This is a genomic window from Fulvimonas yonginensis (genome assembly GCF_037137055.1).
Lineage (GTDB): Bacteria > Pseudomonadota > Gammaproteobacteria > Xanthomonadales > Rhodanobacteraceae > Frateuria_A > Frateuria_A yonginensis.
The window spans coordinates 1-56,104 of the sequence record NZ_JBBBNY010000014.1 but is presented as its reverse complement, the minus strand read 5'-3'; the positions used below and the strand labels follow the sequence as shown (position 1 = coordinate 56,104).

The 56,104-nt window shown below is 70.6% G+C and carries 51 protein-coding genes (1 of these 51 cut by a window edge); 31 read left to right on the top strand and 20 right to left on the bottom strand.

Annotated elements, in window-relative coordinates; genetic code table 11:
- From uvrC to serC, 5 genes are all read right to left on the bottom strand, one after another.
- On the bottom strand, window positions 1-552 hold the 5' end (the start) of the coding sequence (gene uvrC, locus WAT24_RS14945; RefSeq protein WP_336808706.1) for an excinuclease ABC subunit UvrC. The gene continues 1,275 nt to the left of window position 1, outside the view; only the first 552 of its 1,827 coding nucleotides appear in the window; its start codon is at window positions 550-552; its stop codon lies off the left edge, out of view.
- Window positions 553-788: 236 nt separating this feature from the next.
- Entirely contained in the window at window positions 789-1,562 is a 774-nt protein-coding gene (gene kdsB, locus WAT24_RS14940) for a 3-deoxy-manno-octulosonate cytidylyltransferase (RefSeq protein ID WP_336808705.1), read from the bottom strand.
- Window positions 1,563-1,727: 165 nt separating this feature from the next.
- Window positions 1,728-3,050: a 3-phosphoshikimate 1-carboxyvinyltransferase gene (gene aroA, locus WAT24_RS14935; protein WP_425605311.1), complete on the bottom strand. Its 1,323-nt coding sequence runs from the start codon at window positions 3,048-3,050 to the stop codon at window positions 1,728-1,730.
- Window positions 3,047-4,135, bottom strand: coding sequence for a prephenate dehydratase (pheA, locus tag WAT24_RS14930; RefSeq protein ID WP_336808704.1), 1,089 nt, complete (start codon window positions 4,133-4,135; stop codon window positions 3,047-3,049). The genes aroA and pheA overlap by 4 nt, the downstream gene beginning before the upstream one ends.
- Before the next feature lie 43 nt (window positions 4,136-4,178).
- On the bottom strand, window positions 4,179-5,264 hold the full coding sequence (serC, locus tag WAT24_RS14925; RefSeq protein WP_336808703.1) for a 3-phosphoserine/phosphohydroxythreonine transaminase: 1,086 nt from the start codon (window positions 5,262-5,264) through the stop codon (window positions 4,179-4,181).
- A 147-nt stretch (window positions 5,265-5,411) separates the two neighbouring features.
- Here serC and WAT24_RS14920 point away from each other — a divergent pair, with 147 nt between their 5' ends.
- Together WAT24_RS14920 and aat are read left to right on the top strand one after the other, a co-directional pair.
- Complete coding sequence (locus WAT24_RS14920) at window positions 5,412-6,548, top strand: GNAT family N-acetyltransferase (RefSeq protein WP_336808702.1); 1,137 nt, start codon at window positions 5,412-5,414, stop codon at window positions 6,546-6,548.
- Window positions 6,545-7,270: a leucyl/phenylalanyl-tRNA--protein transferase gene (gene aat / locus WAT24_RS14915; protein ID WP_336808701.1), complete on the top strand. Its 726-nt coding sequence runs from the start codon at window positions 6,545-6,547 to the stop codon at window positions 7,268-7,270. Before WAT24_RS14920 ends, aat begins: the two co-directional genes overlap by 4 nt.
- 72 nt (window positions 7,271-7,342) lie before the next feature.
- Here the strand turns inward: aat and WAT24_RS14910 are convergent, their stop codons facing one another.
- The 4 genes from WAT24_RS14910 to WAT24_RS14895 form a co-directional block, all read right to left on the bottom strand.
- The gene (locus WAT24_RS14910; RefSeq protein WP_336808700.1) at window positions 7,343-8,194 is read right to left on the bottom strand and encodes an HD-GYP domain-containing protein; all 852 of its coding nucleotides are present in this window, start codon (window positions 8,192-8,194) and stop codon (window positions 7,343-7,345) included.
- A gap of 38 nt (window positions 8,195-8,232) precedes the next feature.
- The gene (locus WAT24_RS14905) at window positions 8,233-8,946 is read right to left on the bottom strand and encodes a class I SAM-dependent methyltransferase (protein ID WP_336808699.1); all 714 of its coding nucleotides are present in this window, start codon (window positions 8,944-8,946) and stop codon (window positions 8,233-8,235) included.
- Window positions 8,947-8,991: 45 nt separating this feature from the next.
- Complete coding sequence (ispG, locus tag WAT24_RS14900; RefSeq protein ID WP_336808698.1) at window positions 8,992-10,248, bottom strand: flavodoxin-dependent (E)-4-hydroxy-3-methylbut-2-enyl-diphosphate synthase; 1,257 nt, start codon at window positions 10,246-10,248, stop codon at window positions 8,992-8,994.
- 86 nt (window positions 10,249-10,334) lie between these two features.
- Window positions 10,335-10,817 (bottom strand): hypothetical protein, encoded by a 483-nt coding sequence (locus WAT24_RS14895; RefSeq protein ID WP_336808697.1) that lies wholly within the window; start codon window positions 10,815-10,817, stop codon window positions 10,335-10,337.
- Between WAT24_RS14895 and WAT24_RS14890 the strand changes: the two genes are divergently transcribed.
- Both WAT24_RS14890 and WAT24_RS14885 read left to right on the top strand, forming a co-directional pair.
- Window positions 10,816-12,096 carry an SDR family oxidoreductase gene (locus tag WAT24_RS14890; protein WP_336808696.1) on the top strand — a complete coding sequence of 427 codons (1,281 nt, stop codon included), beginning with the start codon at window positions 10,816-10,818 and terminating at the stop codon, window positions 12,094-12,096. The two genes, WAT24_RS14895 and WAT24_RS14890, sit on opposite strands and share 2 nt — an antisense overlap.
- Window positions 12,096-12,563: a DUF2269 family protein gene (locus tag WAT24_RS14885; RefSeq protein WP_336808695.1), complete on the top strand. Its 468-nt coding sequence runs from the start codon at window positions 12,096-12,098 to the stop codon at window positions 12,561-12,563. Before WAT24_RS14890 ends, WAT24_RS14885 begins: the two co-directional genes overlap by 1 nt.
- Window positions 12,564-12,586: 23 nt before the next feature.
- On the opposite strand, the gene WAT24_RS14880 is transcribed toward WAT24_RS14885, so the two are convergent.
- A complete protein-coding gene (locus WAT24_RS14880) occupies window positions 12,587-14,533 on the bottom strand; it encodes an acetyl-CoA hydrolase/transferase C-terminal domain-containing protein (protein ID WP_336808694.1) in 1,947 nt (648 codons plus the stop codon).
- Between the two features lie 81 nt (window positions 14,534-14,614).
- Here WAT24_RS14880 and WAT24_RS14875 point away from each other — a divergent pair, with 81 nt between their 5' ends.
- The 3 genes from WAT24_RS14875 (at window position 14,615) to WAT24_RS14865 (ending at window position 19,105) form a co-directional block, all read left to right on the top strand.
- Window positions 14,615-16,045 (top strand): phospholipase D-like domain-containing protein, encoded by a 1,431-nt coding sequence (locus WAT24_RS14875; RefSeq protein WP_336808693.1) that lies wholly within the window; start codon window positions 14,615-14,617, stop codon window positions 16,043-16,045.
- A 193-nt stretch (window positions 16,046-16,238) separates the two neighbouring features.
- A complete protein-coding gene (xseA, locus tag WAT24_RS14870; RefSeq protein WP_336808692.1) occupies window positions 16,239-17,606 on the top strand; it encodes an exodeoxyribonuclease VII large subunit in 1,368 nt (455 codons plus the stop codon).
- A gap of 65 nt (window positions 17,607-17,671) precedes the next feature.
- A complete protein-coding gene (locus WAT24_RS14865) occupies window positions 17,672-19,105 on the top strand; it encodes an aldehyde dehydrogenase family protein (RefSeq protein WP_336808691.1) in 1,434 nt (477 codons plus the stop codon).
- 25 nt (window positions 19,106-19,130) lie between these two features.
- Here the strand turns inward: WAT24_RS14865 and WAT24_RS14860 are convergent, their stop codons facing one another.
- Window positions 19,131-19,898: a YdcF family protein gene (locus tag WAT24_RS14860; protein WP_336808690.1), complete on the bottom strand. Its 768-nt coding sequence runs from the start codon at window positions 19,896-19,898 to the stop codon at window positions 19,131-19,133.
- Window positions 19,899-20,034: 136 nt separating this feature from the next.
- Here WAT24_RS14860 and WAT24_RS14855 point away from each other — a divergent pair, with 136 nt between their 5' ends.
- From WAT24_RS14855 to WAT24_RS14830, 6 genes are all read left to right on the top strand, one after another.
- Window positions 20,035-21,480: an esterase/lipase family protein gene (locus tag WAT24_RS14855; RefSeq protein WP_336808689.1), complete on the top strand. Its 1,446-nt coding sequence runs from the start codon at window positions 20,035-20,037 to the stop codon at window positions 21,478-21,480.
- Window positions 21,481-21,547: 67 nt separating this feature from the next.
- A complete protein-coding gene (locus WAT24_RS14850; protein WP_336808688.1) occupies window positions 21,548-22,144 on the top strand; it encodes an IMPACT family protein in 597 nt (198 codons plus the stop codon).
- 135 nt (window positions 22,145-22,279) lie between these two features.
- Window positions 22,280-24,268: an OPT family oligopeptide transporter gene (locus tag WAT24_RS14845; protein WP_336808687.1), complete on the top strand. Its 1,989-nt coding sequence runs from the start codon at window positions 22,280-22,282 to the stop codon at window positions 24,266-24,268.
- A 97-nt stretch (window positions 24,269-24,365) separates the two neighbouring features.
- The gene (locus WAT24_RS14840) at window positions 24,366-26,138 is read left to right on the top strand and encodes an ABC transporter transmembrane domain-containing protein (protein WP_336808686.1); all 1,773 of its coding nucleotides are present in this window, start codon (window positions 24,366-24,368) and stop codon (window positions 26,136-26,138) included.
- A 215-nt stretch (window positions 26,139-26,353) separates the two neighbouring features.
- A complete protein-coding gene (locus WAT24_RS14835) occupies window positions 26,354-27,343 on the top strand; it encodes a ligase-associated DNA damage response exonuclease (protein WP_336808685.1) in 990 nt (329 codons plus the stop codon).
- Window positions 27,343-28,938 carry an ATP-dependent DNA ligase gene (locus WAT24_RS14830; protein WP_336808684.1) on the top strand — a complete coding sequence of 532 codons (1,596 nt, stop codon included), beginning with the start codon at window positions 27,343-27,345 and terminating at the stop codon, window positions 28,936-28,938. The genes WAT24_RS14835 and WAT24_RS14830 overlap by 1 nt, the downstream gene beginning before the upstream one ends.
- Window positions 28,939-29,162: 224 nt before the next feature.
- Here WAT24_RS14830 and WAT24_RS14825 read toward each other — a convergent pair whose 3' ends face one another.
- Entirely contained in the window at window positions 29,163-29,933 is a 771-nt protein-coding gene (locus WAT24_RS14825; protein ID WP_336808683.1) for an FHA domain-containing protein, read from the bottom strand.
- A 98-nt stretch (window positions 29,934-30,031) separates the two neighbouring features.
- Here WAT24_RS14825 and WAT24_RS14820 point away from each other — a divergent pair, with 98 nt between their 5' ends.
- Window positions 30,032-30,316: a polyhydroxyalkanoic acid system family protein gene (locus tag WAT24_RS14820; protein ID WP_336808682.1), complete on the top strand. Its 285-nt coding sequence runs from the start codon at window positions 30,032-30,034 to the stop codon at window positions 30,314-30,316.
- A gap of 82 nt (window positions 30,317-30,398) precedes the next feature.
- Window positions 30,399-30,617 carry a translation initiation factor IF-1 gene (infA, locus tag WAT24_RS14815; RefSeq protein ID WP_019466733.1) on the top strand — a complete coding sequence of 73 codons (219 nt, stop codon included), beginning with the start codon at window positions 30,399-30,401 and terminating at the stop codon, window positions 30,615-30,617.
- An 87-nt stretch (window positions 30,618-30,704) separates the two neighbouring features.
- On the opposite strand, the gene clpA is transcribed toward infA, so the two are convergent.
- Both clpA and clpS read right to left on the bottom strand, forming a co-directional pair.
- Entirely contained in the window at window positions 30,705-32,975 is a 2,271-nt protein-coding gene (clpA, locus tag WAT24_RS14810; RefSeq protein ID WP_336808681.1) for an ATP-dependent Clp protease ATP-binding subunit ClpA, read from the bottom strand.
- 62 nt (window positions 32,976-33,037) lie between these two features.
- On the bottom strand, window positions 33,038-33,364 hold the full coding sequence (clpS, locus tag WAT24_RS14805; RefSeq protein ID WP_336808680.1) for an ATP-dependent Clp protease adapter ClpS: 327 nt from the start codon (window positions 33,362-33,364) through the stop codon (window positions 33,038-33,040).
- 130 nt (window positions 33,365-33,494) lie between these two features.
- Between clpS and WAT24_RS14800 the strand changes: the two genes are divergently transcribed.
- From WAT24_RS14800 to hflD, 3 genes are read left to right on the top strand one after another with little or no spacing between them, the layout of a single operon-like run.
- Window positions 33,495-33,986 (top strand): NUDIX hydrolase, encoded by a 492-nt coding sequence (locus WAT24_RS14800; protein ID WP_336808679.1) that lies wholly within the window; start codon window positions 33,495-33,497, stop codon window positions 33,984-33,986.
- A complete protein-coding gene (mnmA, locus tag WAT24_RS14795) occupies window positions 33,983-35,095 on the top strand; it encodes a tRNA 2-thiouridine(34) synthase MnmA (protein ID WP_336808678.1) in 1,113 nt (370 codons plus the stop codon). Before WAT24_RS14800 ends, mnmA begins: the two co-directional genes overlap by 4 nt.
- A 19-nt stretch (window positions 35,096-35,114) precedes the next feature.
- The gene (hflD, locus tag WAT24_RS14790) at window positions 35,115-35,738 is read left to right on the top strand and encodes a high frequency lysogenization protein HflD (RefSeq protein ID WP_336808716.1); all 624 of its coding nucleotides are present in this window, start codon (window positions 35,115-35,117) and stop codon (window positions 35,736-35,738) included.
- Between the two features lie 38 nt (window positions 35,739-35,776).
- Here the strand turns inward: hflD and WAT24_RS14785 are convergent, their stop codons facing one another.
- Window positions 35,777-36,682 (bottom strand): LysR family transcriptional regulator, encoded by a 906-nt coding sequence (locus tag WAT24_RS14785; RefSeq protein WP_336808677.1) that lies wholly within the window; start codon window positions 36,680-36,682, stop codon window positions 35,777-35,779.
- A 248-nt stretch (window positions 36,683-36,930) separates the two neighbouring features.
- Between WAT24_RS14785 and acnA the strand changes: the two genes are divergently transcribed.
- Window positions 36,931-39,609, top strand: a complete 2,679-nt coding sequence (acnA, locus tag WAT24_RS14780) for an aconitate hydratase AcnA (RefSeq protein WP_336808676.1) — start codon at window positions 36,931-36,933, stop codon at window positions 39,607-39,609.
- A gap of 161 nt (window positions 39,610-39,770) precedes the next feature.
- Here the strand turns inward: acnA and WAT24_RS14775 are convergent, their stop codons facing one another.
- Window positions 39,771-40,202 (bottom strand): hypothetical protein, encoded by a 432-nt coding sequence (locus WAT24_RS14775; protein ID WP_336808675.1) that lies wholly within the window; start codon window positions 40,200-40,202, stop codon window positions 39,771-39,773.
- Window positions 40,203-40,308: 106 nt separating this feature from the next.
- On the opposite strand from WAT24_RS14775, the gene WAT24_RS14770 reads away from it, so the two are divergent.
- Window positions 40,309-41,994: an AMP-binding protein gene (locus WAT24_RS14770; RefSeq protein WP_336808674.1), complete on the top strand. Its 1,686-nt coding sequence runs from the start codon at window positions 40,309-40,311 to the stop codon at window positions 41,992-41,994.
- 114 nt (window positions 41,995-42,108) lie between these two features.
- Here WAT24_RS14770 and WAT24_RS14765 read toward each other — a convergent pair whose 3' ends face one another.
- Window positions 42,109-42,477, bottom strand: coding sequence for a PilZ domain-containing protein (locus WAT24_RS14765; protein WP_336808673.1), 369 nt, complete (start codon window positions 42,475-42,477; stop codon window positions 42,109-42,111).
- Window positions 42,478-43,228: 751 nt separating this feature from the next.
- Between WAT24_RS14765 and WAT24_RS14760 the strand changes: the two genes are divergently transcribed.
- From WAT24_RS14760 to arsC, 4 genes are read left to right on the top strand one after another with little or no spacing between them, the layout of a single operon-like run.
- Window positions 43,229-44,131, top strand: coding sequence for a segregation and condensation protein A (locus WAT24_RS14760; protein ID WP_336808672.1), 903 nt, complete (start codon window positions 43,229-43,231; stop codon window positions 44,129-44,131).
- 35 nt (window positions 44,132-44,166) lie between these two features.
- Window positions 44,167-45,030, top strand: coding sequence for an SMC-Scp complex subunit ScpB (scpB, locus tag WAT24_RS14755; RefSeq protein ID WP_336808671.1), 864 nt, complete (start codon window positions 44,167-44,169; stop codon window positions 45,028-45,030).
- Complete coding sequence (locus WAT24_RS14750; protein ID WP_336808670.1) at window positions 45,027-46,406, top strand: pseudouridine synthase; 1,380 nt, start codon at window positions 45,027-45,029, stop codon at window positions 46,404-46,406. Before scpB ends, WAT24_RS14750 begins: the two co-directional genes overlap by 4 nt.
- Window positions 46,406-46,756, top strand: a complete 351-nt coding sequence (arsC, locus tag WAT24_RS14745) for an arsenate reductase (glutaredoxin) (RefSeq protein WP_336808669.1) — start codon at window positions 46,406-46,408, stop codon at window positions 46,754-46,756. The genes WAT24_RS14750 and arsC overlap by 1 nt, the downstream gene beginning before the upstream one ends.
- A gap of 138 nt (window positions 46,757-46,894) precedes the next feature.
- Here arsC and WAT24_RS14740 read toward each other — a convergent pair whose 3' ends face one another.
- From WAT24_RS14740 to WAT24_RS14730, 3 genes are read right to left on the bottom strand one after another with little or no spacing between them, the layout of a single operon-like run.
- Window positions 46,895-47,719: an amidohydrolase gene (locus WAT24_RS14740; RefSeq protein ID WP_336808667.1), complete on the bottom strand. Its 825-nt coding sequence runs from the start codon at window positions 47,717-47,719 to the stop codon at window positions 46,895-46,897.
- Window positions 47,707-48,852, bottom strand: a complete 1,146-nt coding sequence (locus tag WAT24_RS14735; protein WP_336808666.1) for a pyridoxal phosphate-dependent aminotransferase — start codon at window positions 48,850-48,852, stop codon at window positions 47,707-47,709. Before WAT24_RS14735 ends, WAT24_RS14740 begins: the two co-directional genes overlap by 13 nt.
- Window positions 48,853-48,893: 41 nt before the next feature.
- Complete coding sequence (locus WAT24_RS14730) at window positions 48,894-49,871, bottom strand: LysR substrate-binding domain-containing protein (protein WP_336808665.1); 978 nt, start codon at window positions 49,869-49,871, stop codon at window positions 48,894-48,896.
- 118 nt (window positions 49,872-49,989) lie between these two features.
- On the opposite strand from WAT24_RS14730, the gene WAT24_RS14725 reads away from it, so the two are divergent.
- The 7 genes from WAT24_RS14725 to WAT24_RS14695 all read left to right on the top strand — a co-directional run bounded on the left by WAT24_RS14725 (window position 49,990) and on the right by WAT24_RS14695 (window position 55,995).
- Window positions 49,990-50,574: an FMN-dependent NADH-azoreductase gene (locus WAT24_RS14725; protein WP_336808664.1), complete on the top strand. Its 585-nt coding sequence runs from the start codon at window positions 49,990-49,992 to the stop codon at window positions 50,572-50,574.
- 192 nt (window positions 50,575-50,766) lie between these two features.
- A complete protein-coding gene (locus tag WAT24_RS14720) occupies window positions 50,767-52,434 on the top strand; it encodes an amidohydrolase (protein ID WP_336808663.1) in 1,668 nt (555 codons plus the stop codon).
- A gap of 313 nt (window positions 52,435-52,747) precedes the next feature.
- Window positions 52,748-53,068, top strand: a complete 321-nt coding sequence (locus tag WAT24_RS14715) for a hypothetical protein (protein ID WP_336808662.1) — start codon at window positions 52,748-52,750, stop codon at window positions 53,066-53,068.
- A gap of 3 nt (window positions 53,069-53,071) precedes the next feature.
- The gene (locus tag WAT24_RS14710) at window positions 53,072-53,446 is read left to right on the top strand and encodes a GntR family transcriptional regulator (RefSeq protein ID WP_336808661.1); all 375 of its coding nucleotides are present in this window, start codon (window positions 53,072-53,074) and stop codon (window positions 53,444-53,446) included.
- Window positions 53,443-54,300, top strand: a complete 858-nt coding sequence (locus WAT24_RS14705; RefSeq protein WP_336808660.1) for an ABC transporter ATP-binding protein — start codon at window positions 53,443-53,445, stop codon at window positions 54,298-54,300. Before WAT24_RS14710 ends, WAT24_RS14705 begins: the two co-directional genes overlap by 4 nt.
- Window positions 54,297-55,265 carry an ABC-2 transporter permease gene (locus WAT24_RS14700; RefSeq protein WP_336808659.1) on the top strand — a complete coding sequence of 323 codons (969 nt, stop codon included), beginning with the start codon at window positions 54,297-54,299 and terminating at the stop codon, window positions 55,263-55,265. Before WAT24_RS14705 ends, WAT24_RS14700 begins: the two co-directional genes overlap by 4 nt.
- A 169-nt stretch (window positions 55,266-55,434) precedes the next feature.
- The gene (locus tag WAT24_RS14695; RefSeq protein WP_336808658.1) at window positions 55,435-55,995 is read left to right on the top strand and encodes a YggN family protein; all 561 of its coding nucleotides are present in this window, start codon (window positions 55,435-55,437) and stop codon (window positions 55,993-55,995) included.
- The last annotated feature ends 109 nt before the right edge of the window (window positions 55,996-56,104 follow it).

The window sequence follows — 56,104 nt, the reverse complement described above, 5'->3', positions numbered from 1 at the left end:
CACGCAGGGCGCGGTACAGCGCCCGATCTGGTGCTGCAGGCAGGGGCGCGAGCGGTTGCGGAAGTAGCTGTCCTCGCACTGGCGCACCTTGAACAGCTTCTGCATCAGGTTGAGGCTCTCGCGCACCGCGTAGGCGCTGGGAAACGGCCCGAAGAAGCGCCCGGGCAGGTTCCTGGCGCCGCGGTGGAAGGCCAGGCGCGGGTAGTCCTCGCCGCCGGAGAGATAGATGTAGGGATAGCTCTTGTCGTCCCGCAGCAGGATGTTGTAGCGCGGCTTGAGCGACTTGATCAGCTGCGACTCGAGCAGCAGCGCCTCCGCCTCGGTGCGCGTCACGGTGACCTCGCAGCGGGCGATCTGCGCGATCATGGCGTTGATGCGCGGCTCCATCCGCGGCTTGAGGAAGTAGCTGCCGACGCGCTTCTTCAGGTTGGCGGCCTTGCCCACGTACAGCAGCTCGCCCTCGGCGTCGAAGTAGCGGTAGACGCCGGGCGAGGTGGTCAGGGTCTGGACGAAGGCCTTGCCGTCGAACGGCGGCGACTGGGGCGACTGCATGGACGGATTCTAGCCGTTCCCGCGCGGATCGCCGTGACTGGGGGCGAACGGACAGGCGTGGCACGACCGAGCGCATCGCGCGCAAGCTCGCTCCTACCGATGGCCGACGCGGCAGGCGCATGACCGGCCCCTCGCAACGCGCTCCCGCGCGCCCCTGTAGGAGCGAGCTTGCTCGCGATGCCTTTCAGCCACGCCCTCGGATCATCGGTTGCGCGGCCCGGCGTCCGACCGACGCTTCAAGCCCGGCCGGCCAGCCAGCGTTCGGCGCGTTCCAGGTCGGCCTCGGTATCGATCCCGGGCGGGAACGGCTCGGGCGTCAGCCGCACGGCGATCGGAAAGCCGTGCTCCAGCACGCGCAACTGCTCCAGCGATTCGGCCTGTTCCAGCGGGGTGCGCGGCAGGCCCGTGTAGCGGGCCAGGAAGCCGGCGCGGTAGGCGTAGATGCCGATGTGCCGCAGGAACGGCACGTCCGGCGGCAGGGCCTCGCGGCCCTTCGCGAAGGCGTCGCGCGCCCAGGGCAGTGGCGCGCGGCTGAAGTACAGCGCGCGCCCCTGTGCCGTGCGCGCCAGCTTGACCACGTTGGGGTCGAACAGCTCGTGGGCCTCGGCGATCGGCGTGGCGAGGGTCGCCACCGGCGCATCGTCCTCGGCCAGTGCCCTTGCCACCTCGCGGATGCCGGCGACCGGTGCGAAGGGCTCGTCGCCCTGCAGGTTGACGACGATGGCGTCGTCCGGCCAACCGTAGCGGGCCGCGCACTCGGCCAGCCGGTCGCTGCCGGAGGCGTGGTCCGGCCGGGTCATGCAGACATCCACGCCCTGCCCGGCCAGCGCGTGGGCGATGCGCCGGTCGTCGACCGCCACCACCACCTGGCTCGCGCCGGCCTGCAAGGCACGCTGCGCCACGCGCACCACCATCGGTACCCCGCCGATAGCGCGCAACGGCTTGGCCGGCAGGCGGGTGGAACCGTAACGGGCGGGAATCGCGACGATGAAGGACGGGGAGGCGGGCATGGCGTGGCGCATGGTCGGGAAGCGGCGAGCCTAGCATCGGGCACGCCGTCGGGCGCAACGCGGGTCCCCCCGCCCACCGGGAAGGGCGCCCGGAGGGCGGCGGGTGAGACGGCTTTTCCGCTTCGGCCGCACCCTCGCCCTGCCCTCTTCCGGCGGAGCGGGGCGCTAGATTGCCTTGAGCGCGAAGCCGCAGCCGTTGGCCAGTTCCATGAACCCGGGGAACGAGGTGGCCACGTTGCGGCAGTCCTCGATGCGCACGCCGCCGCGCGCGACCAGGCCGGCGATGGCGAAGCTCATCGCCACGCGGTGGTCGCCGTGTGCGTCGACCGTTCCCTGCCCCAGCGTGCCGCCGGTGATCGCGGCGCCGTCCGGCGCCTCCTCGACCCGTATACCGAGCGTGCGCAGCCCGGCCGCCATGGTGGCGATGCGGTCCGATTCCTTCACGCGCAGTTCGGCGGCGCCACGGATCGCGGTCCTGCCGTGCGCCGCGGCGGCGGCAACGAACAACGCGGGGAACTCGTCGATCATGTCCGGCACCAGCGCCTGCGGCAGCTCGATGCCGTGCAGGGGGGCGTACCGCACGCGCAGGTCGGCCACCGGCTCGCCCCCGCTGTGCCGCTCGTCCAGCACCTCGATATCGGCGCCCATCAGGCGCAGCGCCTGCAGCAGGCCGGTGCGGCGCGGGTTGAGGCCGACCGCGCGCAGCCGCAGGTCCGAGCCCGGCACCACGCTGGCGGCGACCAGGAAGAAGGCGGCCGAGGAAAAATCCGCCGGTACCTGCACCTCGCTCGCGCGCAGCGCGTGGCCGCCGGAGAGCCGCGCACGACCGGGCGCGAACTCGATCGGCCAGCCGAACGCGGCCAGCATGCGCTCGGTGTAGTCGCGCGTCGGGTGCGGCTCGAGGATCTCGGTCTCGCCCTCGGCGTAGAGGCCGGCCAGCAGCAGCGCGGACTTCACCTGCGCGCTGGCCACCGGAAGCTCGTAGCGGATGCCGTGCAGGCGCTGGCCCCCGTGCACGTGCAGCGGCGGCAGTCCGTCCTGCGTGTCGATGCGCGCGCCCATCCGCACCAGCGGTTCGGTAACGCGCCGCATCGGCCGGCGCGACAGCGATTCATCGCCGACCAGCGTCGAGTCGAACGCCTGCCCGGCCAGCAGGCCGGTGAGCAGGCGCATGCCCGTGCCGGCATTGCCGCAGTCGAGCGGCCGCTCCGAACCGCGCAGGCCGTGCAGGCCCACGCCGCGCACCAGGCGCTCGCCCGGCGCGGGCGCCTCGATGGACACGCCCAGCTGCGCCAGCACCGCGGCGGTGGCGCGCGTGTCCTCGCCCTCCAGGAAACCGTGGATGCGCGAGTCACCCTCGGCCAGCGCCGCCAGCATCAGCGCGCGGTGCGAGACCGACTTGTCGCCCGGCACCGCGAGCGTGCCGTGCAGCGGCCCGGCCGGGCGGCTGATCCAGTCCAGGCGCCCGATGCCGTCGCCGCCGCTCACGGCAGCGCCACCGGGTAGGAGCCGAGCACGCGCACCTGGGTGGCGACCGGGCCCATGTCGGCCAGCGCCGCCTGCAGCGGCGCGTCGTCGATGTGGCCGGAGACGTCGATGAAGAAGGCGTACTGCCACTTGCCCGTATGCGCCGGGCGCGATTCGATGCGGTTCATGCTCACGCCATGCCGGGCGAACGGGCTCAGTACGTCGTAGAGGGCGCCCGGCTTGTCGTTGACGGTGATCAGCAGCGAGGTGCGGTCGTTGCCCGAAGGCGGAAACAGCGAGCGTCCGATCACCAGGAAGCGCGTGGTGTTGTCGGCGCGGTCCTCGATGCCTTCGGCCAGCGGCTTGAGGCCGTAGATCTTGCCGGCGGTCTTGCCCGCGATGGCGGCCGCATCGTCCGCGTGCCGGGCCAGCCGCGCGGCCTCGGCGTTGCTGCTCACCGCTACGCACTCGACCTCGGGCAGGTTGATGCGCAGCCAGGTCTTGCACTGTTGCAGCGACTGCGCATGGGCGAACACGCGCCGGATCTCGCCCAGCGAGGCCGCCCTGGACAGCAGGCACTGGTGCACGCGCAGCTCGATCTCGCCGCAGATGCGCGCCTCGGAGGTGAGGAACATGTCCAGCGTGACCTGGATCATGCCCTGCCCCGAGTTCTCCACCGGCACCACGCCGAAGTCGGCATGCCCAGCGGCCACTTCCTGGAACACCTCCTCGATGCTGCCCAGCGGCAGGCCGTAGGCGGCATGGCCGAAATGCTTGCGCACCGCCTGCTCGCTGAAGGTGCCTTCCGGCCCCAGGAAGCCCACCTTGAGCGGGTCCTCCTGCGCCAGGCAGGAGGACATGATCTCGCGGAACAGCCGCACCATCTCGGCGTCGGACAGCGGCCCCTTGTTGCGGTCGACCACCATGCGCAGCACGTGCGCCTCGCGCTCGGGCCGGTAGTAGTCGATCGCCGACAGTCCCTCGCCCTTGACCCGCGCGACCTCGCGCGCCCAGTTGGCGCGCTCGGAGATCAGCTCCTGGATCTGGCGGTCGATGCTGTCGATGCGCTCGCGCACCTGGGCCAGCGATGCCTTCGGATCGTTCATGCGAGTGTCCAGCAAAAGTCCAAACCCAGATGCATCGTCGGCCTCAGCCGTGCCGGCGCGCGAAGTCGCCCATGAAATCCACCAGCGCCTCGACCGCCTCCGGCGGCACCGCGTTGTAGAGCGAGGCGCGCATGCCGCCCAGCGCCTTGTGCCCCTTCAATGCGAGTAGGCCGGCCGCCTCCGACTCGGCGAGGAACGCGGCGTCCAGCCTGCCGTCGTGCAGGGTGAACGGCACGTTCATGCGCGAGCGCGAGGCCGGCTCGACCGGATTGCGGTAGAAGCCGCCCGAGCCGTCGATGGCGGCGTACAGCCGTGCCGCCTTGGCGCGGTTGCGCTCGCCCATCGCCGCCAGGCCGCCCTGTGCCTTGAGCCACCGGAGGGTCAGCCCGGCCAGGTACCAGCCCCAGGTGTTGGGCGTGTTGAGCATGGAGCCGGCCGCCGCGTGCTCGGCATAACGGAAGATGCGCGCCATCGGCCGGCCCGGTCGCGCCAGCAGGTCGCGGCGCACGATCATCAGCACCAGGCCCGAGGGTCCGACGTTCTTCTGCGCGCCAGCGTAGATCAGGCCGAAGCGGCGCACGTCCAGCCGCGCGGAAAGGATGCTGGAGGACATGTCCGCCACCAGCGGCACGTCGCCGCTGTCCGGCACGTCGTGGAACTCGACGCCGTGGATGGTCTCGTTGGGCGTGTAGTGCACGTAGGCGGCGCGCGGGTCCAGGCGCCAGTTCGCGCGCGCAGGCAGGTGCAGGTAGCCGTCGTCCTTGCTGCTGGCGGCCACGTTCACCCGCAGGTAGGGAGCCGCCTCGCTGGCGGCCTTCTCGCTCCAGTGGCCGCTCACCACGTAGTCGGCGACTTCGTCCGGCCCGGCCAGGTTCATCGGGATCTGCGCGAAGTGCTGGGTGGCGCCGCCCTGCAGGAACAGCACGGCGTAGTCCGCCGGCACCGCGAGCAGCTCGCGCAGGTCGGCCTCGGCCTGCTCGGCCATGGCGATGAAGCGCTTGCCGCGGTGCGACTGCTCCATCACCGAGGCGCCGCTGCCGTTCCAGTCCAGCAGCTCGCGCTGTGCCTGCTCGAGCACCGCCTGCGGCAGGGCCGCCGGTCCCGCGCTGAAGTTCCAGACCCTGCTCACCGCATGTGTTCCTCGTTGGGGGAGCCGCATTATGGCGCGGTGCAGCAAGGGGGCGTCAATGCGCGCTCCGCGCATTTGGGTCGGCCACGCAAGTTCGCTAGTCTTGCCGTCTGCGCCCGTCGCCCCGGTTGACCCCTCGCACCACCGATGCTCACCGCCCGCTTCCACTCCGCCATCGCCGAGCTTCCCGCGACGGCCTGGGACGCATTGCGCGCGCGGCCCAACCCGTTCGTCTCGCACGGTTTCCTGCACGCGCTCGAGCGCACCGGCTGCATCCGGCCCGAGTGGGGCTGGCAGCCCCACCACCTGGGCCTGTACGAAAAAGGCCGGCTGGTCGCCGCGGCGCCGCTGTACCTGAAGGGCAACTCGCATGGGGAATTCGTATTCGACTGGAGCTGGGCCAGCGCCTGGGAGCGCGCTGGCGGCACCTACTACCCCAAGCTGCTCAATGCGGTCCCGTACTCGCCCGTGCCGGGACCGCGCCTGCTCGCCGGCAGCGGCGAACGTGCGCCGGCCCTGCGCCAGGCGCTGGCCGAGGCCATGCGTGCCGAGGCGGAGCGGCTGGGGCTTTCCTCGGTGCATGCCAATTTCCTGCAGGAGCCCGACTGTGCGGCCTTCGGCGAGGCCTGGCTGGCGCGCTCGGACGTGCAGTTCCACTGGCACAACCGAGGCTACCGGCATTTTGAGGATTTCCTCGCCACGCTCAAGGCCAAGAAGCGCAAGAACATCCGCCAGGAACGCGCACACGTCGACGCACGCGGCCTGTCGATCCGCATGCGCGCCGGGACCGACCTGGGGGCGGACGAGTGGCGGCAGGTGCATGCGCTCTACGCCGCCACGTTCGACGCCAAGGGCAACCATGCCGCGCTGACGCCGGCCTTCTTCCGGGCCCTGGGCACGCTGGGCGAGACCGTGCAGGTCGCCACGGCGTCGGACGACGGACGCCTGCTCGCCATGGCGCTGTTCCTGCAGGGCGACGGCACGCTCTACGGCCGTTACTGGGGAGCCTGCGAGGAGATCCCGGGCCTGCACTTCGAGTTGTGCTACTACCGCGGCATCGAGCACGCGATCGCCCGTGGCCTGCAGTGCTTCGAGCCGGGCGCGCAGGGCGAACACAAGCTGGCCCGGGGTTTCGTTCCGGTACGCACGCATTCGCGCCATTACCTGGTCCACCCGCAGTTCCGCCGCGCGGTACGCGAGGCGCTTGCGCACGAACGGAATGCGATGGACGACTACGTGACCGAGCTCGCGGCCCATGCGCCTTACGCCGGGGCCTGCTGGTGATCCGCCTGCCGCTGCTCGACCCGGCATCGCCCGAGCGCTTCCCCGACCCGCGCCAGGCACTGGCCGAACCGAACGGCCTGCTCGCCTTTGGCGGCGACCTGTCGCCCCGGCGGCTGCTGGCCGCGTACCAGCGCGGCATCTTCCCCTGGTTCAACCCGGGCGAGCCGATCCTGTGGTGGTCGCCCGACCCACGCTGCGTGTTCCACACCGCGTCGCTCAGAGCCAACCGCAGCCTGCGCCGCGCGCTGGCCGGGCGGGACTGGCGCGTCAGCGTGGACCAGGCCTTCGTGCGCGTGATGCAGGCCTGCGCCGCGCCGCGCCCGGGCCAGCACGGCACCTGGATCGGTCCGGCCGTGATCGGCGCCTACGCGGCGCTGCACACCCAGGGCCACGCGCACAGCGTGGAGGTGTGGGAGGGCGAGGCGCTGGTCGGCGGTATCTACGGCGTCAGCGTGGGACGGCTGTTCTGCGGCGAGTCGATGTTCAGCGCGCAGAGCGGTGGCTCGAAGCTGGCGCTGGTCGCGCTGTCCCACTGGCTGCGCAGCTGGGGCTTTCCCTTGCTGGATGCGCAGGTGAGCAACCCGCACCTGCTCGGCCTGGGCGCATGCGAGATGCCGCGCGAGGCCTTCCTGGCACAGGTGCGCACGCTCGCCGCGCAACCGTTCGACGAGGGAAACTGGCGTGCGGTGCCCATGCGCCCGGCCGCCGATTACCTGCGCTAGGCGCGAGCTTGCTCGCGACGCCTTCGGCTCGGTGCTGCGCCAGGATCGGGAGCATCGCGGGCAAGCTCGCCCCTACGCGTGGGCGGCTCCTGCGGGCGCGTCCTCGGCGGGCAGCGTGCTGCCGGAAAGCCCGAGCGCCTTGAGCTCCCCGTAATGGGCCAGGAACAGTTCCACCAGGTGCGGGTCGAGCTGGCTCCCTGCCGCGTCGCGCAGGTAGGCAAGCACCTCCTGTTCCGGCCAGGCGGGCTTGTACACGCGGGGAAAGCTCAGCGCGTCCCATACGTCCACGATGCTGAAGATGCGCGCCGCCAGCGGGATCGCCTCGCCACGCAGCCCGCGGGGGTAGCCGGTACCGTCCCAGCGCTCGTGGTGGGCGTAGGGAATGTCGGCCGCACTGCGCAGGAAGTCGACCTGCTCCAGCAACTCGCGCCCGATCCGCGGATGCTGGCGCATCTGCGCCATCTCGGCCTCGTCGAGCTTGCCTGGCTTGATCAGGATGGTGTCGGGCAAGGCCAGCTTGCCGATGTCGTGCAGCAGCGCGCCGAACTTCACCGCGCAAAGCGCCTCGCCCTGTACTCCGGCCAGCCGCGCCAGGCCCACCGCCATGCGCATCACGCGGTCGGAGTGGTCGCGCGTTTCCTTGTGGCGGATGTCCATCGCCGAGACCAGCACGCGCAACGCCTGTTCGTGGCCCTCCACCAGTTGCCGGTTGATGTCGGCCAGGCGCTTGATGTCGCGCCCGATCAGCCAGTACAGCATCAGCCCGGTGGCCGCGACGAATACCCAGCCCTTGACGCTCTGCGCCCAGGTCAGCTGCGCCGGGTCGCGCGCCAGCGCGGCGAGCGCACGGTCGGAGAACCAGATCCAGCACGCAGCCAGTGCCACGTACAGGAATGCGGTCCGGAACTGCGGGCTGATGGGCACGTCGACCTCGACAGCGAGACGTTGTATCCAATGTCTCCTCAAGACTCGGCAGCCGCACCGAGAACTTGATCACACAAACCGAGGGTGAAGATCACCGACGCCGGACGCGCGGTCTCCGGATGCAGCGGCTCGACCAGGTCGATCAGCTGCAGGCCGGCCGCGCGGAAGCTGGCCAGCCAGCCGGCGAAGGTGCGGAAGTACCAGGGTGCAGCCTCGGCGAACCCTTCGCCGCAACCCGCCCAGGAGCCCTCGCGCCAGCCGTCCCGGTAAGGTTGCTCGCCGCACGCGGCGGCCGGGTGCAGGGTCTGCACGACCAGGGCGCCGCCCGGTTCCAGCAACCGCGGCATCGCCCGCAGCAACGCGTCGACCGAGGCACCCCCGAGCAGCGAGAAATTGCAGACCGCCACGTCGGCGCGCTCGTCCAGCATGCCGGCAGCGATGGCGTCATAGTCGAGGACACGGAAACGGCCAGGGCCGCCGGCCTCGGCCGCCGCCACCAGTGCCGGCACCGCGTCGATGCCCAGCACGGCGATGCCGTCCCTGGCCAGCGCATGCGCCAGCCAGCCCTCCCCGCACCCCAGGTCGATTGCGGTACGCGGGCGCCGCCTGGCCACCGCGGCGAGGATGGCGGCATCGGTCACCAGACGGCGACTGGCGATGGCCGCGCCGCGCACGGCGCGCGTCCAGGGCGCGGCATTGCACTGCCACGCCTGCAGGATGGCCTGCTCCGGATCGCGTTCGGGCCCGCTCACGCGGGAACCCGGCGGCGGGCCGGCGGACGGGCGGCAGGCATCCGGTCAGCCCGCGCGCGCGCTGTACCGGGTCGCCACGTAGTCGTCGAGGATGGCGACGAATTCCTCGGCAATGTTGTCGCCGCGCAGCGTGGTCGCCTTCTCGCCGTCGATGAAGACCGGCGCCGAAGGCGCCTCGCCGTTACCCGGCAGCGAGATGCCGATGTTGGCGTGCTTGGACTCGCCCGGGCCGTTGACCACGCAGCCCATCACGGCAAGCGTGAGGTTCTCGACGCCGTCGTACATCACGCGCCATTCGGGCATCCGGGCGCGCACGTGCGCCTGCACCGTCCTGGCCAGCTCCTGGAAGAATTCGCTGGTGGTGCGGCCACAGCCCGGACAGGCGGTGACCAGCGGCGTGAACGCGCGCAGGCCCATGGTCTGCAGCAGCTCCTGTGCGACGATCACCTCCTGCGTGCGCGCACCGCCGGGTTCCGGCGTCAGCGAGATGCGGATGGTATCGCCGATGCCTTCCTGCAGCAGCACCGCCAGCGCGGCCGCCGAGGCGGTGATGCCCTTGGAGCCCATGCCGGCCTCGGTCAGGCCCAGATGCAGGGCGTAGTCGCAGCGCGCGGCCAGGTCGCGGTACACCGCGATCAGTTCCTGCACGCCGGAGACCTTGCACGAGAGGATGATGCGATCGCGGGGCAGGCCGAGCTGTTCGGCCCGCGCGGCCGAGTCGAGTGCGGAGCGGATCAGCGCCTCGCGCGCGACCACGCCGGCGTCCCAGGGCTCGGCGCGGCGCGCGTTCTCGTCCATCAGCGTGGCGACCATGCCCTGGTCCAGGGAACCCCAGTTGGCGCCGATGCGCACCGGCTTGCCGTACTGGATCGCCTTCTCGATGATCGAGGCGAACTGGCTGTCCTTCTTCTTGCCGAAGCCGACGTTGCCGGGATTGATTCGGTACTTGGCCAGCACCTCGGCGCAGGCCGGCTCGGCTTCCAGCAACTGGTGGCCGTTGTAGTGGAAGTCACCCACGATCGGCACGTCCACGCCCATCATCGCCAGCCGCTCGGCGATGCGCGGCACCGCCGCCGCGGCCGCCGGCGTGTTCACGGTGATGCGCACGACTTCCGAGCCTGCGCGCGCCAGCTCGGCGATCTGTTTCGCGGTGCTGGCCGGATCCTCGGTGTCGGTGTTGGTCATCGACTGCACCACCACCGGCGCGCCCCCGCCGACCAGGACCTTGCCCACGCGCACGCCCACGCTCGGCCGGCGCATCGCCGGGCCGGCCGGACGCGGCCGGGAAACGGATTCGTTCATAAGCTCGAGAACCGACATTCGCACCGCACGACTGCGGCATCGCACAAGAATACCCGAACCTTACCTCGGGCCGCGGCGGCCGCAGGTCAGCGGCGTGGGGGACGGCGCAGCCTGGCGCCGGCGTACAGCCCCAGGCCGAAGGTCAGGTAGACCGCCGCGATCGACGCCGGACCGATGTGCCGCTCGAAGCCGGGGCGAAACCGCCGCGGCGTGATCGTGTAATCGACCAGGAACGCGGTGGCGGCTACCGCGGCGGCGCGCGTGGCACAGGCACGCGGCACGGCGGGCCGGCGCAGGCACCACCATTCGTAGACACCCGCCCACAGCAGCGAGCTGAAGTGGTGCACCAGGTAGCCCACGGCGGTGTAGCGCCAGCTCGGCCGCAGATGCCGCTTCGCTCCCCGCCCCCACAGCCATTGGCTGGTCGCGTTCACCCCGGCGAAGGCCGCGCGCGCTTCGCGCGCACTACACGCGGCCACCACCACGCTCGACAGCACCGCGGCCAGGGCGCCGCTGAGGTTGGTGCGGACGAGCCATGACGGGTTCGGGCGGGCGGGCAGTCTGGACATGATCGAGGGTTCCGGCGGGGACGGCATGCGCGTACTGGTGCTGGGGGCCGATGGCCTGATCGGTCGTGCGGTCTGCGATGCCCTGCAGGCGGCCGGTCATCACCCGGTACGCGGTGTCCGTCGGCAGCGTAGCCGCGCCGCCGGTGTAGACCACGTCTATGTGGACTTCGCGCGGGACACGCATCCGTCCGACTGGCAGGCGCGCCTGCTCGGCATCGATGCGGTGGTCAATGCCGTGGGCATCTTCGCCGAACACGGCGAGCAGACCTTCCGGCGCATTCATGCGCAAACGCCCAGGGCGCTGTTCGCGGCCTGCCGCGAATGCGGCGTCACGCGCGTGGTGCAAATGTCCGCGCTGGGCGCCGACGAGCACGCCGCCAGCCGCTTCCATCGCAGCAAGCGCGCCGGCGATGCGGCGCTGCGCGCGATGGTGCCGAGCGGGACGGTGCTGCAACCCTCGCTGGTGTTCGGCGCGGGCGGCGCCAGCAGCCGCATGCTGATGCTGCTCGCCTGGTGGCCGCTGACGGTGCTGCCCGATGGCGGGCGCCAGCGCGTCCAGCCGATCCATGTCGACGATCTCGCCTGCCTGGTGGTGCGCCTGCTGGAGCGGGACGACCGGCCGGGCGTGTTGGCCGCGGTGGGCCCGCAGCCGCTTTCGCTGGCCCGCTATCTGGCCCTGCTGCGCCACGCCCTCGGCGGCCACCGGTTGCGCGTGCTCGGCCTGCCTTCCGCCTGGCTGGCGCGCGTGGGCGGCCGCTGGCTCGACCGCGAGGCGCTGGCCATGCTCGCGCGCGGCAACACGGCCGATGTCCGTCCGCTGGTCGCATGGCTGGGACAGGCACCGCGGCCACCGCGCCGCTTCCTTGCGCCCTCCGAGGCGACCGACCTGCGCGTGCTGCTCGCCTGGCGCGCGTGGGGCGCGCTGGGTCGCCTCGCCGTGGCGACGGTCTGGCTGGTAACCGGCATCGTGTCGCTGGGCCTCTACCCGGTGGCCGGCAGCCTGGCCCTGCTCGGCCGCGTGGGTCTGACCGGCCTGCCGGCGCGATGGGCGCTGTACGGCGCGGCCGGGATGGACCTGCTCTTCGGCCTCGCCACGCTGCTGCTGCGTGGCCGGGCGTTGCGCGCCGCCTATCTGGCCCAGGCGGTGCTGATGCTGGGCTACACGGCAATCATCACGGTCGCCCTGCCGGACTTCTGGCTGCATCCGTTCGGGCCGATCCTGAAGAACCTGCCGATGCTGGCGTTGCTCGGCATGCTGTACGCGGCGGAGCGGCGCTGATGGCCTACCTGGTCGTCAAGTGGCTGCACGTGCTGTCCTCCACCCTGCTGTTCGGCACGGGCATCGGCAGCGCGTTCTACCTGCTGGTGGCCAGCCTGCACCGCGATGCGCGTGTGGTGGCGGTGGTGGCGCGCTACGTGGTGCTGGCGGACTGGCTGTTCACCGCGACCACGGCGGTGTTCCAGCCGCTGAGCGGCTTCTGGCTGGTGCGCTGGGCCGGCATTCCCTGGCGCGGCGGCTGGGTGGGCTGGTCGGTTGCGCTGTACGCCGTGGCGATCGCCTGCTGGTTGCCGGTGGTGCTGCTGCAGATGCGCATGCGCGGCCTGGCGGCGCACGCCTGCGCCGAGGCGATACCGCTGCCGCCGGCGTACTGGCGGGCCTTCCGCCTCTGGGTGGCGCTGGGCGTACCGGCCTTCCTCGCCTTCCTGGCGGTGTTCTACTTGATGGTGGTGAAGCCGCCACTCTGACGCCCTCGCCTCTCTGACGCGCTCTACGGTGTCGCCTGCCGCAGGGCGGCGAGGAGCAGGCGCCGCTGCAGGCGTTCGCCGAGTCGCCGCGGCGTGGCCAGGTGCATGCGATCCAGCGCGGCCGCCTCGCCCGCCACGGGGCGGCCGGGTCGCACCAGGGCACCGGCCAGCGCCAGCCGCCCGCGCCAGCTCGCGGCCCGCTCCCTGAGCCAGCCCAGCGCGGGCACCAGTTGTTGCTCCACCTCGGTGAAATCGCTGCCGAACGGGTAGCCGGGCACCAGGCCGGCGCGGCGCATCGGTGCCAGTGCCTCGCGCAGGCACTCGGGCCGGTGCCGGCGCCATGCCTCGGGAATGCGGAAATCCGGCGCGAGCTTGCCGTGCGCCTTGGCCTCGGCCGCCAGCGCATCCAGAAAGCGCGCATCGCAGATCGACAGCATCGCCTCGATGCACTCGCTGTCGCTCTTGCCGCGCAGGTCGGCCACGCCGTACTCGGTCACCACCAGGTCGCGGAGATGGCGCGGAATGGTGGTGTGGCCGTAGTTCCAGCGGATGTTGGTGCGCACCTCGCCGCGTTCGCGGCGGGTCGCGCGCAGCAGCAGCACCGAGCGGCCGTCCTCCAGCTCGTGGGCCATCGCCACGAAGTTGTACTGGCCGCCGACGCCACTCACCACCTGGCCGTCCTCCAGCGCATCGGAAACCGCCGCACCCAGCAGCGTGGCCATCATGCAGGTGTTGAAGAAGCGCGCGCCGCGCCGCTGCAGTGCCGCCAGTGCCTGATGGTCGCCGTAGAGCTGGTTGACGTTGGAGACCGGGCACATGTCGATCGCGTCCGGGTCGGCCGCTTCGGTCGCGGCCAGCCATTCGTACAGCTCCCGGCTGCCGAGGAAGAAGGCGCCGCGCAGGTAGTGCCCGCCGGGCGTGGCCGGATTCAGCCGGCCGGCGGCCGACGCGCGCTCCAGTGCCAGGTTGTCCCAGCTGCGGCGCCTGAGGATGCCGGCCCGCGCCAGGTGCATGAAGCCGTCCATCACCATTTCGCTGGCGCCGTACAGGCCGGTGGCGAAAGGCGTGGTACCGCCGATGCGCCCGGCCAGCGCCCGGGTCGCGCCGGTGCCGTCGAGCACACGCAGCGCCTCGCGCCAGGCGGCGTTGGCCTGCTGGCGCAACAGCAGGGACTTCACCAGCGCATCGGACAGCGCACCGATGCCGATCTGCAGGCAGCCGCCGTCCCTGACCAGGGCGCTGGCATGCAGCCCCAGCGCGTACTCGGCCAGGCCCACCGCCGGTCGTGGCAGCGCGAACAGGGGTGGTTGGCGCGGCGGCGCGAGTTCCAGGTCGAAGAAGTCCGCGCCGACCTCCGCGTGGCCGCTGAGGTAGGGCAGGTCCGGATGGACCACCGCCACGCACAGTGGCCGCCGCTTGCCCACCCGCTTGCAGCGGGCCAGGAAGTCGAGCGTGAGGTCGGGATTGCTCGACAGGCTGTAGCGCGCCCCATCGGGCGTTTCCCGGCGGGCAACCAGTTGCACCAGCAGGTTCACGTCCTGCTCCGCGAGGTCGCGCGCCACGTGCGTGTAGTTCTGGCTGATGTAGTCGCGCTGCGCTCGCGGCGCATGCAGCAGCGCCCCCGACTGCAGGTAGAACTCGTGCACCGCCACGTTGCCCGGCAGCGCGTGGCGCGCCTCGGCCAGGGCGTACTCCGGGTCCTCGTAGCCGGCGCCGAAGTGGCGCTCCAGGAAGGGGCCCAGGAAGCGCGCCTCCAGGCCGGGCCGGGGCTGCGGCCGGGTCAGCGACAGTGCCGTGTAGAGCGTCATCGTGCGGGCCCGGTCCGCCACGGTGAGCCGGTACAGCGCGTTGAGCAGGCCATGCGGCTTGCCCAGGCCGAGCGGTGCGGCCACGCGCAGGTGCGGTCCCAGCCGCTCGGCGATCAGCCTTGCGCAGGCGGCGGTGTCGTCGAGGCGAGGCGCGGACGGCATGCGCGGATCATGGCAGAAGCCGGGGCGCGGGCGCACATGCCGGCGACGCGGCGGCGCGTCGGCTTGCCCTACACTCGCCGCATGGCATCGACCCCGCTGATCCCGTCGGCACCGAGCCGGTTCCTGGCCGAGCAGGCCTTGAGCCGGGCCGCCGGCGCGCCCCTGCTGGGGGGCAATGCGATCGAGCTGCTGATCGACGCCGCGGCGCACTACGAGGCGTGGCTGGCGGCGATCCGCGGCGCGCGCCAGCGGGTGCTGCTGGAGAACTACCTGATCAGCGACGACGAGGTCGGCCGCGCCTTTCGCGACGCCCTGGTCGAACGCGCCCGCGCCGGTGTCACGGTGGCGGTGGTGTACGACTGGCTGGGTTGCCTGGGCCAGTCCGGCTCCGCCTTCTGGCAACCCTTGCGCCGCGCCGGCGGCGAGGTGCGGGTGTTCAACCCACCGCAACTGGGCAAGCCGTTCGGCTGGATCACCCGCGACCATCGCAAGCTGCTGGTGGTCGACGGCCAGCTCGGCTTCCTTTCCGGGGTGTGCATCAGCGCGCGCTGGCTCGGCGATGCGCGGCGTGGCGTGCCACCCTGGCGAGACACCGGCGTCGCGCTGCGCGGGCCGGCGGTCGCCGAGCTGGAACTGGCCTTCGCGCAGAGCTGGGCCAGCCTCGGCACGCCGCTCGACCTGACGTCACCGGCGGTGGAGGCCCAGGCCGGCACCATCGCCTTGCGGGTGATCGCCACCCAGCCGGCCACCGCGGGCATGTACCGGCTCGACCAGCAGGTTGCGGCGATGGCGCGCCGCACGCTGTGGATCACCGACGCCTACTTCGTCGGCATGGCGCCGTACGTGCAGGCGCTGGCGTCGGCCGCGCGCGACGGCGTCGACGTGCGGCTGCTGGTGCCCGGCACCAGCGACATCCCGCTGGTCGCCGGCATGTCGCGCTCGGGCTACCGGCCGCTGCTCAAGGCCGGCATCCGCGTGTTCGAGTGGAACGGCTCGATGCTGCACGCCAAGACCGCAGTGGCCGACGGCCAGTGGGCGCGGGTGGGCTCGTCCAACCTCAATATCGCCAGTTGGCTGGGCAACCGCGAGATCGATGTGGCGGTGGAAGACGCCGGCTTCGCGCGCCGGCTGGCCGAGCAGTACGAGCGCGACCTGGCCAACGCCACCGAGATCGTGCTCGCCCCGCGCCGGCGCCGCCCGCACCTGGCGCGGGTGCAGAGCAGCACCGAGCGTCCGCCGCGGCCGAAGCGCCCCGGCGGCAGTTCCAGCCGCGCCGCGGCCGGCGCGCTGCGCATCGCCAACACGGTCGGCGCGGCGCTGACCGACCGCCGCGTGCTGGGGGACACCGCGCGCGGGCCGCTGCTGGTCGGCATCGCCGTGCTGGCGCTGCTGGCCGCCGTCGCCCTGGTCTGGCCGAAAGTGGTGAGCTGGCCGATCGCCACGCTCTCGGCCTGGTTCGCGCTCAACCTGGCCATCCGCGTATGGCGCCTGCGCCGGCGCGGGGACGGCTGACCCGCGCCGGTAGGAGCGGGCCTGCTTGCGATCCCGCAGGCGACGAGCCGGCCATGTCTCGCGTGACGGAACGCAGCTGCATCGCGAGCAAGCTCTCCCCGGATGGCCCCGGACCGCGAAAGGTCAGGCAATGCTTGCAGTTTGTTCGCCAAGCGCATGTTCGTTCAGCGCTTCGTGCTAGGCTCGACGGCCCATGCACAGCTTCGACGACCGCCCGGCGCCCCCGCGCACCGTCCTCACCCCGAGCACCCTCAACCGGCTGGTGCGCGGGCTGCTGGAGGACGCGCTGCCGCTGGTCTGGATCGAGGGTGAGCTGTGCAACGTCTCGCGCCCGGCATCCGGCCACCTGTACTTCACCCTGAAGGATGCCGGCGCCCAGGTACGCGCCGCCATGTTCAAGCCCAAGAGCGGCTGGCTGCGCTTCCGCCCCGCCGACGGCATGCACGTGCTGGTACGGGCGCGGGTCGGGCTGTACGAGCCGCGCGGCGAGTTCCAGCTGGTCGCCGAGCACATGGAACTGGCCGGCGAAGGCGCGCTGCGGCGGCAGTTCGAGCAGCTCAAGGCGCGGCTCGATGCGGAGGGTCTGTTCGCCCCTTCGCGCAAGCGGCCCCTGCCCCGCTACGCCCGCCGCATCGGCGTGATCACCTCGGCCACCGGAGCGGCGATCCGCGACGTGCTGAGCGTGCTGCGCCGCCGCTGGCCGCTGGTCGAGGTGGAGCTGCTTCCGGTGCCGGTGCAGGGCCGCGAGGCGCCGCCCGCGATCGTGGCGATGCTGCGCAAGGCCTCGGCGGCCGCCCGCCACGACGTGCTGCTCTTGACCCGCGGCGGCGGCTCGCTGGAGGACCTGATGGCCTTCAACGACGAGGCGGTCGCCCGCGCCGTCCACGCCAGCGCCGTGCCGGTGGTGTGCGCGGTGGGCCACGAGATCGACTTCTCGATCGCCGACTTCGCGGCGGACCTTCGCGCCGCCACGCCATCGGCGGCCGCCGAACTGCTGGTGCCCGACGGCGAGGCGCTGCGCCGGCACCTCGGCCAGCTCGCGCACCGGCTGCAACAGTTGCAGCGCCGGCGCCTGCAGGCGCAGGTCCAGCGCGTCGACCACCTGTTGGCGCGCCTGCAGGCGCAGCGCCCGCAGGCGCGGCTGGCCCGCGACCGCGAGCGGCTGGTGCAGCTGCACCGGCGCCTGCACGCCGCGCTGCGCGAACAGGCCCGCCTGCGCGCCGCGCGCCTGGAGCGGCTGCACGCACGGCTGCTGGCGCAGCACCCGCGCCAGCGGCTGCAACTGCTGCACCGACGCCTGGCCGAGCGCCAGCGCTCGCTGGAACAATGCATGAGCCACCGCCTGGAACGCGCCCGCCTGAACCTGCGCCAGGCCGCGCGCGCGCTGCAGGCGGTCAGCCCGCTCGCCACGCTGGAACGCGGCTATGCCATCGTGTTCGATGCCCAGGGACACGTGCTGCGTGCCGCCAGGGACGCCCCGCCCGGCACGCCGCTGCGGGCGCGCCTGGCCGAGGGCGAACTGGCGCTGCGCGTCACCGACGGCACCGACGAGCCCCGGTAGCTCCTTTGCACACCCCGGCAACGTGGCTGGCGGCAGGCTGCGGCCGATCGCCTGGAGACGGACCCATGCTCGACAAGACCTATCCCTATTACCTCGCCAACCGCCCGCAGCAGCCCAACGCCGACCTGGAGGTCCGCGACAAGTACAGCGGCAAGGTGGCCACCCGCGTGGCGGTACCCGACGCGCGGGCGATCGAGAAGGCGATCGCCGCCGCGTCCAGAGCTGCCGCGCCGATGCGCGCGTTCAAGCCGTGGGCGCGCCAGGCGGTGCTGGAGCATTGCGTGGCGCGCTTCACCGAGCGCCGCGACGAGCTGGCGATGGCGCTGTGCATCGAGGCCGGCAAGCCGATCAAGGATGCCGCCGGCGAGGTCACCCGGCTGATCGAGACCTTCCGCATTGCCGCCGCCGAGGCCGTGCGCATCGATGGCCAGACGCTCACCCTCGAGCTGGCGCCGCGGCTGGACGGCTATCACGGCTACACCCGGCGCGTGCCGATCGGCCCGGTCTCGTTCATCACGCCGTTCAACTTCCCGCTCAACCTGGTCGCGCACAAGGTGGCGCCCGCGATCGCCGCCGGCTGCCCGTTCGTGCTCAAGCCGTCCGAGAGGACCCCCATCGGCGCGCTGATCATCGGCCAGGTGCTGGCGGAGACCGACCTGCCGCGGGGGGCCTTCTCGATCCTGCCGGTGGACGGCCGGCACGCCGCGCCGCTGGTCGAGGACGAGCGCTTCAAGCTGCTCTCCTTCACCGGCGGGCAGGTCGGCTGGGACCTCAAGGCGCGCGCCGGGCGCAAGAAGGTGGTGCTGGAGCTGGGCGGCAATGCGGCCTGCATCGTGGACGATGACCAGGGCGACAAGCTCGACGCCATCGTCGAGCGGCTGGTGTTCGGCGCGTTCTACCAGTCCGGCCAGAGCTGCATCGGCGTGCAGCGCATCTACGCGCATGCGTCGATCTACGAGGCGCTGAAGAAGAAGCTGGTCGCCGCCACCAGGAAGCTCAAGGCCGGCGACCCGAAAAAGAAGGACGTGTTCATCGGACCGATGATCGACGAGGCCGCCGCCGAGCGCCTGCACGGCTGGATCGAGGAAGCGCGCCAGGCCGGCGCCACGCTGCTGTGCGGCGGCCGGCGCCAGGGCAACATGCTGGAGGCGACGCTGATGGAGAACGTGCCGCGCGACGCCAAGGCGAACTGTCTGGAAGCCTTCGGCCCGTTCGCCCTGCTCGCGCCGTTCGACGATTTCGACCAGGCGATCGCGCTGGTCAACGACTCCGACTACGGCCTGCAGGCCGGCATCTTCACCGACCGCCTTGAACATGCCATGCGCGCCTGGGACGAGCTCGAGCAGGGCGGCGTGATCGTCAACGACATCCCCAGCTTCCGCGTCGACAACATGCCCTACGGCGGCATCAAGCGTTCCGGCTTCGGCCGCGAGGGCGTGCGCTGCGCGATCGAAGACATGACCGAGGTGCGCCTGATGGTGATGCGGCGCCCGGCCTGACGCGGGAACCGGTGCGGGTCCCTGCTCAGTCGCCCGGCGGCCCGGCGCCATCCAGCGACGGGTTCAGGTGCTCGCGCCAGGCGTACCACTGGTAGAGGAGCATGCCGACGCATTCGTGCAGCGCGGCGTTGGTGGCATAGATGTTGTACACGGTCGGCAGCGGCGACCATACGCCCCGCAGGTAATCGGCACGCACGGGCGTGACCGCGATGCCGAAGCGCTGGAACGCGTACGCGGCGCGACGCAGATGGTGCGCCGAAGTCACCAGCCAGACGCGGTCGGCACCGATGCGCGCCAACGGTTCGCGCGCGAACTGCGCGTTCTGCCAGGTGGTGTGGCTGCGCGACTCGAGCACCTGGTCCGCGGCCGGCACGCCGAGCCGTTCCAGCGTACGCCGGTAGGTGCGCGACAGCGGTTCGCCGGTGGCCAGCGCATCGCCACCGCTCACCAGCACCGTGCAGCGCACCCCGGCGGCACGACAGTCGCGATACAGCGCGACCGTCTCGGCGATGCGCGAGTACGCGGACTGCCCCGGCTCGAGCGGACCGCCGGGTGGGTAGGTGACACCGGCGGTGAGCAGCACGATGGCGTTGGAGGGAGCCCAGTCCAGTGCGGGGCGATGCGCATAGGGGGCCTGCCACCAGCGCAACAGCAGCTTCGGCACCGGCCCGCAACCGATTGCGAAGATCGCCACGACGGTGAGGATCACGACCACCCGCTGCAATCGCCGCCATCCCCGGCGGCCGGCCAGCCAGGCACAGGCGAGCAACGCGAGCAGCAGGCGGATGATCATCGGCGATCCTCGTGCAGGGAGCGGGCCCGGCATTATGCCGGGCCGAAGCTGAGCGCCACGCGCACGCCGGTGGCCGGGGCGACCTGCATGCGGGCCGCCTGCTACCCTTTTCCCAGCACACACAGGGAAATGCGACATGACCACGGTCGTCTTCGTGCACGGCTGGAGCGTCACCAGCACCGCGACCTACGGCGCCATGCCGCAACGCGTGCAGGAAGCCGCCTCGGCGGCCGGCCTGCCGCTGATCCTGCGCGACCTCTGGCTCTCGGAGTACGTGAGCTTCGACGATACGGTCACCATGGGCGACCTGGTGCGCGCCTTCGACCGCGCGCTGCGCGACCTGCACCTCGCGACCGGCAGCTTCGCCTGCATCACCCACTCCACCGGCGGACCGGTCGTGCGCGAGTGGCTGCGCGCGCAGCGGGACAAGCCCGGCAGCTACAGCACCATCCGCCTGAGCCATCTGGTGATGCTGGCGCCGGCCAACTTCGGCTCCGCCCTGGCCAAGCTCGGCAAGGGCACGCTCGGCCGGCTCAAGGCCTGGTTCGACGGCGTGGAACCGGGCCGGCGCATCCTCGACTGGCTGGAGCTGGGTAGCGCCGCGTCGCTCTCGCTCAACCTGGACCACATCCACGGCACCGATCCTGCAGCGCACGGCCAGTACCAGTTCGTGCTGACCGGCGACCGTCCGGACCGCTCGCTCTACGACCACCTCAACAGCTACACCGGCGAGGATGGTTCCGACGGCGTGGTGCGCATCGCTTCGGCCAACCTCAACGCACGCCACGCCGTGCTGGCCGTGCCCGGCGGCAGTCGCGGCGCCACGGCCGACGGCCTCTCGCTCAGCCTGCTGCGTGGCCCGCGTTGCGCCTTCAAGCTGATCGCCGGCGCCTCGCACTCGGGACACGACCAGGGCATCCTCGCCGCCGCCGCGCCGGCCACGGTGGACGCCATCGTGCGCTGCCTGCGGGTGAACGACGCGGCCGCCTACGCCGCCCTGTGCGACGCCTTCGACGCCGAGAACCGCGCGCGCGACGCGGACAAGGTGGAGCTGGAACCGGTCGGGCCGTTCGCCCCGCGCGTGCACATCCACGACCCGCGCAGCATGCTGGTGCTGCGTCTGACCGATGAATCGGGCGAGCCGCTGATCGGCGCCGGCTTCCTGTTCACCGCCGGCCCGGAAGCGAGCCTGGACCAGTTGCCTGCCGGCTTCCTCAGCGACCGCCAGGCGAACTCGGCCGACCCGTGCACCATCACGCTGTTCCTCAACCATGCCCTGCTCGCCGGCGACGCGCGCGTTCCCGACCCGCGCAACCCGCGCCGGACACTGCGACCGGTCGTGGCCAGCCACCGCCCCTATGGCGCGCGGGTGCAGCCGGCCGACCTCACCGGCCTGGTGCATCACGCGCTGGCGGCCAGCGCCGCCGACGAGGACCTGTTCGCCCTCTTCGGTCCCCACGAAACCACCGTGCTGGACGTGGTACTGCCGCGCAAGGTGCACCAGGGCGTGTTCCGCCTCACCCAGGAGCTCGCCCCGCAGGATTTCCGCCATCCGGATCCGGGCCCGGTGATCGCCGGCTGAGGCCGGCGGCCGCGCGGGCCACGTCCCCGCGTGCTAACGTGCGTGGTCCCGTTCCACGTCGCCGCGCATGTCCGAGCCCCTGTCCGTCCTCGCCGCCGCCTGCCGGCACGCGCAGGACGTCCGCAAGAGCCGCTTCCTCGCGCAGGCCGCACCGGTGGACACGCCGGAACACGCGCTGGCGTTCCTGCGGCAGGTGGCCGACCCCGCGGCCACGCACAACTGCTGGGCCTACCGCATCGGCCAGGACTACCGCTTCCATGACGATGGCGAACCCGGCGGTACCGCGGGCCGACCGATCCTGCAGGCGATCGAAGGCGCGGGCATCGACCGGGCGATGGTGGTGGTCACGCGCTGGTACGGCGGCATCAAGCTCGGTGCCGGGGGCCTGGTGCGCGCCTACGGCGGTACCGCGGCCGAATGCCTGCGGCTGGCCGAGCGCGTGCCGCTGGTGGCGATGGCCCGGCTGGCGGTGCGCTGCGCGTTCGCCGATCTCGCCCTGCTCAAGTCGCGCTGCGCGTCCTGGCAAGCCCGCGTGGAGAGCGAGCGCTTCGAGGCGGACGGAGCGCTGCTGGAGTTGCAACTGCCCGCCGCGCATGCCGGCGAAGCGCAGGCGCGCATCCTGGATCTCACCCGCGGCCGGGGCGAGGTGCGGCGCCTGGACTGACGCGGGCGCCGCATCGCGTCGCAACGTCCGGCTCGATCACGCTATGCTCCCGCAGCGGCCGAGGGGGAACCCGGCCGCAGGGGGCGCGTCGGTGGTCGGCGCGCGGGGGACCAATCAAGACGGAATCCATACCACGTGACAGCCCAGACCCAAGGCGCCGGCCGGCGCACCGAACTGACCTTGCGCGGCGTGATCATCGGCGTCGTCATCACCGTCGTCTTCACCGCCGCGAACGTGTTTTTCGGCCTCAAGGCCGGCCTCACCTTCGCCACCTCGATCCCGGCCGCGGTGATCTCGATGGCGCTGCTGCGGACCTTCCGCAACGCGACCATCCAGGAAAACAACATCGTGCAGACGATCGCCTCGGCGGCGGGCACGCTGTCGTCGATCATCTTCGTGCTGCCCGGCATGATCATGATCGGCTGGTGGACGGGCTTCCCGTTCTGGCTGTCCTTCGCGGTGTGCGCGCTCGGCGGCGTGCTCGGCGTGATGTACTCGATCCCGCTGCGCCGCGCGCTGGTGACCACCTCCGACCTGCCCTACCCCGAGGGCGTGGCCTGCGCCGAGGTGCTCAAGGTGGGCAGCGGCGAGATCGGCGCCGACCCGGCCGAAGGTCGCGCCGGCCTGCTCTCGGTGGTGTGGGGCGCGATCGTTTCGGCGGTGTTCGCCATCGTGGTCGCGACCCAGGTGTTCGCCGCCGACGTGGCCCGCTATTTCCGCATCGGCGACCGCGGCGCGGCGAGCGGCTTCGACTTCAACCTGTCCTTCGCCCTGTTCGCGATCGGCCACCTGGTCGGCCTGTCGGTCGGCATCGCCATGCTGGTCGGCGCAGTGATCGGCTGGGGTTGGGGCGTACCCTACTACTCGCTGCTGACGCACGACCTGACCACCGCCGCGGCCGACCTGGCGCAGTCCACCTGGAGCCACAAGGTGCGCTTCATCGGCGCGGGCGCGATCGGCGTGTCGGCGATCTGGACCCTGGCCAAGCTGGTCAAGCCGGTGATCGGCGGCCTGACCTCGGCGATGGCGGCCTCCCGCGTGCGCAAGGCCGGCAAGGCCGAGAGCCTGCCGCGCACCGAGCAGGACATCCCGATCGGCATCGTCGGCCTGGTCACGCTGGCCTGCTTCGTGCCGATCGCCTGGCTGCTGGGCTACTTCGGCTCGATCAGCGGGCTGGGCGACCACGTGGCCGTGCTGGCCATCGGTGGCGTCGCGTTCGTGGTGCTGATGGGCTTCTTCGTGTCCACCGTCTGCGGCTACATGGCCGGCTTGATCGGCTCGTCGAACAGCCCGCTGTCGGGCGTGGGCATCCTGGTGGTGATCTGCGCGGCGCTGCTGCTGGTGGCGGGCGTCAAGCCCTACCTCCCGCCGGAGGCGGGCAAGGCGCTGGTGGCCTTCTCGCTGTTCATCACCTCGGTGGTGTTCACGGTGGCGGCGATCGCCAACAACAACCTGCAGGACCTGAAGACCGGCCAGCTGGTCGACGCCACGCCGTGGCGCCAGCAGGTCGCGCTGGTGATCGGCGTGATCGCCGGCGCGGCGGTGATTCCGCCGGTGCTCGACCTGCTGAACAAGGCCTACGGTTTCGTCGGCGTGGCCGGCGCGGGCGCGCACGCGCTGCCGGCGCCGCAGGCGGGCCTGATCTCCGCACTGGCGCAGGGCGTGATCACCGGCAACATCGACTGGAGCCTGATCCGCATCGGCGGGTTGATCGGCATCGGCATCATCGCGCTGGACGAGGTCCTGGCCCGCACCACCCGTCACATGCGGCTGCCGCCGCTGGCCGTGGGCCTGGGCATCTACCTGCCCACCACCAGCACGCTGATGGTGGTGGTCGGCTCGATCGTCGGCTGGTTCTACGATCGCCGCGCCGACCGCACGCCCAAGCCGGAAACCACCAAGCAGCTCGGCGTACTACTGGCCTCGGGCCTGATCGTGGGCGAGAGCGTGATCGGCGTCGCGATCGCCTTCATCGTCGGCCTGTCCGGCAAGGCGACCCCGCTGGCGCTGGTCGGGCCGGGCTTCGCCGAGGCGGCGATCGTGATCGGCGGCCTGGCCTTCGCGGCCGTGGTGTACGGCATGTACCGCTGGGTCTGGCGCATGGCGCAGACCAGCGAGGCCTGAGCGCGCTCGCCAGGAAATCACGGGGCGCCTGGGCGCCCCGTTTTCTTTTCGGCCGGGCGCCCCCATCTGGACCTGCGACTCCTCTCCGGTCAGGCCCATGAGCGACACCTCCGCACGCGACGCCCGCCCCGCCCGCCGCATCGGCCCGCTGCGCCAGCTGTGGCCCTTCCTCAAGCCGCACAAGGCGTTGGCGATCGGCTGGCTGGTGTTCCTGGCGCTGTCCTCGGGCTCGACCCTGGTGCTGCCGATGGCGGTCCGCCACATGATCGACGCCGGCTTCGGCCACGCCAGCCGCGAGACCCTGGACCGCACCTTCCTCGGCCTGTTCGGCGTGGCGCTGGTGCTCGCCTTCGCCACGGCCGCCCGCTACTTCTGCATCACCCTGCTGGGCGAGCGCTCGCTCGCGGCGCTGCGGACCAAGCTGTATGCACACGTGATCCGCCTGGACGTAGGCTTCTTCGAGCGCTCGCGCGTGGGCGAACTGATCTCGCGTCTGGGCACCGACACTGAAGTCGTCCAGGCGCTGATCGGCTCCGGCATCTCCGTCGCCCTGCGCAGCGCCGTGATGCTGCTCGGCGCCAGCGCCATGATGGTGTGGACCAGTCCGCGCCTGGCCGGCCTCACCGCGCTGGTGATTCCCGCGGTGATGCTGCCGATCCTGGTGTTCGGCCGACGCGTGCAGAAGCTCTCGCGCGCCAGCCAGGACCGCCTGGCCGACGCCGCGGCGATCGCCAACGAGACGCTCAACGCGGCGCCCGCGGTCAAGGCCTATGCGCGCGAGGACATCGAGAGCATCCGCTACGGCAGCGCCATCCTGTGCGCGCTTGAAAGCGCCCGCCGCCGCATCGGCATGCGCGCCCTGCTCACGGCGGCGGTGATCGTGCTGTTCTTCGGCGCTATCACGCTGGTGCTGTGGATGGGTGCGCGCGACGTGGTGGCCGGCTCGCTCGACCCCGGCGTGCTCGGCCAGTTCGTGCTGTACGCGGTGTTCGCCGCCGGTTCGGTGGCGGGCCTGTCGGAGGTGTGGGGCGACGTGCTGCGCGCCGCCGGCGCGATGGAACGCATCGGCGAGCTGTTCGCCGAACGGGCGCAGATCGCCGACCCGGCGCAGCCGCTGGCGCTGCTTCGACCGGTGCGCGGCGCGCTGCGCTTCGAGCACGTGGGCTTCCACTACCCCACGCGGCCGGACGCGCCGGCGCTGCACGACTTCACGCTCGACATCCGCCCCGGCGAAACCGTGGCGCTGGTCGGTCCCTCCGGCGCCGGCAAGAGCACCGTGTTCGCGCTGCTGCTGCGCTTCTACGACCCCCAGCGCGGCGCCATCCGCCTCGACGGCATGGACCTGCGCGCGCTGTCGCTGCCCGAGCTGCGCGGCGCGATCGCGCTGGTGCCGCAGGAAACGGTGATCTTCGCCGGCAGCGCGGCCGACAACATCCGCTTCGGCCGCCAGGACGCCACCGACGAGGAGGTCCGCGAAGCCGCCCGTGCCGCCGAGGCGCACGAGTTCATCAGCGCGCTGGCCGACGGCTACGGCGCCGAGCTGGGCGAGCGTGGCGTGCGCCTCTCCGGCGGCCAGCGCCAGCGCATCGCCATCGCCCGCGCGATCCTGCGCGACGCGCCGCTGCTGTTGCTGGACGAGGCCACCTCCGCGCTCGACGCGCAATCGGAGGCGGCCATCCAGCAGGCCCTCGAACGGCTGGAAAAGGGCCGCACCACGCTGGTCATCGCCCACCGCCTGGCCACCGTGCAGCGCGTCGACCGCATCGTGGTGATGGACGGCGGGCGCATCGTGGCGCAGGGCACGCACGAAAGCCTGCTCGCCGAGGGCGGGCTGTACGCGGAGCTGGCGCGGCTGCAGTTCGTCGCGTAACCGCCAACCCGTTCGCCCGAACGTAGGTCCGCGAGGGCCGAAGCATCGCCGAGGCAGGCAAACGGCTTCCTCATCAGCCCTACCGTTCTCCGGCGCTGCAAAGAAGGGCCGATGCGGGTTTTGCGCCCCTCCGGGGAGGGCCGGGATGGCGCAGCGCGTTGCCCGTGCGGGCGCCATTGCCGCCAACTTGACGTGCGCGACCTTAGCGTCGTCGCGTGCGCGATCCGCTGCTCCAGCCCCGCCCGGAAGGCCTGTACTGCCCCGCCGGCGGCTTCTACATCGATCCGGCCGAGCCGGTGGCGCAGGCCGTGGTCACGCATGCGCATGGCGACCATGCGCGACAGGGCAACGCGCGCTACCACGTGGCGCGCGCCGGCCTGGCCTTGATGCGCGAGCGGCTGGGCGACCCGGCGGCGATCGAGGCCTACGACTACGGCCAACCGTTCTTGTTGGGCGAGGTGAGGGTGTCGCTGCATCCCTCCGGCCACATGCTGGGTTCGGCCCAGGTGCGGATGGAACACGAAGGTCGGGTGGCGGTCGTCTCGGGTGACTACAAGCGCGAACCGGACCCCACCTGCGCTCCGTTCGAGCCGGTGCCGTGCGACGTGTTCGTTACCGAATCGACCTTCGCGTGGCCGGTGTACCGCTGGCCGCCGATGGCGCAGGTGCTCGACGAACTGCTCGCCTGGTGGGACGACTGCGCGCGGCGCCGGGTTCCGGCCGTGCTGTTCTGCTATGCGCTGGGCAAGGCGCAGCGCCTGCTCGCCGAGATGGCTTCGCGCGTCGATCGGCTGGTGTACCTGCACGGCGCGATGCTGCGCCTGGTCGAGCTTTACCGGGAAGCGGGCGTGGCGATGCCGCCCACGCGGCCGCTGGCGGAAGACGCGCGCGGCGCGGCGCTCGCCGGGGAGCTGGTCCTTGCGCCGCCGTACGCCGCCGGCTCGCCCTGGATGCGGCGTTTTCCCAATGCCTCGACCGCGTTCGCGTCCGGCTGGATGCGGATCCGCGGCAACCGTCGCCGGCGCGGGTTCGACCGCGGCTTCGTGGTCTCCGATCACGCGGACTGGGGCGGCCTGTTGCGCACGGTCGCGCAGAGCGGCGCCAAGCGCGTCTACGTCACCCACGGCGACGGCGATGTCCTGGTGCGCTACCTGCGCGAGCAGGGCTACGACGCCCAGCCACTGGCCGTGCTGGAGGCCGGCTGATGCGCCGCTTCGCCGCGCTCTACGCCGCGCTCGACCGTACCAGTGCGACCTCGGCCAAGCGCGACGCCATCGCCGCCTACCTGCACGACGCGCCGCCGGCCGACGCGGCATGGGCCGTCTACGTGCTGGGCGGCGGCAAGCTGCGCCGGCTGGCGAGCGTGACCGAACTGCGCCAGGCCACGCAGCAGGCGACCGGCCTGCGCGACTGGCTGATCGACGAGAGCTACGCGCACGTCGGCGATCTGGCCGAAGCGATCGCGCTGCTGCTGCCACCTGCCACGGAGCCGGGCGACGACGTGCCGCTGCACGCCTGGATGCAGGAGCGCCTGCCGACGCTCGCCCGGCTCGACCCGGCCGGGCGCGTGGAGCAGCTGCAGGCGTGGTGGCGCACGCTGCCCGGCGACGAGGTGTTCCTGCTCAACAAGCTGATCACCGGCGCGCTGCGCGTAGGGGTATCGCAGCGACTGGTGGTGCAGGCGCTGGCGCTGTGGTCGCAGTTGCCCACCGACCTGATCGCCCACCGGCTCAGCGGCGACTGGACGCCCAGCGCCCCCTCGCTCGCCGCGCTGACCCGGCCGGCCGAGGACGACGCCCACCGCGAGCATCGTCCCTACCCGTTCTTCCTGGCATCGCCGCTGGAGGTGCCGGTGGAGAGCCTGGGCGAGCGCAGCGAGTGGCTGGCCGAGTGGAAATGGGACGGCATCCGCGCCCAACTGATGCGCCGGGGCGCGGAAGCGCGGCTGTGGTCGCGCGGCGAGGAGCGGCTCGACGGGCGGTTTCCGGAAATCGAACGGGCCGCCTGTGGGTTGCCCGCCGGCTGCGTGCTCGACGGCGAGATTCTCGCCTGGGACGACGCGGCCGGGGCGCCGCGGCCGTTTACCGCGCTCCAAAAGCGCATCGGCAAGCTCAAGCCGGGTCCGAAGCTGCTGGCCGAGACCCCGGTGCGCTTCATGGCCTACGACCTGCTGGAGTTCGAGGGCACGGACCTGCGCGAACGGCCCCTGCACGAGCGACGCGCGCGCCTCGCCGCCCTGCTGGCGGACGCACCTCGCGAGCTCCTGCTCTCACCCTCCGCCGACGCCGCGGACTGGGCCGGCCTCGCACAGTTGCGCGGGAGTTCGCGCGAGCGCCGCACTGAAGGCCTGATGCTCAAGCGCCTGGATTCGCCCTACCGGGTCGGGCGCAAGCGTGGCGACTGGTGGAAATGGAAGGTCGACCCCTACACCCTGGATGCGGTGCTGATCTATGCCCAGTCCGGCCACGGCCGACGCGCCGGCCTGTTCACCGACTACACCTTCGGTGTGTGGGACCGCGGCCACCTGGTGCCGGTGGCCAAGGCGTACTCGGGGCTGGACGATGCCGAGATCGGCGAGCTCGATGCATGGATCCGCACGCACACGCTCGAGCGCTTCGGCCCGGTGCGCTCGGTCGAGCCGGTGCACGTGTTCGAGCTGGCCTACGAGGCGATCCAGCGCTCCGGCCGGCACAAGTCCGGCGTGGCCGTGCGCTTTCCGCGCATCCTGCGCTGGCGTCGCGACCTGGCCATCCGCGATGCCGACCGGCTGGACGACCTGCGGCGCCTGGCCGGGGGATGAGCCGGGCGAGAGGCATCGCGAGTTAGTCGCTCCTACGCGGGAGTGTCGACGGCGTGCGGCGCCCGGAATCGCGAACCGGCAGGGCGATCGGGCGGGCCGCCGCCCGCAATGCCCACAGCCGCGCCCCGCCGTAGGGGCGAGCGTGCTCGCGATGCTCCTTGTGTCGCCCCCCGGAGACCAGCGCCCCGCAAGCAGGCCCGCCGCCACGGCGAGCCAATGCCCGCTCAGAAACGCACGAGCAGGATCAGCGCGATGCAGAGCGCGAGCACGGCGGCGGTGGCGATCAGCCACCACACCTCGCCGCGCGGGCCGGCTTCGTCCTCCGGGAGCCGCTCCGGAGCGGATGCGGGCGGCGTGCCCGAAGGAGACGGCGACAGGCCCGGCGCGTCGACGACGAAGCGGTGCATGGCGATGCCCAGCTGGTCGCCCGGGCGCAACGCCGCCTCTTCCACTGCCCAGCCGTTGAGGCGCAGCGGGTAGCGTGCCGGGGTCGGCCCGGCCGCCACGCGCAGCTCGCCGTCCCGCCAGAAGAGGGTCAGCGTGGCCGAGCCCGCCTGCGGCAGCTCCAGCGGCTGGTCGCCACGCGGGCCACCGAAAGTCAGCCGCTCGCGCAGCGGGAACACGCGCCCCGACAGCGGCCCGGCCACCGCGCGCAGCGCCGTGGTGCAGTCGCTGCCGTCGGAGCGCGTCAGCGGCGCGCGCGCAGCGGGCGGCTCGTCCGCGCACAGCAGCATGCGGCAATCACCCAGGCTGAGGATGTCGCCGGCACGCAGCAATGCGCGTTCGCGCACGGGGCGCGCGTTGACGTAGACGCGTCCAGCCCCCGGCAGCACATCCAGCACCCAGCCGCGCCGGTCCTGCACGATGCGCAGGTGACGCGCCGCGCCCTGCTGGGCGGACACCACCAGGTCGTTGTCCGCCGCGCTGCCGATGCGCAGCGTGGGGTGCGCCCAGGCAAATGCCTCGCGAGCCGAATTGGGGAACTCGATGCGCATCTGTGGACCGGTCGTGGAACGTCGGGACTCTAGCAGATGCGGGCACCCGCCTAGGCGGTAGCCGCGTAAGATGGAGGGTCCCGCCACGGAGTGCCGCCATGCCCAAGATCGACATCCGCCGTCCGCATACCCTGCCGCAGGACCAGGCCCGCGCCGTCGTCGACAAGGTTGCCGCCCGCATGCGCGAGAAGTTCGACATGCAGAGCCAGTGGCAGGGCAATACGCTGCGCTTCTCCCGCCCCGGCGTGAACGGCGCCATCGCGGTGGCGCCCGAGGCGGTCCACGTCACCGCCGAGCTCGGCCTGATGCTGGCGCCGCTCAAGGGCATGGTGGAGCAGGAAATCCGGCGCAAGCTGGACGAGTATTTCGGCGGGGCCGCCTGAGCATTCTTTGATCGGGCGCGAGGACGTGGCATACTTGGTCGCTTACGCGGCCGCCACGGCCGGGCCCTACACACCGGAACGCATGGCCAAAGACGACGTCATCGAAATGGAAGGCACGGTCCAGGAGACCCTGCCCAACACCATGTTCCGCGTGCAGCTGGAGAACGGGCACGTGATCACCGCCCACATTTCCGGCCGCATGCGCAAGCATTACATCCGCATCCTCACCGGAGACAAGGTCAAGGTGGAAATGACGCCCTACGACCTGACCAAGGGGCGGATCACCTACCGCATGAAGTAACACCCGGATACACGAAAGAAGGCCGCGCAACGCGCGGCCTTTTTCGTGCCCGGGAACCGCCCTGCGCTCCCGGCAGGGCGGCCTTCGTCACCCGACCACGGCCGGCAGCTTCTCCGCCGCCTCGGTGTCCACCTGCAGCTCGCCGTCACGCACGCTCAGGCTCACCTTGCCCCCGTCCGCCAGCTTGCCGAACAGCAGCTCGTCGGCCAGCGCCCGCTTGACCTTCTCCTGGATGACGCGGGCCATCGGCCGCGCGCCCATCTGCGGGTCGAAGCCGTGCTCGGCCAGCCAGCGGCGGGCGTCGGCGCTCACGTCCAGCGCGACGTGCTTGTCGGCCAGCTGGGCCTCCAGCTCGATCAGGAACTTGTCGACCACGCGCAGGATGTGCTCGAAGTCCAGCGGGTGGAACTGGATCACCGCATCCAGACGGTTGCGGAACTCCGGCGTGAACATCTTGCGGATCACCTCCATGGCGTCGGTCGCATGGTCCTGCTTGACGAAGCCGATGCTCCGTCGCGAGGCCTGCTGCGCGCCGGCGTTGGTGGTCATCACCAGGATGACGTTCTTGAAGTTCGCCTCGCGCCCGTTGGTGTCGGTCAGCACGCCGCGGTCCATCACCTGCAGCAGGATGTTGAACACGTCCGGGTGCGCCTTCTCGATCTCGTCCAGCAGCAGCACGGCGTGCGGGTGCTTGGTCACCGCCTCGGTGAGCAGGCCGCCCTGGTCGAAGCCGACATAACCCGGAGGCGCGCCGACCAGGCGCGACACCGAGTGCGCTTCCATGTACTCGGACATGTCGAAGCGGATCATCTCGATGCCCAGTTGCAGCGCCAGCTGCTTGGTCACCTCGGTCTTGCCGACGCCGGTCGGACCGGCCAGCAGGAAGCTGCCGATCGGCTTGGTCGGGTCGGCCAGGCCCGAGCGGGCCATCTTGATCGACGCGGCGAGTGCCTCGATCGCCTGGTCCTGCCCGAACACCACCATCTTGAGGTTGCGCTCGAGGTTGCGCAGCACGTCGCGGTCGGACGCCGACACCTGCTTGGCCGGAATGCGCGCCATCTTGGCCACGATGTACTCGACCTCCGGCACGTCGATGGTGCCCTTGCGCTGGTCCTCGGGCAGCAGGCGCTGGCGCGCGCCGGCCTCGTCGATGACGTCGATGGCCTTGTCCGGCAGCAGGCGGTCGGGAATGTGCTTGACCGACAGGTCCACCGCGGCCTTCAGCGCCTCGTTGGTGTAGGCGACGTTGTGGTGCTCCTCGAAGCGGCTCTTCAGCCCCTTGAGGATCTCGATGCTGTCGGCCACCGACGGCTCGACCACGTCGATCTTCTGGAAGCGGCGGGCCAGCGCGCGGTCCTTCTCGAAGATGCCACGGAACTCCTGGAAGGTGGTCGAACCGATGCAGCGCAGTTCGCCCGAGGCCAGCATCGGCTTGATCAGGTTGGAGGCATCCATGGTGCCGCCCGAGGCGGAGCCGGCTCCAATGATGGTGTGGATCTCGTCGATGAACAGGATCGCGCCCGTCTGCTTCTTCAGCTGGGTGATCACCGCCTTCAGGCGCTTCTCGAAATCACCGCGGTACTTGGTACCGGCGACCAGGGCGCCGAGATCCAGCGACCAGATCACGGCGTTTTCCAGCACCTCGGGCACCTCGCCCTCGACGATGCGCTTGGCCAGGCCCTCGGCCAGCGCGGTCTTGCCCACGCCGGCCTCGCCTACGTAGAGCGGGTTGTTCTTGCGACGACGGCAGAGCACCTGGATGGTGCGCTCGATCTCGTCCTGGCGACCGATCAGCGGATCGATCTTGCCCTCCAGGGCCAGCTCGTTGAGGTTGGTGGCGTACTCGCTGAGCGGGTTGCCCTTGCTGTCGCCGCCCTCTTCGCCCTCGCGCTCGCTGCCGGGCATGCCGGTGCTCGGTTCGTCGCCGATCTTGGCGATGCCGTGCGAGATGTAGTTGACCACGTCCAGGCGCGTGATCTCCTGCTGATGCAGGAAGTAGACGGCGTGCGAGTCCTTTTCGCCGAAGATCGCCACCAGCACGTTGGCGCCGGTGACCTCCTTACGGCCGGAGGACTGCACGTGGTAGACCGCCCGCTGCAGCACGCGCTGGAAGCCGAGCGTCGGCTGGGTGTCGCGCTCGTCCCCGTGCGGCAGCACCGGCACGGTCTCGGCGATGATGCGCTCGAGTTCGGCCGACAACCGCGGCAGGTCCGCGCCGCAGGCACGCAGGGCGCCCAGCGCGGACTGGTTTTCGGTGAGGGCGAGCAACAGGTGCTCCACGGTCATGAATTCGTGGCGCTGCTCGCGGGCCTGCTTGTAGCAATGCCCGATGGTGACTTCGAGATCCTTGCTGAACATCCGGACCTTCTCCGCTGGGTATGCAGGGCGGCTATGCCGCGATGGCTACAAGGTGGGGCCGCTCACAGCTTTTCCATAGTGCACAACAGAGGGTGCTGATGAGTCCGTGAATACTCGTTGACCTGGGTGACCTTGGTCTCGGCCACCTCGCGGGTGAACACGCCGCACACACCCTTGCCGCGGGTATGCACGTGCAGCATCACCTGCACCGCACGCTCCTGGTCCATGCCGAAGAAGCCACGAAGTACCTCCACCACGAAGTCCATGGGAGTGAAATCGTCATTTAGCAGCACAACTTGAAAGAGCGGCGGCCGCGCCAGTTCTGGGCGGCTGGTTTCGACGGCCAGGCCGTGTCCGCTGCCGGGGTCGTGTTCGGGTTCGTGGGCCATGTTCGGTGAGTGCTTGTTGCTGGTACGCAGTATACGCCGCGCCGGATGCAACCCTGGTCGCGGCATCGTGGAAGCTGCGCCTCGTTTAGGTGATGGCACAATGCCGCTTTTCCATCCCCAGCCCTTGCCGATGTCCGATCCTGCCACCGCCCCCGCCGCCCCCTGGCGCCCGCGCGTCACCGTCGCCTGCGTGGTGGTGCGGGGCGAGCGCTACCTGATGGTCGAGGAAGAGATCGACGGCCGGCTCGTCTACAACCAGCCGGCCGGCCACCTGGACGATGGCGAAAGCCTGCTCCAGGCGGCGGTGCGCGAGACGCTGGAGGAAACCGGCTGGACGATCGAGCCGGAGCACTTCCTGGGCGTGCACCAGTGGCGCAGCACCGAGCACGGCGAAGGCGTGGTGCGCTTCAGCTTCTCGGCGCGCGCGCTGTCGCACGACGCGCAGCGACCGCTCGACCGCGGCATCCGCCGCGCGCTGTGGCTGACCCGTGGCGAAATCGCCGGCCTCGGCGAACGCCTGCGCAGCCCGATGGTACTGCTCAGCATCGATGCCTGGCTGGGCGGGCGGCGCCTGCCGCTGGAGGCGCTGTCGAGCCTGCTTGCGGAGCGGCCGCGGCCATGAAGGTGATGCTGGGCGTCTCCGGCGGGGTGGACTCCTCCGTCGCGGCACTGCTGCTGCTCCAGGCCGGCCACGCGGTCGAAGGCCTGTTCATGCAGAACTGGGAAGAGGACGAACGCTACGGTCCCTGCACCGCGGATGCCGACCGCAAGGACGCGGTGGCCGTGTGCGGGCGCCTGGGCATCCCCTTCCACGCGCGCAACTTCGCCGTCGAGTACTGGGACGGCGTGTTCGAGCACTTCCTGGCCGAGTATCGCGCCGGCCGCACGCCCAATCCCGACGTGCTGTGCAATCGCCAGATCAAGTTCAGGACGTTCCTGGACGAAGCCCGCGCGCTGGGCGCCGACAAGATCGCCACCGGCCATTACGCCCGCATCGATTGCCGCGACGGCCGCTACCGCCTGCTGCGCGCCGCGGACGCGGCCAAGGACCAGACCTACTTCCTGCATGCGCTGGGCCAGGAGCAGCTGGCCGCCACCCTGTTCCCGGTCGGCGGGCTCGAAAAGGCCCAGGTGCGCGAGCTGGCGCGTGCCGCCGGGCTGCCCACCCATGCCAAAAAGGACTCAACCGGGATCTGCTTCATCGGCGAGCGCGACTTCCGCAGTTTCCTGGCCCGTTACATCCCGGCCCGCCCCGGCCAGATGCTTACCCCGGAAGGGGCCTTGGTCGGCGAGCACCAGGGCTCCATGTACTACACGCTGGGCCAGCGCGGCGGGCTCGGCATCGGCGGGCGCCAGGGCCTGGGCAGCGAGCCCTGGTACGTGGTCGGCAAGGACGTGGCCGCCAACGTGCTCTACGTGGCGCAGGGCGGCGAGAACCGCTGGCTGCAGTCGACCCGGCTGGTCGCCGAGACGCCGGCCTGGGTCGCCGGCGAGCCACCCGCGGCGCGCTTCCGCTGCACCGCCAAGACGCGCTATCGGCAGGCCGACCAGGCCTGCGAGGTGCACGTCGCCGGCGACCGCGTGGAGGTGCGCTTCGACGACTCGCAGCGGGCGGTGACGCCCGGCCAGTCGGTCGTGTTCTACGACGGCGAGGCCTGCCTGGGAGGCGCCGTGATCGCCGCCACCGACGCCCCGTTCGGCGGCCTCCCCGCCACCATCGCAGGATCCTGACGTGTTCGACGCCCTCGCCATGAACGAACCGCGCGTGCTCGCGCTGGCCGGCCTGTTCCAGGCGGTGAGCCTGGCCCAGCAGTTGGCCAACCAGGGCCGCTGCGACGAGACCGCAATGGAAGCCAGCGTGGCGAGCGTGTTCCGCATCGACGCGCCCTCGGTGGCGGCCGTCTACGGCGGCGTGGGTGGCGTGCGGCTGGGCCTGCGCGCCCTGATCGGCCAACTCGATGACGGCAGCCGCGACATGGCGCTGACCCGCATGGCGGTGACCGTGATGCGGCTGGAACGCAGCCTGGCCCGGCGCAGCGAGCTCGGCACCACCCTGCAGGAAGGCATCATCGCGGCCAAGCGACAGGTGGCGCATTTCGGCCAGGATTCGCCACAGGTGACCCGGCGCCTGGCCGACCTGTACGCCTCTACCCTGTCGATCCTGAGCCCGCGCGTGATGGTCAGCGGCCACCCGCAGTTCCTGCAGCAGCCGGCGGTCGTCGAGAAGGTGCGCGTCAGCCTGCTCGCCGCCGTGCGTTCGGCGGTGCTGTGGCGGCAGGTGGGCGGACGGCAATGGCAGATCATCGTCAGCCGTCGCCAGTGCAGCATGCTGGCGCGCGGCCTGTTGACCGGGGCGATGCTGGACAACGGCTGAGCGGGCGGAGGCGTTTTCCCTGCCTATCTCGAGGTGCGCTACGGAGCGACCCGCAAACCGGGCCGCTGTCGTGCCACCCGGCGCAGCAGATCGGCAAAGGCCTGGATGTCGGTGTGCCAGGGTGACGCTTCGCGCCAGTAGAGCGAGATCTCGCGCCCGGGAGCGGCATCGCGGAGGCCGGCCAGGGTCAGCTCGGGCATCGAGGCCAGCCGCTCGCGCGCCAGCGCCGGCACCAGCGCGTAGCCACCGCGCAGGCCGACCAGCGCCGCCAGGCTCTCGAGGCTGACGTCCTGCACGTGGCCGCCCTGACCGTCGATGCCGTCCGGGTGGCTCTCGGCCATCAGCGTGGCCTCCGCCTGGTCGAGCTCGGCCAGCGACACGCTGGTCCGCCCGGCCAGCGGGTGGTCGGCGCGAAACATGACCTGCCACGGCTCGGAGAACAGCGGCCGCGCCGCGATGCCGCTGGCCACGTTGGCCGGGGGTGCCAGCACGGCATCCAGCTCACCCTCGTGCAGGCGGCGCAGCAGGCCGCGCGGCTTGCCTTCGGACAGGCTCAGCCGTGCCGCCGGAAAATGCTGCGGGAACGGTTCGATCAGGTGCGGCAGCAGGTAGGGCCCGAGCGAGGCCGGCACGCCCAGGCGCAGTTCGCCGCCGAACGCGACACTGCCGGCGCGGGCCGCCTGCTGCAGGTGTTCGGCGGCGGCCAGCACCGCCTCGATCCGCTCCAGCAGCCGCTGCCCGCCCGCCGTGGGCACGACCCGCCGCCCGCCGCGCTCGAACAACGGTGCGCCGAGCGCCTGCTCCACCTTCTGCACCTGGTGCGACAGCCCCGACGGGCTGATGTGCATGGCGCGCGCCGCGCTGTTGAAGCTGCCGTGCCGGTGCACGGCCTGCACCAGCGCCAGGTCGCGCAGCGATACCGCCGAGAGCGCCGTCGAAATCATCGAATGCAGCCTGCCACCAAATGCGTTTGTGCGCCGGCTTCGGCCGTCGCAAGCTATGCGCGACAGCAGCATCGCCGTCGCTCCCCAGCGGGCCGATTCTAGCTGCCCCGACCGCTTTGCCGGGCGTGGCGGCCACGCGCCCCGGCCCGCGTGCGGGCCGGATTTGCGATAATCGGGATCTTTGCGCAGGGCAAGACCGGCGCCCCACCCGCTTTGCCGTCCAAAAAGCTTCAGCCAGGAGTTTCGTCATGAAAGACACGTTCAACGTCCGCGACAGCCTCGAGGTCAACGGCCGGCGCTACGCCTACGCCAGCCTCGCCAAGTTCGGCGAGCGCTTCGACCTCAAGCGCCTGCCCTACTCGATGAAGATCCTGCTGGAGAACCTGCTGCGTCACGAGGACGGCGTGAACGTGACCGACAAGGAGATCCTGGCGGTCGCCCACTGGGACGCCAAGGCCGAGCCGGACACCGAGATCGCCTTCATGCCGGCACGCGTGCTGCTGCAGGACTTCACTGGCGTGCCCTGCGTGGTGGACCTGGCGGCGATGCGCGACGCGGTGGTCAAGCTCGGTGGCGACGCCACCCAGATCAACCCGCTGGCGCCGGCCGAGCTGGTGATCGACCACTCGGTGCAGGTGGATACCTACGACTCGCCCGCGGCGGTCGACAGGAACGTGGAAATCGAGTTCGAGCGCAACCACCAGCGCTACTCGTTCCTGCGCTGGGGCCAGAAGGCGTTCAACAACTTCAAGGTCGTGCCGCCGCGCACCGGCATCGTGCACCAGGTGAACCTCGAGCACCTGGCCCGCGTGGTGTTCACCGCGGAGAAGGACGGTCAGCTGTGGGCCTATCCGGACACCGTGTTCGGCACCGACTCGCACACCACCATGATCAACGGCGTGGGCGTGCTGGGCTGGGGCGTGGGCGGCATCGAGGCGGAAGCGGCGATGCTGGGCCAGGCGTCCTCGATGCTGATCCCGCAGGTGGTCGGCTTCAGGCTGACCGGCAAGCTGTCCGAAGGGGTCACCGCCACCGACCTGGTGCTGACCGTCACCCAGATGCTGCGCAAGCTCGGCGTGGTCGGCAAGTTCGTGGAGTTCTTCGGCCCGGGCCTGAAGCACCTGGCGCTGGCCGACCGCGCCACGATCGGCAACATGGCACCGGAATACGGCGCGACCTGCGGCATCTTCCCGGTCGACCAGGAAGCGATCAACTACCTGCGCCTGTCCGGCCGCGACGAGGCGCAGATCGCGCTGGTCGAGGCCTATGCCAAGGCGCAGGGCCTGTGGCACGACGAAAACACCCCGCAGCCCGAGTTCAGCACCACGCTGGAACTTGATCTGGCCGACGTACGCCCCTCGCTGGCCGGGCCCAAGCGCCCGCAGGACCGCGTGCTGCTGGAAGGCGTCGCGCAGAGCTTCCACGACGCGGTCGGCCCGCTCACCGCCAACCGCAAGGCCGGCGGCGGCAGCGCGCAGGTGACCAAGGACGGCCAGAGCTTCACCCTGAAGGACGGTTCGGTGGTGATCGCCGCGATCACCTCCTGCACCAACACCTCCAACCCGGCAGTGATGCTGGGTGCCGGACTGCTCGCCAAGAAGGCGGCGGCCAAGGGCCTGAGGGCCAAGCCGTGGGTCAAGACCTCGATCGGCCCGGGTTCGCTGGTGGTCACCGACTACTTCGAGAAGACCGGCCTGCTGAAGGAGCTGGAGAAGGTCGGCTTCTACATCGTCGGCTACGGCTGCACCACCTGCATCGGCAACTCCGGCCCGCTGCCGGCGGAGATCAGCCAGGGCATCGCCCAGGGCGACCTCGCGGTGGCCTCGGTACTGTCCGGCAACCGCAACTTCGAAGGCCGCGTGCATCCGGAAGTGAAGATGAACTACCTGGCCTCGCCGCCGCTGGTGGTCGCCTACGCGCTGGCCGGCACGCTGGACATCGACCTGACCCGCGACCCGATCGGCACCGGCAGCGACGGCCAACCGGTCTACCTCAAGGACATCTGGCCGACCAACCAGGAGATCTCCGACACCATCGCCGGCGCGATCAGCCCGGCCATGTTCACCAAGAATTACGCCGACGTGTTCAAGGGCGACAGCCGCTGGAACCAGATCGCCTCGCCCGACGGCGCGCTGTACCAGTGGGAGGATTCCACCTACATCAAGAACCCGCCCTACTTCGACGGCATGACGATGGAGCTGGGCCAGGTCGACGACATCCACGGCGCCCGCGTGCTCGGCCTGTTCGGCGACTCGATCACCACCGACCACATCTCGCCGGCCGGCTCGATCAAGAAGGACAGCCCGGCGGGCCGCTACCTGATCTCCAAGGGCGTCGACCCGAAGGACTTCAACTCCTACGGCTCGCGCCGCGGCAACGACGACGTGATGGTGCGAGGCACCTTCGCCAACATCCGCATCAAGAACCTCATGCTGAACGGCGTGGAAGGCGGCTATACCCTGCACGTGCCCAGCGGCGAGCAGATGGCGATCTACGATGCCGCGATGAAGTACAAGGCCGAGGGCACGCCGCTGGTGGTCATCGCCGGCAAGGAATACGGCACCGGCTCCTCGCGCGACTGGGCGGCCAAGGGCACGTTGCTGCTGGGCGTGAAGGCGGTGATCGCCGAGAGCTTCGAGCGCATCCACCGCTCCAACCTGGTCGGCATGGGCGTGCTGCCGCTGCAGTTCAAGCACGGCGAGAACGCGCAGTCGCTCGGGCTGACCGGCAAGGAGTCGATCGAGATCCTGGGCCTGCAGGGCGGCGAGTCGAAGGAAGCCAGGGTGATCGCGACCACGGCCGACGGCTCGAAGAAGGAGTTCGCCGTGCACGTGATGCTGCTCACGCCGAAAGAGCGCGAGTTCTTCCGCCACGGCGGCATCCTGCAATACGTGCTGCGCCAGCTGGCCGGCCGCAAGGCGGCCTGAGTCCGGACGCCGAAGAAGGCCGCCCACCGGGGCGGCCTTCTTTTTTGCTCGCAGCGCTGCCCCGCAGGGGGAAGCTTGCCCGCGCCGCCGTCCGCGACACGATGCAAGAGGCGTCGTGAGCAAGCCCGCCTCTCCATCTCCAACGAGCGCGCGCCACCGGGCTAGAGCTGCCGCTCCCAGGTCGCGCCGTAGCAGCGCCACTGGCCGCCCTCGCGGCGCCATGCGGATTCGACCCGGTACACGCCGGCGGCATCCGGCCACAACCGGCTGCCCTGGGTGAGGCTCACCGTGAACCGCGCTACCAGCCGCTCACCGTGCCGCTCGACACCCACCGGTCCCAGCGTCACCCCCACGTGCTCGCCGCGCAGCCGCGCCACACGCACCAGGTTGGCCAGGCCTCGCCGGTCCAGGCGGCCGGCATTGCCGTCGAAATCCTCGCTGAGCGGCTCGACCACTCCCGACGCATCGGCCGTCTCCGCCGCCTGCACCGCAGCGTCGATCGCCTCGCGCACGCGGGTTTCGTCCGGCGCGTGCCGGCAGCCGGCCAGGGCGAGCGAAAGCGCGACCAGGCCGCACGAAAGCAGCAATTTCATTGACCTCATCCTGCCTCCGATCCTCGCCAGGGCGCGGCTTGCCGCCATGCGCGGGCGTATGCTCCAATGCCAAGGCCGCAAGGCCGACGGGGAACAGGAACACTACATGAGCAACGAGCGTCCGTGGCTGGCCCACTATCCGCATGACGTACCGGCAGAGATCGACGTGAGTGCCTACGCGTCGGTGGCGGCGGTGGTGGAGGAGGCCTTCGGCAAGTTCCACGACCGGCCGGCCTTCGCCAGTTTCGGCAAGGTGCTCAGCTATGGCGAGATCGACGACCTGAGCCGCCGGTTCGCCGGTTACCTCACCGGCGTGCTGGGCCTGAAGAAGGGCGACCGGCTCGCGATCATGCTGCCCAACGTGCTGCAGTACCCGATCGCCCTGTTCGGCGCGCTGCGCGCCGGCGTGGTGGTGGTCAACACCAACCCGCTCTACACCGCGCGGGAACTGAAGCACCAGCTGGAGGACTCCGGGGCCAAGGCAATCGTGGTGCTGGACAATTTCGCCGCCACGCTGCAGGAGGTGCTCGGCGAGACCCACGTCGAGCACGTGGTCACCACCGGCATCGGTGACCTGCTGGGGTTCGCCAAGGGCACGCTGGTCAATTTCGTGCTGAAGCACGTCAAGAAGATGGTGCCGGCCTACTCCCTGCCGCAGGCGGTGCGCTTCCGCGACGCGCTGGCGCAGGGCGCCGCGCACCCCATGCCCGCCGTGGCGCTGGGCCACGACGACCTCGCCTTTCTGCAGTACACCGGCGGCACCACCGGCGTGGCCAAGGGCGCCATGCTCAGCCATGGCAACATGGTCGCCAACATGCTGCAGGCCGGCGCCTGGATCGGCGACCTGGCCAAGCCCGGCGAGGAGGTGATCATCACGGCCCTGCCGCTGTACCACATCTTCTCGCTGTGCGCGAACGGTCTGGTGTTCATGCGCCTGGGCGGCCTGAACTGGCTGATCACGAACCCGCGCGACATGCCCGGCTTCGTCAAGGAGCTCAGGAAATCCGGCTTCACCGCGCTCACCGGCGTCAACACGCTGTTCAACGGCCTGCTCAACACGCCCGGCTTCGCCGAGCTCGATTTCTCACGCCTGCACCTGACCCTCGGCGGCGGCATGGCGGTGCAGCGCGCGGTGGCCGAGCGCTGGAAGAAGGTCACCGGCTGCACCCTGGCCGAGGCCTACGGCCTCACCGAGACCTCGCCGGCGGTCTGCATCAACCCGCTGGACATCAAGGCATACAACGGCTCGATCGGCCTGCCGGTCCCGTCCACCGAGGTGGCGATCTGGTCGGAGGACAACCAGCCGCTGCCGATCGGCGAAGTGGGCGAGCTGATGGTGCGCGGCCCCCAGGTGATGAAGGGCTACTGGCGGCGGCCGGACGAGACGGCCAAGGTGCTGACCGACGACGGCTGGCTGCACACGGGCGACATCGCGCGGATGGACGCCAATGGCTACGTCTACATCGTCGACCGCAAGAAGGACATGATCCTGGTCTCCGGCTTCAACGTGTATCCGAACGAGGTCGAGGACGTCGTGATGCAGCACCCGGGCGTGGCCGAGGTGGCCGCGGTGGGCGTGCCGGACGAGCACTCCGGCGAAGTGGTGAAGCTGTTCGTGGTGCGCAAGGACCCCTCGCTCACCGCCGAGGCCCTCAAGCAGTTCTGCCACGACAACCTGACCGGATACAAGCGCCCGCGCCAGATCGAGTTCCGCGACGCGCTGCCCAAGACCAACGTCGGCAAGATCCTCCGCCGCGAGCTGCGCAACGAGCAGACCCGCGCCACCGCCTGACCGCACCGCCGAAACGACCGTGGGAGCGAGCTTGCTCGCGGTGCCTCTGTCCGAGTTCCCCGAGGGTGGCTCCCATCGCGCGCGAGCCCGCGCGCATTGGAACTGCTCCCGGGCTCAGTCCTCCTTCCAGTGCTCCAGGATGTCCGCGTAGCCGCCCAGCAGGTTCCACAGCGGCACCTGCTTGTCCTCCGGGATGCGCGAGTAGGCGAAGCCGATGTGGCGGTCGGAAATGCGTGCCACCACGGCCTCCAGGTGGATGTGCAGGTCGCGGCCGAAGATCATGTCCAGCACCCAGTTCTGGCCGGTTTCGCCCTGCCAGCCCAGTGGGCGGCGCAGCAGGGCGCCGGTCGCGGAAATGTCCACCAGCTCGGTCGGATGGGACTGCACCCCGTGGCTCATCAACACGGTGGTCTCGATGCGCATGCGCGCCGGCCGCAGGAACTTCGGACCCGACTCGTCCGCAACGTTGTCTTCGATCGTCATCTAACTCCCCAAGCGAGGCATGGCCCCGCTTTTTCAGACGTCCCCTGATGGTACGACGCACCAGGTAACGCCATCGCGATAGCGGTTCCCGTTGCCGGGCCGCCGGTCTCCAGGCGGTGAGCGGTGGACGGTACGCCGTCCGCTCCCCAGGCGAGCGCCACCCTCGCGCTCGCCTCGGACATCGGGAAGCAAGCGGCGTGCCACGTGCGCGAGGAAACCCGCGCCGTCGCGCGATCTTCACGAAAACGTATTCAAACTGCCGCGTCCGGCGCAGCGGCGACGCACCGTGTCACATGCTGCCCGGACTCCGCAGAGGCGCGGGCGACCGGTTGCGGCACATACTGGACTTGCCGCGACGCTGCCGCTAACCTGTCGATCCATGCACGGGGTCCAGCGTGCGCCGTGCCGGAGGGACCCGGCAAGCGCGACACGCCGCCCGGGATACCCGGCAGATCGACTTGAACCGTCCGTGGCGCAGCGTCGCCATCCTGTCCTGCGTCCTCGCCAGGGTTCATTGCCCGGTGCGGATGCCATGGTGGTCGCCTGAACCCGCCAGACCGAACCGCCGACGCGCGGCTTCGTCATGGCGCCGCCGCACGACGGCTTCCGCCGGCAACGGCACGCCAGCTAGAACCGACCGCCGGCCGCAAGCCGCGGTCACGAGGGGATACCCGTCCGCAGGGCACCGCCCGGCGACGAGCCAGGGTTTGAAGCATTGCCGGCCGCACGAGCGGCCTCACGACATGCATTGATGAGCACAGAACCGCAGCAGCCGGTCCCACCGCCGCAGGACGCCTTCGCGTCGATCCCCCAGCAGCAGGAAATGCCGCTGGCGATCGTGCGGGGTGAACCGCTGCTTCAGATGCCGCAGGATCTGTACATCCCGCCGGACGCGCTGGAGGTCTTTCTCGAGGCGTTCGAGGGTCCGCTGGACCTGCTGCTCTACCTGATCCGCCGGCAGAACCTGGACATCCTGGACATTCCGATTGCCGAGATCACCCGGCAGTACATGGAATACATCGACATGATGCGGGATGTGATGCGGCTGGAACTGGCCGCCGAGTACCTGCTGATGGCCGCGATCCTGGGCGAGATCAAGTCGCGCCTGCTGTTGCCGCGGCCGCCCGCCGAGGAAGGCGTCGAGGAGGACCCGCGCGCCGAGCTGGTGCGCCGCCTGCAGGAGTACGAGCGCTTCAAGAAGGCCGCCGAGGACATCGATACCCTGCCCCGGCTCGAGCGCGATACCGCGGTGGCGCAGGCCGAGGTCGGCGAGCGCAACGTGGTGAGGCTGCCGCCGCCGCTGGACCTGAAGGAAATGCTGCTGGCGCTCAAGGACGTGCTGCACCGCGCCGAGCTGTTCGGCCACCACGCGATCAAGCGCGAGGCGCTGAGCGTGCGCCAGCGCATGGGCGAGTTGCTGAGCCGCCTCGAGGACGGCGCATTCCACCGCTTCGAGAGCCTGTTCGACGTCAGCGAAGGGCGCCTGGGCGTGGTGGTGACCTTCCTGTCCATGCTCGAGCTGGCCAAGGAAATGCTCGTCGAGATCGTGCAGGAAGAGCCGCTGGCGCCCATCTACGTGAAGGCCAAGGCGACGTCCGCCGAGGAAAGCATCGACCTGCCGGCCGACGAGCCGGTGTCCGCCGCGGCCGACTGAGCCGCGCATCCATTCATCCGCAGACCGTACAGGCCATGCAGATCGAGCAACTCAAACCGATCATCGAGGCGGCGCTGCTCGCCGCCAGCCAGCCGCTCAGCGTGGCGCAGCTGGGCGAGCTCTTCGTCGAGGAGGACGGCGTCGACCGCGAAGCGATCGCCCGCACGCTCGAAGTGCTGGCCGGGGACTGCGCCGGCCGCGGCGTCGAACTCAGGGAAGTCGCCTCCGGCTTCCGCTACCAGGTCCGCCAGGACGTGCACCCCTGGGTGTCGCGGATGTGGACCGAGAAGCCCAGCCGCTACTCGCGCGCCCTGCTGGAGACCCTGGCGCTGATCGCCTACCGCCAGCCGATCACGCGCCCGGAGATCGAGCAGATCCGTGGTGTGGTGGTCTCCTCCAACATCATCAAGACGCTGGAGGAACGCGAGTGGATCCGCGTCGTCGGCCATCGCGACGTGCCCGGCAAGCCGGCGCTGTTCGGCACCACCCGCGCGTTCCTGGACTACTTCAACCTCAAGTCGCTGGACGAGCTGCCACCGCTGTCGGAGATCCGCGACCTGGAGGACCCGCAGCTGCGGCTCGACCAGGAGCCGCTGCCGCCGCCGGTGATCAAGGATCTGCCGGTCGACCCGGACGAGGAACGCGCCGAACGCTCCGCGACCGGCGAGGCCGACGAGGACAAGACGGCCGGCACGTCTGCCAAGGAATCCGCGGAGAACGAGGCGCCGGCGTCCACCGAGGTCGGCATCGAGGCGGCCGGTACCCGTGAAACCACCGCCGCCGCGTCCGACGACGAGGCGCCCCCCCCCATCCCTTCCGCCACTGCCGACGAGGCAGCAGCCCAGGCGGACGTCGACGAAGACGCCGCCGAGCAGGACACCGAGGAGTATCGCGCATGACTGCGCCGCAGAAATCCGTCTTGACCCTCAAGCGCGAATCCCGCGCCGAGGCCAACGCCCCCGCCCTGGAAGAACGGCTGCACAAGGTGCTGGCCAACGCGGGCCTGGGCTCCCGCCGCATGCTGGAACAGCGCATCCAGGCCGGCGAGGTCGAACTCAACGGCGCACCGGCCGGCATCGGCGCCAGCGTGCACGCCGGCGACCGCGTGGTGATCGACGGCAAGCAGTTCGTGGTCGCCACCGACAATCGCGACGACACCGAAGTGCTGCTCTACCACAAGCCCGAAGGCGTGGTGACCACGCGCGAGGATCCCGAGGGCCGCCCGACCGTGTTCGAGCAGCTGCCGCGCCTGAAGGGCGCCCGCTGGGTCGCGGTCGGCCGCCTGGACATCAACACCACCGGCCTGCTGCTGCTCACCACCGACGGCGAGCTGGCCAACGCGTTGATGCATCCGCGCAGTGGGCTGGAGCGCGAATACCTCTGCCGCGTGCACGGCGAGGTACCCGACGAGACCATCGAAAAGCTCAAGGCCGGCGTGGAGCTGGAAGACGGCCCTGCCCGCTTCGACGAGATCGCCATCATCAGCCGCGGCGGCAGCCACAGCTGGTTCCGCGTGGTGATCCGCGAGGGTCGCAACCGCGAGGTGCGCCGCCTGTGGGATTCGCAGGGTTTCCTGGTCAGCCGCCTCAAGCGCATTCGCTACGGCAGCGTGGAGCTGCCGCGCACGCTGCGCCGCGGCGAGTGTGAGGCGCTCTCCGAGGAAGCGATCAAGGAACTGCGCAAGAGCACCGGCCTGGGCCCGGCCCAGCCTGCGCTCACGCTGAGCCCGGTGCTGCACCAGCGCCGCGCCAGCCGCAGCGTCACCGAGTACCGTCCCGAGCGCGGCACCACTGCGGCCTGGAGCGGCGCCTACCACGACGAGGCACGCGAGCTGCGCGCATTCGACCGCATCCGCGAGGAGCCGGTGCGCGGCAAGCAGCAGCGCCGCCGGCCCGGCAAGGAAGTCAACGGCAACGTCGCGCGCCCGGAAAGGCCGGCCACCGGCGGCCGCCGCAAGAACAAGCGCGGCGTGGCGCCCGGCCAGGAGCTGCCGTCGGTGCGTACCTGGTTCGCCGGCGAGAGCCGTGACGGCGGTGCGCGCGGCAATGCGCCCGGTGGCAACCGCCGGGGCGGCAAGCCGGCCGGGGGCCGCGCTGGCGAAGCCCGCGGCGCGGGTCCCTACGCCGGCGTCGGTGGTGGCGGCAACCGTGGCACTCGCCAGGGTGGCGCATCCGGCCAGGGCGGCCGACCGCAGAGCCGCGGCAACCGCCCGCAGGGCCATGGCGGCGGTCGTCCGCAGGGTGGCCGCGGCGGCAACCGTCACGGCAACCGCTGATGAGCGTGCGCATCTACCACAACAGCCGCTGCTCCAAGTCGCGCGGCACGCTGGAACTGCTGCAGGCGCGCGGCATCGAGCCGGAAGTGGTCAACTACCTGGACACGCCGCCCAGCGTGGACGAACTCGAGGCCCTGCTCCGCCTGCTCGGCATGACGCCACGGCAGCTGCTGCGCACCGGCGAGGCCGAGTACACGGCGCTGGGGCTGGACGATCCGTCCGTGGACGACGAGGCCATTCTGCAGGCGATGGTCGCGCACCCCAGGCTCATCGAGCGGCCGATCGTGGTCGCCAACGGCAAGGCGGCCATCGGCCGCCCGCCGGAAGCGGTGCTTCCGATCCTGCCCTGATCGCCGACAGCCAGGCACCCGCTGCGGTCGAGGAGGGCGCGCGCACCGGGCAAGCATGTCCGTCCGCGGCCCCCGGGGCGGGCCACGGCGCGCCCTGCCCGAGACGCGGGTTCGCGCCCGCGCAGTTCGCGCCTGCAGTCAGTCGCCCGCGCCGAGCTCGATGCGGAACGCGTCCGCATCCATCCATGCCGGGAAGCGCTGGCGGTGCGACAGCAGCGGCGCCGGCTCCAGCCGCACGGTGACCAGCTGCTCCTGCGCGCCCAGTTCGACCAGCGCCTCGCCGATCGGGTCGATCACCGCGCTGTCGCCCGCGTAGGGCAGATCGTTGCCGTCCACGCCCACGCGATTCACGCCGATCACGTAGGCGAGGTTCTCGATCGCGCGCGCGCGCAGCAGCGTGCGCCAGGGCTGCCGCCGCGGCGCCGGCCAGTTGGCCACGAACAGGGCCAGGTCGTAGTCCATGCCACCGGCGGCGCTTTCCAGCCGGCGGTTGCGCAGCCACACCGGAAAACGCAGGTCGTAGCAGACCTGCGGCAGCACGCGCCAGCCTTTCAGCTCGACGACCAGCCGCTCGCGCCCGCCGCCGTAGCGCGTGTGCTCGCCGGCCATGCGGAACAGGTGACGCTTGTCGTACTGCGCATGGCTGCCGTCCGGGCGCATCCAGAACAGGCGGTTGTAGACGGTGCCGTTCTCGCTGATCGCCAGGCTACCGCAGACCACGGCGTCCACCTCGGCCGCCAGCGCACGCAGCCACGCCACGCCCTCGCCGTCCATCGTCTCGGCGCTGGCGCGGGTATCGTTGCTGAAGCCGGAGAGGAAGGTCTCCGGCAGCACGATCAGGTCGCTGCCGCGCGCCTGGCGCACCAGCATGCCGTAGTAGTCGCGGTTGGCCGGGGCGTCGTGCCAGCGGGTGGCGCCCTGCACCAGGCTGACGGTCAGCGGTTGCATGTTCACAGGCGGCATAGGCGCTCCGCGGCGGCCGCCATGGTGGCATCGCTCTTGGCGAAGCACAGGCGCAACAGGCGCGTGCCCGGCGGGCACTCGTAGAACGGCGTGAGCGGAATGCCGGCCACGCCGCCCTGTTCGACCAGCCAGCGCGAGAAGGCGACGTCGTCCTCGTCCCGGATCGCCGCGTAGTCGACCAGCTGGAAGTAGCCGCCCGGCACGTCCAGCAGCTTGAGGCGCGAGGGCGCGAGCAGCGCGCGGAAGCGGTCGCGCTTGGCCTGGTAGAAGTCCGGCAGCTCCAGGTAGTGCGCCGGGTCGCTGGCGAGGAATTCGGCGAAGGCCGTCTGCGCCGGGTGGAAGGTGCAGAAGGTGAGGTACTGGTGCACCTTGCGGAACTCGGCCGAGAGCGCCGCCGGCGCCACGGCGTAGCCGACTTTCCAGCCGGTGCAGTGGTAAGTCTTGCCGAAGCTCGATACCGCGATGCTGCGCTCGGCCAGTTCCGGGTGGCGCAGCACGCTCTCGTGGCGCGCGCCGTCGTAGACGATGTGCTCGTACACCTCGTCGGAGAGCACCACGATGTCGGTATCGCGGGTGATCTCCGCCAGCGTGTCCAGGTCGTCGGCCGACAGCACCGCGCCCGACGGGTTGTGCGGGCTGTTGACCAGGATCATGCGGGTCCTGGGCGTGATGGCGTCGCGCACGCGCTGCCAGTCGATCGCGAAGTCGGGCAGCGTCAGCGGGATGTGCACCGCACGCGCGCGCTGCAGCTCGATCGCCGGCTCGTAGGAGTCGTAGGCCGGGTCGAAGACGATCACCTCCTCGCCCGCGCGCACGGTGGCGGCGATCGCCGCGAACAGTGCCTCGGTGGCGCCCGAGGTCACCGTGATTTCCGTGCCCGCGTCCACGCGTCGGCCGTACAGGCGCTGCGTCTTGAGCGCGATCTGCTCGCGCAGCGGCGCGGTGCCGATGCCGGGGGCGTACTGGTTCCTGCCCTCGGCCATCGCGCGGGTGAGCGCGTCGCGCAGCGCCTGCGGCGGCTCGAAGTCGGGGAAGCCCTGCCCCAGGTTCACCGCCTGGTGATCCAGCGCCAGCTGGCTCATCACGCTGAAGATGGTGGTGCCGACCTTGGGCAGCTTGGTCTCGATGTTCATGTACGGAGGTATGGAAGGCCAAACGGTAAGCCTAGCACGGCTCACGTGGGCGGCTGGTCGAGCGGCGGCAGCGGACGTTCGCGGCACTGCTCGTGCTTCTGCCGCGTCGCTTCCGGCAGGCGCTCGGCGAGGAAGTCCACCAGCGCGCGCACGCCCGGCAGCATGCCGCGACGGCTGGGGTAGACGAAGTGCATGGTCCCCTCGGGCACGCTCCAGTCCGGCAGCACCACCTCCAGCTCGCCGCGGGTGATCGCCGGCGCGCAGACGAACTCCGGCAGCAGGGTGACGCCCAGGCCTCGGCGGGCCGCTTCCAGCAGCAGCGCGAACTCGCCGGTGACCAGCCGGGCGGTCATCTCCACCGAGATGCGCTCGCCTTGGGCGTCGATCAGCTCCCACACCTGCGCCCCTTCGTGCTCCTGCATCGACAACGCGGGCAACGCGGGCAGCTCCGCCGGCACCTTCGGTCGTCCCAGCCGGTCGAGCAAGGCGGGGCTGGCCACCGCCAGCACGCGCGACAGCCCGAAGGTGCGCATGACCAGGTTGGCGTCGGTGTCGAGCTTGGTGCGCACGCGGATCGCGATGTCGTAGCCCTCGCCCACCACGTCCACGCGGCGGTTGCTGGAAAGCACGCGCACCTGCACCTTCGGGTACTGCGCCATGAAATCCGGCAGCACGTGCGCGACCACCGTCTGCGCCAGCGACACCGGGCAGCTCAGCCGCACCACGCCGCGCGGCTCGGCGCGCAGCTCGTCGACCGCCTCCTGCGCGGCGCGCGCCTCCTCCAGCACCGCGCGGCAATGGCCGTAGAAGCGCTCGCCCACCTCGGTGACCACGAAACGGCGGGTGGTCCGCTGCAGCAGCCGCACCCCCAGGCGCTCCTCCAGCTGGGCCACCCGCTTGCTCAGCCGCGACTTCGGAATGCCCAGGGCCCGGCCGGCCGCGGAGAAACCGTTGTGCTCGACCACCATGGCGAAGAAGTAGAGGTCGTTGAGGTCCTGCAAGGTGCCGTCGAGGGGCATGGGATTTGTTTCCTTTTGAGAACGATAAGTTCGATTCTAGCCGTCTTATCAAGCGATTGTCGCAAAACTATCGTAGCTCCTGTCGCCGGTTCAGCCGGCCCTTGATCGGAGTCACGCCATGAAACTGCTGCACATCGACTCGAGCGCCCTGGGCAATCACTCGGTCTCGCGCGGGCTATCCGCCGACATCGTGGCGCAGATCCGCCGCGCCCGCCCGGACGTCACCATCCGTTACCGCGACCTGGCCGCGCAGCCGCTGCCGCATTGGACCCCCGTTGCCGACGCGGCCGACCCCGCCGCCGTGCTGGGCAACGAAGTGATGGAGGAGTTCCTGGCCGCCGACGTGATCGTCCTCGGCGCGCCCATGTACAACTTCGGCATCTCCAGCCAGCTCAAGGCCTGGATCGACCGCATTGCGGTGGCCGGCAAGACCTTCCGCTACACCGCGAACGGCCCCGAGGGCCTGGCCGGCGGCAAGCGGGTGATCGTCGCCTCCAGCCGCGGCGGCTTCTACGGCGAAGGCACCGCCGGGGCGGCGATGGACTTCCAGGAGAACTACCTGCGCGCGGTGCTCGGCTTCCTCGGCATCACCGACGTCGAATTCGTGCGCGCCGAAGGCGTGGCGGTGAGCGCCGAGCACAAGGAACGGGCCTTGGCGGCGGCGAAGGAGGCGATCGGCACGCTGCTGCCGAAGGCGGCGTAGCCAGGACGGGACAGGGTTCGGCGAGCCAGGGACCGTGCACTGCCGGACCCCCACCCCAGTCCTTCACCCCAGCCCCTCGCCCGGCGGGAGACCCCTCGCCCGGCGGGAGAGGGGCTTTTCGCGTCCGGCCGGTGGAAAAAGCCGGCGCGCCCCGACACACTGCGGTGTATCCCTCAACAGGAAGCCGCGCGCATGAACCGCACCCTGCGTCTGTCCCTGCTCGCCCTGCTGGTTGCCGCGCCGGCCCTGCAGGCGGCCGATCTCTACGTGCACAACGTCAAGGGCTACACCCTCGACGGTCACGGCAAGCTGCAGCGCTTCGACGCCCTGCTGGTGGACGACGGCAAGGTCGTCGCCACCGGGAGCGACGCCGCGCTCGCCAAGCGCGCGGGCGACGCGAAAGTGGTCGACGGCCACGGCAGGACCCTGTTGCCCGGCCTGATCGATGCCCACGGCCACGTGCTGGAGCTGGGCTACGCGCTCACCCAGGCCGACCTCACCGGCACGCAATCGCTGGACGAGGCGCTGGCGCGGATCAAGGCGTACGCCCGGGCCCACCCCGACGCCCGCTGGATCACCGGCGGCGGCTGGAACCAGGTGATCTGGAAGCTCGGCCGCTTCCCCACCGCGAAGGAGCTGGATGCGGTGGTTCCGGACCGGCCCGTGTGGCTGAGCCGCGTAGACGGCCACGCCGCCTGGGCCAACAGCGCGGCGATGAAGCTTGCCGGCATCACCCGCGACACCAAGGATCCGCCGGGCGGCCGCATCGAGCGCGATGCCCAGGGCGACCCCACCGGCGTGTTCGTCGACGGCGCCACTGCCCTGGTCAACGCCGTGGTGCCCGAACCCACCGACAAGGAACGCGCCGCGGCGCTCGACACCGCGCTGGCGGAGATGGCGCGCGTGGGCCTGACCGGCGTGGACGACGCCGGCATCGACCTGCCCAACTACCGCCTCTACCGTCGCTACGCCGACGAGCACAGGCTCACCGCGCGGATCTACGCCATGGTCCGCGATACCGGCAAGGATTTCGACACGGTCACCGCCGACGGCCCGCTGGACGGTTACGGCGACGGCTTCCTCACGGTGCACTCGGTGAAGCTTTACGCCGACGGCGCGCTGGGCAGCCGTGGCGCGGCGATGCTCTCGCCGTACAGCGACGATCCGCACAACCACGGCCTGCTGTTCATGAGCCCGGGCACCATGGTGTCCAAGATCGAGAAGGCCTTCGCCAAGGGTTACCAGGTCAACATCCACGCGATCGGCGATGCGGCCAACCGCGAGGTGCTGGACAGCTTCGCCGCCGCCTACAAGGCCTATCCGCAGGCCCGGGCCTTGCGCAACCGCGTCGAGCACGCGCAGATCGTGTCGCTCACGGACATCCCGCGCTTCGTGCCGCTGAATCTCGTCGCCTCGATGCAGCCCACCCACGCCACCTCCGACATGAACATGGCGGAGGACCGCATCGGCCACCAGCGCATCGAGGGCGCCTACGCCTGGCGGCGTTTCCTCAAGCAGGGCACGGTGGTCGCCTTCGGCTCGGACTTCCCGGTCGAATCGCCCAACCCGTTCTTCGGCCTGCACGCGGCGGTGACCCGGCAGAACCACCAGAACCAGCCGCCCGGCGGCTGGTACCCCGACCAGAAACTGAGCCTGGTCGAGGCGCTGCGGGCCTTCACCCTGAGCGCGGCCTATGCCGGGCACGCGGAGAAGACCCAGGGATCGCTGGAACCGGGCAAGTATGCCGACTTCATCCTGGTCGACCGCGACATCTTCGCCGTCGACCCGCGCGACATCTGGAAGACCAGGGTGCTGGGCACCTGGGTGGGCGGCAAGCAGGTGTACGCCGCCACGCCCTGAGCCCCCGGCCGATTGCAGCCCTCATTCCCTTGCCCATGCAGGAGCGAGCGTGCTCGCGATGCCCTGGACCTGAGCCAAAGCATCGCGGGCAGGCCCGCTCCTACCCTTTCATGGGCCGGAAATGCACCGTCTTGGCCCCCGACAGGGGCGCCGCAAGCTCTCGGCCGGCGAAAGACTAGCGCACAAGCCTTTGATATCAAAAGGGGCTGACACATAGGCCATCAGTCATGGCCGGTCGCCTGTTGACGCTTTCGAGGATGGTGTTATAGTTCACTACAACACCGGTCCACGAGGTCACTAAAGGAGACCCGCCATGAAAGCGCAGAACCTGATCGCCCTGGCCGCCGCCACGCTGTTCACCGCGACGGGCCTGGTTGCCCTGAACTCCCCCGTGCGCACCGCGCCGGTCTCCGAAATCAACGGCGTGCGCGTGGTCACCCTCGCCCCCGTCGTGGTCCACCCGACCGCCGCCGAACTGCGCGCCAGCGCCCTGCTCGATGCCGGCGTCGCCAGCGCCACCTTCGCCCCGGCGCTGGAAGGCCGCGCCGAGGCAGGCGCCACCCTGCTCGGGGCACAGCTGGCCATGCCCTACTATTCGTTCGGCACCCAGTTCGCCCGTGCCAGCAAGGACTAACGTATGACCATCACCTGGAACGACAGCGTCCCGATCTACCGCCAGCTGCGCGAACGCGTGGTGGCGATGATCCTGGATGGCGCCTTGAACGAAGGCGACCCGCTGCCGTCGGTGCGCCAGGTGGCAGCGGATTTCCAGATCAACCCGCTGACCGTGTCCAAGGCGTACCAGGAGCTGGTCGACGATCAACTGGTCGAAAAAAGGAGAGGACTGGGCATGTTCGTCACTGATGGGGCCCGCGAGGCCTTGTTGAAATCCGAGCGCGAGCGCTTCCTGCGCGAGGAATGGCCGGCCCTGTACGCGCGCCTGCAGCGTCTGGGGCTCGATCTCAAAACGCTGATGCGCGAAGCGCCGGCCACCACGGAACAGCAGCCATGAGCGCCATCGTCACCGCGCGCAACCTGAGCAAGCGCTACAAGAACACCGTCGCGCTCGATCATGTCAATTTCCAGATCGAGTCCGGTCGCATCGTCGGCCTGATCGGCCCCAACGGCGCCGGCAAGACCACCGCGCTGAAGGCGATCCTCGGCCTGACGCCCTTCGAAGGCGAGCTGTCGGTGCTCGGGCTGGACCCGCGTACCCGGCGCGACGAGCTGATGGAGCAGGTCTGCTTCATCGCCGACGTGGCGGTGCTGCCGCGCTGGATCCGCGTGCGCGAGGCGGTGGACTTCGTCGCCAACGTGCATCCGCGCTTCGACCGGGCCAAGTGCGAGGCCTTCCTCGCGCGCACCAAGCTCACCCCCGACCAGCGCGTGCGGCAGATGTCCAAGGGCATGATCGTGCAGCTGCACCTGGCCCTGGTCATGGCCATCGACGCCCGCCTGCTGGTGCTGGACGAACCCACGCTGGGCCTGGACATCCTCTACCGCAAGCAGTTCTACCAGAGCCTGCTGGAAGACTACTTCGACGAGAACAAGACGATCATCGTCACCACCCACCAGGTGGAAGAGATCGAGCACATCCTCACCGACCTGATGTTCATCCGCGACGGCAAGATCGTGCTGGACACCGACATGGAGGCGGTCGGCGACCGCTTCGCCGAGGTGATGGTGAACGCCGACAAGGCCGCCGCCGCCCGCGCGCTGCAGCCGATCGACGAGCGCCAGGTCTTCGGCAAGAGCATCTTCCTGTTCGACGGCGCCGACCGCACGACGCTGGAGAGCCTGGGCGAGATCCGCCGGCCTTCCGTCAGCGATCTGTTCGTCGCCACCATGAAGGGAACCTACGCATGAAAACCCCTGCCCTGACCAACATGTACTGGCTCGTCAAGCGCGAGCTGTGGGAACACCGCGGCGGCTTCCTGTGGGCGCCGGTGATCACCGGCGCCATCTTCCTGCTGCTGAACATCATGGGCATCGTCACGGCCGAGGTAGTCGGCGCGCGCCACGGCATCAGCTTCGGCGCCAGCGGCGACCTGCAGCACGTGATCTCGCGAATGGACGCCGGCGACCTGAGCCAGGTCGGCACGGCGCTCGACGTGGCCATGTACTCGGCGTCCGCGCTGATCTTCGTGGTGCTGGGTTTCGTGGTGTTCTTCTACTGCCTGGGCACGCTGTACGACGAGCGGCGCGACCGCAGCATCCTGTTCTGGAAATCGCTCCCCCTGTCGGACTCGTCGACCGTGCTGTCGAAGGTGGTCAGCGCCACGCTGGTGGCGCCGGTGGTGGCGACCGTGGCCGGCATCGTCGCGGGCATCGTGCAGTTGCTGTTGCTGGCTCTTACGCTGTCCTTCCACGGCGTCCACGTGTGGCAGCTGCTCGCGCTCGCCCATCCCTTCCGGGTGACGGCGAACATGCTCGGCCACATTCCGCTGTACCTGCTGTGGGCGCTGCCTTCGGTCGGCTGGCTGATGCTGTGCTCGGCCTGGGCCCGCACCAAGCCCTTCCTGTGGGCGATCGCCCTGCCCGTCGCCACCGGCCTGCTGGTCACCTGGTTCGGCATCATGGGGCTGTTCAACCTGTCCGCCGGCTGGTTCTGGCAGAACATCGTGGCACGCGGTCTGTTCAGCGCGTTCCCCGGCGCGAGCCTGGTCTGGGCCGACGACCGCATCCACACCGGCGAGCGGAACCTGGACTTCATGAACCTCAGCAACACCTACCAGCTGCTCGGCTCCGTGAACCTGTGGATCGGCGTGGCGGTAGGTGCCGCCCTGATTGCTGCCGCGATCTGGTTCCGCCGCTGGCGCGACGACAGCTGACCGCGGGGATCTGCCTCCGCCGCGCGCTGACACATCCAACGGAAAAAATCTCATGAAGACGAACGCGATCATCCTTGGCGTCTTTGGATTGATCCTTCTGCCCCCCCTCGCCGCCTGCAGCGGATCCGGGCAAACCGGCTCGAGCGGCGCCGGTGGAGTGGCGCAAGCGATGAAGGAGGTCCAGGAACAGACCTCGTCGTCGGCGATCTCCGCCGAAATCCACAAGGGCATCGAGCAGGCCAAGCGCGACCTGGCCACCAGGGACATCGACATCGACCACGTGCACGTCGGCCATGGCCGGCACGAGGACGGCGATGCCCTTCCCAAGGCCGCGATCACGCCGGGAGGCGACCTGGTGATCGCCGGCAAGACGGTGCCGGCCACGCCGCAGCAACACGCCCTGCTGCTGGACTACCGCCAGCAGCTCGTCGGCATCGCCGAGGCCGGCATGGACATCGGCGAGCACGGCGCCAACCTAGGCACCCAGGCGGCGAAGGAAGCGATCTGGGGCGCGCTCACCGGCAAGAGCGACAAGGAAATCGAGGCGAACATCAAGCCGCAGGCCGAGCAGATCAAGACCGCCGCGATGCAGCTCTGCCGGCGCCTGCCCGACCTGCTGGCCTCGCAGCAGAAGCTGGCCGCCGCCATGCCGCAGTTCAGTCCCTACGCGACGATGACGCAAAAGGACGTCGACGACTGCGGCAAGGACACCGACATCGACACGGACTGAGCGAGGCAGCGGCCTAGCTGTGATCTCTCAGTAGGTTGTTCACCCGGGGCGATCCCGGGATTCTGGAGGTGCGACCCAACCAGCACACCAGGAACCCCGGATGAACCTG

Coding starts and splice junctions, on each gene's coding strand:
- kdsB (WP_336808705.1), bottom strand. CDS start 1,562: ATGCCCGCCTCCCCGTCCTTCATCGTCGCGATTCCCGCCCGTTACGGT.
- pheA (WP_336808704.1), bottom strand. CDS start 4,135: ATGAACGATCCGAAGGCATCGCTGGCCCAGGTGCGCGAGCGCATCGAC.
- WAT24_RS14920 (WP_336808702.1), top strand. CDS start 5,412: ATGCTCACCGCCCGCTTCCACTCCGCCATCGCCGAGCTTCCCGCGACG.
- ispG (WP_336808698.1), bottom strand. CDS start 10,248: ATGAACGAATCCGTTTCCCGGCCGCGTCCGGCCGGCCCGGCGATGCGC.
- WAT24_RS14890 (WP_336808696.1), top strand. CDS start 10,816: ATGATCGAGGGTTCCGGCGGGGACGGCATGCGCGTACTGGTGCTGGGG.
- WAT24_RS14895 (WP_336808697.1), bottom strand. CDS start 10,817: ATGTCCAGACTGCCCGCCCGCCCGAACCCGTCATGGCTCGTCCGCACC.
- WAT24_RS14885 (WP_336808695.1), top strand. CDS start 12,096: ATGGCCTACCTGGTCGTCAAGTGGCTGCACGTGCTGTCCTCCACCCTG.
- WAT24_RS14880 (WP_336808694.1), bottom strand. CDS start 14,533: ATGCCGTCCGCGCCTCGCCTCGACGACACCGCCGCCTGCGCAAGGCTG.
- WAT24_RS14875 (WP_336808693.1), top strand. CDS start 14,615: ATGGCATCGACCCCGCTGATCCCGTCGGCACCGAGCCGGTTCCTGGCC.
- xseA (WP_336808692.1), top strand. CDS start 16,239: ATGCACAGCTTCGACGACCGCCCGGCGCCCCCGCGCACCGTCCTCACC.
- WAT24_RS14865 (WP_336808691.1), top strand. CDS start 17,672: ATGCTCGACAAGACCTATCCCTATTACCTCGCCAACCGCCCGCAGCAG.
- WAT24_RS14860 (WP_336808690.1), bottom strand. CDS start 19,898: ATGATCATCCGCCTGCTGCTCGCGTTGCTCGCCTGTGCCTGGCTGGCC.
- WAT24_RS14855 (WP_336808689.1), top strand. CDS start 20,035: ATGACCACGGTCGTCTTCGTGCACGGCTGGAGCGTCACCAGCACCGCG.
- WAT24_RS14850 (WP_336808688.1), top strand. CDS start 21,548: ATGTCCGAGCCCCTGTCCGTCCTCGCCGCCGCCTGCCGGCACGCGCAG.
- WAT24_RS14840 (WP_336808686.1), top strand. CDS start 24,366: ATGAGCGACACCTCCGCACGCGACGCCCGCCCCGCCCGCCGCATCGGC.
- WAT24_RS14830 (WP_336808684.1), top strand. CDS start 27,343: ATGCGCCGCTTCGCCGCGCTCTACGCCGCGCTCGACCGTACCAGTGCG.
- WAT24_RS14825 (WP_336808683.1), bottom strand. CDS start 29,933: ATGCGCATCGAGTTCCCCAATTCGGCTCGCGAGGCATTTGCCTGGGCG.
- WAT24_RS14820 (WP_336808682.1), top strand. CDS start 30,032: ATGCCCAAGATCGACATCCGCCGTCCGCATACCCTGCCGCAGGACCAG.
- infA (WP_019466733.1), top strand. CDS start 30,399: ATGGCCAAAGACGACGTCATCGAAATGGAAGGCACGGTCCAGGAGACC.
- clpA (WP_336808681.1), bottom strand. CDS start 32,975: ATGTTCAGCAAGGATCTCGAAGTCACCATCGGGCATTGCTACAAGCAG.
- clpS (WP_336808680.1), bottom strand. CDS start 33,364: ATGGCCCACGAACCCGAACACGACCCCGGCAGCGGACACGGCCTGGCC.
- WAT24_RS14800 (WP_336808679.1), top strand. CDS start 33,495: ATGTCCGATCCTGCCACCGCCCCCGCCGCCCCCTGGCGCCCGCGCGTC.
- mnmA (WP_336808678.1), top strand. CDS start 33,983: ATGAAGGTGATGCTGGGCGTCTCCGGCGGGGTGGACTCCTCCGTCGCG.
- hflD (WP_336808716.1), top strand. CDS start 35,115: ATGAACGAACCGCGCGTGCTCGCGCTGGCCGGCCTGTTCCAGGCGGTG.
- WAT24_RS14785 (WP_336808677.1), bottom strand. CDS start 36,682: ATGATTTCGACGGCGCTCTCGGCGGTATCGCTGCGCGACCTGGCGCTG.
- acnA (WP_336808676.1), top strand. CDS start 36,931: ATGAAAGACACGTTCAACGTCCGCGACAGCCTCGAGGTCAACGGCCGG.
- WAT24_RS14775 (WP_336808675.1), bottom strand. CDS start 40,202: ATGAAATTGCTGCTTTCGTGCGGCCTGGTCGCGCTTTCGCTCGCCCTG.
- WAT24_RS14770 (WP_336808674.1), top strand. CDS start 40,309: ATGAGCAACGAGCGTCCGTGGCTGGCCCACTATCCGCATGACGTACCG.
- WAT24_RS14765 (WP_336808673.1), bottom strand. CDS start 42,477: ATGACGATCGAAGACAACGTTGCGGACGAGTCGGGTCCGAAGTTCCTG.
- WAT24_RS14760 (WP_336808672.1), top strand. CDS start 43,229: ATGAGCACAGAACCGCAGCAGCCGGTCCCACCGCCGCAGGACGCCTTC.
- scpB (WP_336808671.1), top strand. CDS start 44,167: ATGCAGATCGAGCAACTCAAACCGATCATCGAGGCGGCGCTGCTCGCC.
- WAT24_RS14750 (WP_336808670.1), top strand. CDS start 45,027: ATGACTGCGCCGCAGAAATCCGTCTTGACCCTCAAGCGCGAATCCCGC.
- arsC (WP_336808669.1), top strand. CDS start 46,406: ATGAGCGTGCGCATCTACCACAACAGCCGCTGCTCCAAGTCGCGCGGC.
- WAT24_RS14740 (WP_336808667.1), bottom strand. CDS start 47,719: ATGCCGCCTGTGAACATGCAACCGCTGACCGTCAGCCTGGTGCAGGGC.
- WAT24_RS14735 (WP_336808666.1), bottom strand. CDS start 48,852: ATGAACATCGAGACCAAGCTGCCCAAGGTCGGCACCACCATCTTCAGC.
- WAT24_RS14730 (WP_336808665.1), bottom strand. CDS start 49,871: ATGCCCCTCGACGGCACCTTGCAGGACCTCAACGACCTCTACTTCTTC.
- WAT24_RS14725 (WP_336808664.1), top strand. CDS start 49,990: ATGAAACTGCTGCACATCGACTCGAGCGCCCTGGGCAATCACTCGGTC.
- WAT24_RS14720 (WP_336808663.1), top strand. CDS start 50,767: ATGAACCGCACCCTGCGTCTGTCCCTGCTCGCCCTGCTGGTTGCCGCG.
- WAT24_RS14715 (WP_336808662.1), top strand. CDS start 52,748: ATGAAAGCGCAGAACCTGATCGCCCTGGCCGCCGCCACGCTGTTCACC.
- WAT24_RS14710 (WP_336808661.1), top strand. CDS start 53,072: ATGACCATCACCTGGAACGACAGCGTCCCGATCTACCGCCAGCTGCGC.
- WAT24_RS14705 (WP_336808660.1), top strand. CDS start 53,443: ATGAGCGCCATCGTCACCGCGCGCAACCTGAGCAAGCGCTACAAGAAC.
- WAT24_RS14700 (WP_336808659.1), top strand. CDS start 54,297: ATGAAAACCCCTGCCCTGACCAACATGTACTGGCTCGTCAAGCGCGAG.
- WAT24_RS14695 (WP_336808658.1), top strand. CDS start 55,435: ATGAAGGAGGTCCAGGAACAGACCTCGTCGTCGGCGATCTCCGCCGAA.